This is a genomic window from Microbacterium sp. ER1 (assembly GCF_023383675.1).
In the GTDB taxonomy this organism is placed as follows: domain Bacteria; phylum Actinomycetota; class Actinomycetes; order Actinomycetales; family Microbacteriaceae; genus Microbacterium.
Genome location: NZ_QCXO01000023.1, coordinates 1 through 43,341 on the forward strand (window position 1 = coordinate 1; position 43,341 = coordinate 43,341).

37 protein-coding genes are annotated in these 43,341 nt (G+C 71.0%); 18 read left to right on the forward strand and 19 right to left on the reverse strand.

The annotated features are described in order from the left end of the window. Positions 1-92: 92 nt before the first annotated feature. The gene (locus BV453_RS01385) at positions 93-935 is read right to left on the reverse strand and encodes a MerR family transcriptional regulator (RefSeq protein ID WP_249520682.1); all 843 of its coding nucleotides are present in this window, start codon (positions 933-935) and stop codon (positions 93-95) included. Positions 936-1,149: 214 nt separating this feature from the next. On the opposite strand from BV453_RS01385, the gene BV453_RS01390 reads away from it, so the two are divergent. Beyond that, positions 1,150-1,989 (forward strand): DUF4097 family beta strand repeat-containing protein, encoded by an 840-nt coding sequence (locus BV453_RS01390; RefSeq protein ID WP_025104702.1) that lies wholly within the window; start codon positions 1,150-1,152, stop codon positions 1,987-1,989. Further along, positions 1,986-2,612 (forward strand): PadR family transcriptional regulator, encoded by a 627-nt coding sequence (locus BV453_RS01395; RefSeq protein ID WP_060922301.1) that lies wholly within the window; start codon positions 1,986-1,988, stop codon positions 2,610-2,612. Before BV453_RS01390 ends, BV453_RS01395 begins: the two co-directional genes overlap by 4 nt. Positions 2,613-2,675: 63 nt before the next feature. Here BV453_RS01395 and BV453_RS01400 read toward each other — a convergent pair whose 3' ends face one another. Beyond that, a complete protein-coding gene (locus BV453_RS01400; RefSeq protein ID WP_025104704.1) occupies positions 2,676-3,218 on the reverse strand; it encodes a universal stress protein in 543 nt (180 codons plus the stop codon). Between the two features lie 149 nt (positions 3,219-3,367). On the opposite strand from BV453_RS01400, the gene BV453_RS01405 reads away from it, so the two are divergent. The 4 genes from BV453_RS01405 (at position 3,368) to BV453_RS01420 (ending at position 7,144) form a co-directional block, all read left to right on the forward strand. Then, positions 3,368-3,559 carry a DUF3073 domain-containing protein gene (locus BV453_RS01405; RefSeq protein WP_025104705.1) on the forward strand — a complete coding sequence of 64 codons (192 nt, stop codon included), beginning with the start codon at positions 3,368-3,370 and terminating at the stop codon, positions 3,557-3,559. 290 nt (positions 3,560-3,849) lie between these two features. Continuing rightward, positions 3,850-5,163 carry an ABC transporter substrate-binding protein gene (locus tag BV453_RS01410; protein WP_249520683.1) on the forward strand — a complete coding sequence of 438 codons (1,314 nt, stop codon included), beginning with the start codon at positions 3,850-3,852 and terminating at the stop codon, positions 5,161-5,163. A gap of 89 nt (positions 5,164-5,252) precedes the next feature. Beyond that, entirely contained in the window at positions 5,253-6,227 is a 975-nt protein-coding gene (locus tag BV453_RS01415; protein WP_249520684.1) for a carbohydrate ABC transporter permease, read from the forward strand. Continuing rightward, entirely contained in the window at positions 6,224-7,144 is a 921-nt protein-coding gene (locus BV453_RS01420; RefSeq protein ID WP_249520685.1) for a carbohydrate ABC transporter permease, read from the forward strand. The genes BV453_RS01415 and BV453_RS01420 overlap by 4 nt, the downstream gene beginning before the upstream one ends. Here BV453_RS01420 and BV453_RS01425 read toward each other — a convergent pair. The 4 genes from BV453_RS01425 to BV453_RS01440 form a co-directional block, all read right to left on the reverse strand. Further along, entirely contained in the window at positions 7,134-7,526 is a 393-nt protein-coding gene (locus BV453_RS01425; protein WP_025104708.1) for a type II toxin-antitoxin system VapC family toxin, read from the reverse strand. The two genes, BV453_RS01420 and BV453_RS01425, sit on opposite strands and share 11 nt — an antisense overlap. Beyond that, complete coding sequence (locus BV453_RS01430) at positions 7,523-7,756, reverse strand: hypothetical protein (protein WP_249520686.1); 234 nt, start codon at positions 7,754-7,756, stop codon at positions 7,523-7,525. The genes BV453_RS01425 and BV453_RS01430 overlap by 4 nt, the downstream gene beginning before the upstream one ends. 167 nt (positions 7,757-7,923) lie before the next feature. Then, positions 7,924-13,107, reverse strand: a complete 5,184-nt coding sequence (locus BV453_RS01435; RefSeq protein WP_249520687.1) for an endo-alpha-N-acetylgalactosaminidase family protein — start codon at positions 13,105-13,107, stop codon at positions 7,924-7,926. Between the two features lie 185 nt (positions 13,108-13,292). Next, positions 13,293-15,110, reverse strand: coding sequence for a beta-galactosidase family protein (locus BV453_RS01440; protein WP_249520688.1), 1,818 nt, complete (start codon positions 15,108-15,110; stop codon positions 13,293-13,295). A gap of 93 nt (positions 15,111-15,203) precedes the next feature. On the opposite strand from BV453_RS01440, the gene BV453_RS01445 reads away from it, so the two are divergent. Beyond that, positions 15,204-16,238 carry a LacI family DNA-binding transcriptional regulator gene (locus BV453_RS01445; protein WP_025104712.1) on the forward strand — a complete coding sequence of 345 codons (1,035 nt, stop codon included), beginning with the start codon at positions 15,204-15,206 and terminating at the stop codon, positions 16,236-16,238. Positions 16,239-16,247: 9 nt separating this feature from the next. Here BV453_RS01445 and BV453_RS01450 read toward each other — a convergent pair whose 3' ends face one another. The 3 genes from BV453_RS01450 to purM are packed head-to-tail and all read right to left on the reverse strand — an operon-like array spanning position 16,248 to position 20,161. Further along, on the reverse strand, positions 16,248-17,570 hold the full coding sequence (locus BV453_RS01450) for a CynX/NimT family MFS transporter (RefSeq protein ID WP_249520689.1): 1,323 nt from the start codon (positions 17,568-17,570) through the stop codon (positions 16,248-16,250). Continuing rightward, a complete protein-coding gene (purF, locus tag BV453_RS01455) occupies positions 17,570-19,042 on the reverse strand; it encodes an amidophosphoribosyltransferase (RefSeq protein WP_025104714.1) in 1,473 nt (490 codons plus the stop codon). Before purF ends, BV453_RS01450 begins: the two co-directional genes overlap by 1 nt. A gap of 6 nt (positions 19,043-19,048) precedes the next feature. Then, entirely contained in the window at positions 19,049-20,161 is a 1,113-nt protein-coding gene (purM, locus tag BV453_RS01460; protein ID WP_249520690.1) for a phosphoribosylformylglycinamidine cyclo-ligase, read from the reverse strand. 232 nt (positions 20,162-20,393) lie between these two features. On the opposite strand from purM, the gene BV453_RS01465 reads away from it, so the two are divergent. After that, complete coding sequence (locus BV453_RS01465) at positions 20,394-21,899, forward strand: DUF5979 domain-containing protein (protein WP_249520691.1); 1,506 nt, start codon at positions 20,394-20,396, stop codon at positions 21,897-21,899. A gap of 73 nt (positions 21,900-21,972) precedes the next feature. Here BV453_RS01465 and BV453_RS01470 read toward each other — a convergent pair whose 3' ends face one another. From BV453_RS01470 to BV453_RS01480, 3 genes are read right to left on the reverse strand one after another with little or no spacing between them, the layout of a single operon-like run. Beyond that, a complete protein-coding gene (locus BV453_RS01470) occupies positions 21,973-22,539 on the reverse strand; it encodes a DUF3618 domain-containing protein (protein WP_249520692.1) in 567 nt (188 codons plus the stop codon). Next, the gene (locus BV453_RS01475) at positions 22,536-22,958 is read right to left on the reverse strand and encodes a phage holin family protein (protein ID WP_060923665.1); all 423 of its coding nucleotides are present in this window, start codon (positions 22,956-22,958) and stop codon (positions 22,536-22,538) included. Before BV453_RS01475 ends, BV453_RS01470 begins: the two co-directional genes overlap by 4 nt. Then, positions 22,955-23,830: a hypothetical protein gene (locus BV453_RS01480; RefSeq protein WP_249520693.1), complete on the reverse strand. Its 876-nt coding sequence runs from the start codon at positions 23,828-23,830 to the stop codon at positions 22,955-22,957. Before BV453_RS01480 ends, BV453_RS01475 begins: the two co-directional genes overlap by 4 nt. A gap of 152 nt (positions 23,831-23,982) precedes the next feature. Here BV453_RS01480 and BV453_RS01485 point away from each other — a divergent pair, with 152 nt between their 5' ends. After that, on the forward strand, positions 23,983-24,588 hold the full coding sequence (locus BV453_RS01485) for a hypothetical protein (RefSeq protein ID WP_029989711.1): 606 nt from the start codon (positions 23,983-23,985) through the stop codon (positions 24,586-24,588). Here BV453_RS01485 and BV453_RS01490 read toward each other — a convergent pair. Continuing rightward, a complete protein-coding gene (locus BV453_RS01490; protein ID WP_085604782.1) occupies positions 24,585-24,920 on the reverse strand; it encodes a hypothetical protein in 336 nt (111 codons plus the stop codon). The two genes, BV453_RS01485 and BV453_RS01490, sit on opposite strands and share 4 nt — an antisense overlap. A gap of 94 nt (positions 24,921-25,014) precedes the next feature. Then, positions 25,015-28,446 (reverse strand): HtaA domain-containing protein, encoded by a 3,432-nt coding sequence (locus tag BV453_RS16710; RefSeq protein WP_085604779.1) that lies wholly within the window; start codon positions 28,444-28,446, stop codon positions 25,015-25,017. A 162-nt stretch (positions 28,447-28,608) separates the two neighbouring features. Here BV453_RS16710 and BV453_RS01500 point away from each other — a divergent pair, with 162 nt between their 5' ends. Genes BV453_RS01500 through BV453_RS01510 form a run of 3 tightly spaced genes read left to right on the forward strand, consistent with a single transcriptional unit; the run spans position 28,609 to position 31,558 of the window. After that, positions 28,609-29,718: a hemin ABC transporter substrate-binding protein gene (locus BV453_RS01500; protein ID WP_085604776.1), complete on the forward strand. Its 1,110-nt coding sequence runs from the start codon at positions 28,609-28,611 to the stop codon at positions 29,716-29,718. Beyond that, complete coding sequence (locus BV453_RS01505; RefSeq protein ID WP_085604773.1) at positions 29,715-30,788, forward strand: iron ABC transporter permease; 1,074 nt, start codon at positions 29,715-29,717, stop codon at positions 30,786-30,788. The genes BV453_RS01500 and BV453_RS01505 overlap by 4 nt, the downstream gene beginning before the upstream one ends. Continuing rightward, on the forward strand, positions 30,785-31,558 hold the full coding sequence (locus BV453_RS01510; RefSeq protein WP_374209016.1) for a heme ABC transporter ATP-binding protein: 774 nt from the start codon (positions 30,785-30,787) through the stop codon (positions 31,556-31,558). Before BV453_RS01505 ends, BV453_RS01510 begins: the two co-directional genes overlap by 4 nt. On the opposite strand, the gene BV453_RS01515 is transcribed toward BV453_RS01510, so the two are convergent. Further along, positions 31,555-31,923: a sterol carrier family protein gene (locus BV453_RS01515; RefSeq protein ID WP_085604767.1), complete on the reverse strand. Its 369-nt coding sequence runs from the start codon at positions 31,921-31,923 to the stop codon at positions 31,555-31,557. The genes BV453_RS01510 and BV453_RS01515 overlap by 4 nt on opposite strands. Before the next feature lie 49 nt (positions 31,924-31,972). Here BV453_RS01515 and BV453_RS01520 point away from each other — a divergent pair, with 49 nt between their 5' ends. The 4 genes from BV453_RS01520 to BV453_RS01535 all read left to right on the forward strand — a co-directional run bounded on the left by BV453_RS01520 (position 31,973) and on the right by BV453_RS01535 (position 35,867). After that, positions 31,973-32,647 (forward strand): CoA pyrophosphatase, encoded by a 675-nt coding sequence (locus BV453_RS01520; protein ID WP_085604764.1) that lies wholly within the window; start codon positions 31,973-31,975, stop codon positions 32,645-32,647. Positions 32,648-32,694: 47 nt separating this feature from the next. Then, a complete protein-coding gene (purD, locus tag BV453_RS01525; RefSeq protein WP_249520694.1) occupies positions 32,695-33,972 on the forward strand; it encodes a phosphoribosylamine--glycine ligase in 1,278 nt (425 codons plus the stop codon). 126 nt (positions 33,973-34,098) lie between these two features. Further along, positions 34,099-34,578, forward strand: coding sequence for a helix-turn-helix domain-containing protein (locus tag BV453_RS01530; RefSeq protein WP_161973070.1), 480 nt, complete (start codon positions 34,099-34,101; stop codon positions 34,576-34,578). Next, positions 34,575-35,867, forward strand: coding sequence for an MFS transporter (locus tag BV453_RS01535; RefSeq protein WP_249520695.1), 1,293 nt, complete (start codon positions 34,575-34,577; stop codon positions 35,865-35,867). The genes BV453_RS01530 and BV453_RS01535 overlap by 4 nt, the downstream gene beginning before the upstream one ends. Positions 35,868-35,922: 55 nt before the next feature. Here BV453_RS01535 and BV453_RS01540 read toward each other — a convergent pair whose 3' ends face one another. The 4 genes from BV453_RS01540 to BV453_RS01555 form a co-directional block, all read right to left on the reverse strand. Next, positions 35,923-36,651, reverse strand: a complete 729-nt coding sequence (locus tag BV453_RS01540; RefSeq protein ID WP_249520696.1) for an amino acid ABC transporter ATP-binding protein — start codon at positions 36,649-36,651, stop codon at positions 35,923-35,925. Continuing rightward, on the reverse strand, positions 36,648-38,132 hold the full coding sequence (locus tag BV453_RS01545) for an amino acid ABC transporter substrate-binding protein/permease (RefSeq protein WP_249520697.1): 1,485 nt from the start codon (positions 38,130-38,132) through the stop codon (positions 36,648-36,650). The genes BV453_RS01540 and BV453_RS01545 overlap by 4 nt, the downstream gene beginning before the upstream one ends. Before the next feature lie 147 nt (positions 38,133-38,279). After that, complete coding sequence (locus BV453_RS01550; RefSeq protein ID WP_249520698.1) at positions 38,280-39,812, reverse strand: DHA2 family efflux MFS transporter permease subunit; 1,533 nt, start codon at positions 39,810-39,812, stop codon at positions 38,280-38,282. After that, positions 39,809-40,441 (reverse strand): PadR family transcriptional regulator, encoded by a 633-nt coding sequence (locus BV453_RS01555; RefSeq protein WP_308195654.1) that lies wholly within the window; start codon positions 40,439-40,441, stop codon positions 39,809-39,811. The genes BV453_RS01550 and BV453_RS01555 overlap by 4 nt, the downstream gene beginning before the upstream one ends. Before the next feature lie 189 nt (positions 40,442-40,630). Between BV453_RS01555 and BV453_RS01560 the strand changes: the two genes are divergently transcribed. Continuing rightward, positions 40,631-41,506, forward strand: a complete 876-nt coding sequence (locus BV453_RS01560; RefSeq protein ID WP_025105721.1) for a phosphoribosylaminoimidazolesuccinocarboxamide synthase — start codon at positions 40,631-40,633, stop codon at positions 41,504-41,506. A gap of 100 nt (positions 41,507-41,606) precedes the next feature. Beyond that, positions 41,607-42,962, forward strand: a complete 1,356-nt coding sequence (locus BV453_RS01565; RefSeq protein ID WP_062766125.1) for a uracil-xanthine permease family protein — start codon at positions 41,607-41,609, stop codon at positions 42,960-42,962. Positions 42,963-43,341 lie beyond the last annotated feature (379 nt).

Here is a 43,341-nt window from a genome sequence, read left to right on the forward strand (position 1 = left end):
CTCCTCCCCCGATCCACCCCCTTGCGTGCGAGCCACCCCCTTGAGTACGACCGCAGCGGGGTGGGTCGCACGCAAGGGGGCCGCTCGACGGATCAGAGGGAGGCTTCCGCGTAGATGCGGAGCGCGTCGCGGACGAACTCCGCGCCCTGGGTGCCACCCGCGGACGTCGCGTAGTTCGCGCCGAAGCGCGGATCTGCGACGTACATCTCGCCGAGACCGATGACGTAGGCCTTGGCATCCGCGTCCGGTCCCTGCCGGAGCGCGGCGGCGGGAGTGCCCGGGATGCCCGTGAGCCAGGCCACGTGACGGCGCGCGAGCTCCTGCGCCTCGGCGGACGCGGGATCGATACCGCTCTCCGCCGCGGCGATCCAGTCGCGTCCGAGGTCGGACACGCGCTGCTGCCACTCGGCACGCTCGGCGTCGCTCATCCCGCGCCACCAGCGGTCGCTGTCGGCGTAGGCCTTCTTCCCCCAGCGGTCCTCGACCTCCTGCTTGTACTGCGTGTGGTCGAAGCCGTCGAACATGTTCTCTGCCATGAGGTTCTCACCTCCTCTCAATGCCGTGATGGTGGATTCGACCGACGCGATCTGCCGCGCCAGCCTGGTCTGCTCCTCGCGCAGCAGCGCGAGGTGTGTCTCGAGCGCCGACGCCTCCGCCGTCGAGCCCCCGCCCTGGGCCCCTGAGCACCCGCCCTGGGCCCCTGAGCTTGTCGAAGGGCCCAGCACCTCCGCGATCTGCGGCAACCCGAGCCCGAGCTCCCGCAGCAGGAGGATCCGCTGCAGCCGCACGAGCGCCGCCGCGTCGTAGTGCCGGTACCCGTTGGGCGCGATGCGCGACGGAGGCAGCAACCCGATGTCGTCGTAATGCCGCAGCGTGCGGCTCGTCGTCCCCGCCAGTCGTGCGATCTCCTGGATCGACCAGTCCTTCTCGCTCATCCCGCCCACCCTTCCGTGTCGTTCCCCTCCACCGTAGAAGTTGCCGTTGCGTCAAGGTCAACCCCGTTCGAATCGCTTGATTGGCTCGATTTCCGGCCGATATGGGACCAATCAGGCGATTCGAAGGAAAGAGGGGTGACGGGATCGAGATATATCGTGTTATCGTGACGGCAACACGATATATCGTGAATCCCTCGACACAGGAGAAGCAGACATGACCGAGAAGTGGCTCATCGCCCCCGGCGAGGAACGCGTCATCGACATCGCCTCCGCGACCCGGCTCAAGGTGGGCCTCGTCGGCGGACAGGTCGACGTCATCGCCCACGACGAACCCGGCATCCGGATCGAGGTGCACGGCGTCACCACCAAGGACCTCCGGATCGAGTCCCGCGACGGCGAGGTCGAGATCGACCACCCGCAGCTCGGCTGGGACAACTTCCTCGAGGTGTTCCGGAACTTCGGCTCCGGCGGTCCGCGCGCCGAGGTGAGCGTGGCCGTCCCGCGCAGCATCGCCCTGACCCTCGGCGTCGTGAGCGCCGGCGCCCTCGTGTCGGGCATCCGCAACGACACCCGTCTCAACACCGTGTCCGGCGACATCATCGTCGACACCCTCATCGGCGACCTCAGCGTGAACTCGGTCTCCGGTGACGTGCAGATCCGCAACCTCACCGGCTCGCTCAGCGCCAACAGCGTCTCCGGCGACGTGGCCGTCACGGGCGCCATCCGCAAGGCCACGGTCGACATCGTCTCCGGCGCGACGCTGGTGGACGCGGCGGGCGACGTCAACACGATCACCGTGAACTCGGTCTCCGGCGGCACCACGGTGCGGCTCGACGAGTCCCTCGCGGCGAACTACGTCATCCGCTCGCTCAGCGGCCGCCTGCTCATCGACGGCGTCGAGCGCAGCTCGTCCGGACCGAGCACCTACAACGGCACCACCGGGGAGCTCGCGGGACGCTTCGTCGACCTCCGCGCCAACTCCGTCTCCGGAGGGGTCACGGTCCTCCGCCGCGCTCCGCAGACCATCGAGAACGATCCGGAGTGGGAAGCATGAGCCCCGCGGTCTTCTCCCACGGCGACCTGCGCCTGTACCTGCTGTCGCTGCTCGCGGAGTCCCCGCAGCACGGCTACGGCATCATCCAGTCCCTCACGGACCGGACGGGCGGCACGTACACGCCGAGCGCCGGCACCATCTACCCGCGCCTGGCGAAGCTCGAGGAGGAGGGGCTGGTCACCAAGACCGTCGACGGACGCACGACGATCTACGCGATCACCGAGGCCGGACGCGCCGAGCTGGCCTCGCGCCAGAGCGACCTCGCCGACATCGAGGCGGGCATCACCGACACCGTCCGTCTCATCGCGAACGAGGTGCGCCAGAGCGTGCAGGAGGCGATGAAGAGTCTTCGCGCCGACCTGGCGACGGCCACCAAGGACGACCGGGCGGCGGCGAAGAACAGGCCGCGCACCGCGGGCGACGATGCACGGCTGACCAGCCGCGAGGAGCTGCACCGCGCGGACGCCGTCGTGAACGCCTTCCGCGCACGCATCCGCACCGACCTGCGCACCCATGTCGCCAAGGGCGGCGTCCTCCCGTCGTCGGTGGTCACCGACCTCGAGAACGCGCTGGACCAGGCCGCCCGGAGCGTGACGGTGGCGCTGAGTCAACCGGACTCCTGAGCCCCTGGCATGACCGCACGAGGCCCCGTCGACATCCGTCGGCGGGGCCTCGTCGTGTGCGGATCACTCCGGCCAGATCTCCTTCTGCTCGTCCGGTACGGACTCCCCCAGGGGGACGACGAGCACGGAGCGGTGCTGGCGATGGGCGAGGCGCGCGGCGACCGAGCCGGTGAAGAACTCCCGGATGGACTCACCGATACCGCGCTTGCGGGTACCGACGACGATGAGCTGCGCGTCGAGCTTGTTCGCGAGCTGCTTGATGGCCAGCGCCGGGTCGCCGACGAGCTGCCGAGCGGTCCAGGTGACTCCCTTGCCGTCGAGCATCGTGGCCGCAGCCGCCTCGACGGCCTCGAACTCGGCAGCCCCCGCGTCGAAGTTGATGTCGATGGGAGCGGAGTGCACGTAGCCGTCCGGATCCTCGTAGGTGACGAAGCGCGTGATGTCGACGTGGGCCACCACGAGCGGGGCGTTCAGCAGCCGGGCGAAGCGGACGGCCTCATCGAGAACGTGCGGGTCCTGGTCGAGCTGCATCCCGACGATCACGGCCTTCTGCAGAGCGGCGTTCTGCGTGGCCTCATCGGACGGAGTGGAGGTGCTGTCGGTCATGGAGATCGCTCCCTTCGCCGGCCTGGCCGCGGCCAGGGTCTGTTCCCCGCGTGCTATCCTGAATGCTACTCTTACCGGCCTCGAGCCGGTGTCGTGAATGACTCGGGCGCCTGTCTGCCCGCAGCTTAACTCGTGAGGGGGTCTCAGGCATGGGCCGTGGCCGTCAGAAGGCGAAGCACACAAAGATCGCCCGCGAACTCAAGGCGTACAGTCCGTCGGTGAACTACTCGGCGCTGGAGCGCGAGCTCGCGCACTCGAGCGACTCCGACGAAGACGCCTACGTCGACAAGTGGGCCGACGAGTACGCAGACGAAGACGAAGACGAACTAGAGAAGGCGTAGCCCCTCGGTTCGAAACACCCGCACGGCTCGTGCGGGTGTTTCGTCGTACCCGGGCGGCGATCCCCTCAGCGGGAGGGCCGCCGCGTCCCGCCGCGCGCGACCGCGTCCCGACGCCGCCGATCGATGTCAGCGCTCCCTCTGGGGCAATCAAACTCGTCCCCGTCCCGCGATTCCGCGTCTTGTGAGCGCAAACATTTTCTGATTTGATGTGCATGTGATCGACGGCGCACCCTCGCCGCGTCCCCGCTTCGGGCGATCCGCAGGAACATGACCTCAAAGAGGAGAACAGCATGGCACCCACCTCACGCACCCCCCGCGTCGCCGCGGTCGTCGCCCTCGGCGCGGTGTCGGCGTTCGGACTCGCGGCCTGCGCGCCGGCCGCATCCGGGGGCGGCGACGCCGGCGGTGAGCCCCTCGCCATCGAGTACATGCACCGCCTGCCCGACGGCGAGGGCATGACCACGGTCGCGGAGATCGTCGACCGCTGGAACGAGGAGCACCCCGACATCCAGGTCACGGCCACGAAGTTCGACGGCAAGGCCAGCGACATGATCCTCAAGCTCGAGACCGACATCAAGGCCGGGAACGGCCCGTGCCTCGCGCAGACCGGATACTCCGAGGTGCCGCAGCTCTATGTGAAGGGTCTGCTGGAGGACGTCGCCGCGGAGGCCGAGAAGTACGAGGACCACTACTCGGCCGGAGCGTTCAGCGGCATGCGGGTCGGCGACGCCATCGTGGGCCTCCCGCAGGACACCGGGCCCCTCGTCTACTTCTACAACACCGCGGAGTTCGAGGCGCTCGGCCTCGACGCCCCGGCCACTCTCGACGACCTGACCGCCGCCTCCGCCACGGCCGCCGCCGCCGGCAAGTTCGTCACCGCGTTCACTCCGGACGAGGCGCAGAACTGGCTCTCCGGACAGGCCGCGGCCGCCGGCGACACCTGGTTCTCCACCGAGGGCGAGGAGTGGAAGGTGGACGCCGAGGGCGCCGGCTCCGAGCGCGTCGCCGCCTTCTGGCAGGGCCTGCTCGACGGCAAGCAGACGCTCGCGACCGAGCGCTGGGGCGAGGGCTTCACGGCGGCGCTGAACGACGGCAGTCTCATCGGCCACGTCGGCGCGGCCTGGGAGGCCGGCTTCCTCCTCGACTCGCTGGACGGCACCCCGGCCGAGGGGCAGTGGCGCGTCGCCCAGCTCCCGGACTTCGGCGCCGGGGCGATGAGCGGCCCCGACGGCGGCTCCGGCGTCTCGGTCATGAAGGGCTGCGAGAACCCCGAGGCCGCCATGGAGTTCAACGACTGGTTCAACACGCAGGTCGACGACCTCGCGTCGCAGGGTCTCGTCGTCGCCGCGAAGGGTGAGGTGGAGACCCCCGAGAAGATGCTGCGGCAGTTCGGTGGCCAGGATGTGCTCGCCGAGCTCGGCACCGCCACCGAGAACCTCAACCCCGACTTCCCCTACGCCCCCGGCTTCTCGACCCTGGCGAACATGAACGAGACGGCCGCCGCGGCCGCCGCCGGCACGGCCTCGGTCGCCGACATCTTCACGACGGCGCAGGACACGGCCGTCGCGTCGCTCAAGGACCTCGGCCTCCCGGTCGCGGAATGACCGGACCGGACGGCATCATCGGATGAACGACGGCGGAGTGCACGGGCGATCGTGTACTCCGCCGTCGTCGTGAGAGCGAGAGGCACATCATGGCCACAGTGACCGAGACGAGGGCAGCGGCGCCGCTCCCTCCCGCGCGCCGCCCCGTCGCCCCGTCGACGAGGCGATCGCGGATCCGACGGGAGGGTCTGACCGGGTGGCTGTTCATGGCGCCGTTCGCGCTGCTGTTCGCCGTCGTCTTCCTCATCCCGATCATCGTGTCGGTCCGGTCGTCGTTCTTCGCGCAGGTACCCGCCGGCGGCGGCCTGTACGGTGGCGGCGAGCTCGTCGACACGTTCGTCGGCCTCGACAACTTCGCGGCCGCGGCGACCGACGGCGCGTTCTGGACCGGCATGGGACGGGTCGTGCTCTACGCGGCGTTCCAGATCCCGGTGATGATCATCGCGGCCCTCGCCCTGGCGCTGCTGCTGGACTCGTTCATCGTGCGCCGCCCCGCCCTGTTCCGCCTCGCCTTCTTCCTCCCCTACGCGGTCCCCGGCATCATCGCGGCGATGATGTGGCTCTACCTCTACACGCCCGAGGTGTCGCCCTTCCTGCCCTATCTGCCCGAGGGGACCGATCTCATGTCGCCGCAGACGATCCTCTTCTCGATGGCGAACATGACGACGTGGACGTACACGGGCTACAACATGCTCATCTTCCTGAGCGCCCTGCAGGCCATCCCCCGCGACCTCTACGAGGCCGCCCGCCTGGACGGCGCGTCCGGATTCCAGATCGCGACCCGCATCAAGGTGCCGCTCGTGCGCGGTGCCGCGCTGCTGGCCGTGCTGCTGTCGATCATCGGCACGATCCAGCTGTTCAACGAGCCGGTCATCCTGGAGGCCGCGAACTCCTGGATGGGCAAGGACTTCACGCCGATGATGCTCACCTACAACACGATGATGGGCGAGCTGTCGCCGTCGGGCAGCGGTCCGGCGTCGGCGTACTCGCTGCTCATGGCCGGCATCGCGGGTGTGCTCGCGATCGTGTACGCACTGCTCCAGCGGCGGAAGGGCGACGCATGACCACCACACGACTCGTCACCGTGGCTCCGCCGACGAAGCGGCGCTCCCGGAAGCCGCAGGCGGCGGACGCCCCTCACCCGTCGATCGCCCCCGGCCCCGCCGCGCGCACGTTCGGCATCATCGCCCTCGTCGTCGCCACGCTGTACTTCCTCGTGCCGGTGTTCTGGCTCGTGGTCGCCTCGACGAAGAACAACACCGACCTCACGTCGACGTTCGGCTTCTGGTTCGCCGAGCCGAACCTCGCCGCCAACTACGACAGCCTCATGGGCTGGACGCAGGGGCTGTTCTGGCGCTGGGTCGGCAACTCCCTGTTCTACTCGCTCAGCGCCGGGGCCATCGGCACGCTGTTCGCCGTGATGGCCGGCTATGCGATCGCCAAGTTCGCCTTCCCGGGGAAGAAGCTCGCGGTCGGCATCATCATGGCGGGGCTCCTGCTGCCCGTCGCCCTGCTCACGGTGCCGCTGTACATCGAGTTCCAGGCGCTCGGCCTCACGAACACGGTGTGGGCGATCATCATCCCCTCGGCGGTCTCGCCGTTCGGCGTCTTCCTCGGCATGGTCTACGCGCAGTCGTCGGTGCCGACGGAGCTGCTGGAAGCCGCCCGCATCGACGGCGCCGGTGAGGGCCGGATCTTCTTCACGATCGTGCTGCGGCTGCTCGGCCCCGCGATGGTGACGATCTTCCTGTTCATCTTCGTGGCCACGTGGAACAACTTCCTCCTCCCGCTCATGATGATCTCCAGCCCCGACCTCAAGCCGGTCACGCTCGGCCTCTACGGCATGATGAGCTACTTCTCCCCCGACAAGGGCGCCGTCATGCTCGGGGCCCTGCTCGGCGTGATCCCCCTCATCGCGCTGTTCTTCACGCTGCAGAAGTACTGGCGCTCGGGTCTCGCCGCCGGCGCCGTCAAGGGCTAGGCACCTCGACCGCGCACAGACCGGAGGCCGCCCGCGCGAGCCTCCGGTCGTGCGTCAGGAGCGGGCAGTCGAACACCGCGGCGAGCGCGACGTACGCGGCGTCGTAGGCGGTGAGGTTCGCCCGCAGCGCGAGGATCCGCGGCACCAGCGGGAGCGTCGGATGCAGGTCGACCGGGAGGCGGGCGAGGTCGCCGGCCGCGGATTCGAGCGCCGCGGCGTCGAGGACACCGCCGCGTTCGAGCCCCCGCAGAGCGCTGGCCACCTCCACCGGCAACAGCTCCGGGGCAAGCAGAAACTCGTCCTCCAGCCGCGACCCCAGGACACCGGTCGACGTTCCGGTGCAGACCAGGTCGACGACGATCGAGGCGTCGACGACGATCACCGCCCGGCGCGCCCCTCGTGCACGGCGGCGACGATGTTCTCCGGGGTGAGCGCGGTCATCTCCGGCTGCCGCGCTCGTCGGCTCAGGAACTCCGAAAGCGTCGGGCGCGAGGCGAGGCGAGTGAGCTCCGTCGACAGATACTGCTGAAGCGACTGTCCTCGCTCGCGCGCGCGTGCGGCGAGCACGGAATGCACGCCCGGATCGAGGTCGCGGATGAGGACGTTCGGCATGCTTACAGTATGCATGTACGGCTCCTTTCGTGACTACCCCTCGAGTATCGGGGAGCGGGGGCACGCTCTCCCGCCCCGGAACCGCGACCCGTGGAGAACCGGCAGACTCCCCGCCGCGTGCAGAAGAGGCCCGGGGCGAACCCCGGGCCTCTCGTGTGCAGAGGAACTCAGCTGCGTCGCCGTCGCCAGAGCGCCGCACCGAGTGCGCTCAGGGCGAGCGCGCCGACGGCGACCGCCAGCCAGGTCATCCCCTCCGTGCCGGTCGTGGCCAGCGCCCCACCCGCGGCGGTCGCGGCCGCGGTGACCGCCAGATCCGCGCGGGCCAGCTCGGCGCCCTCGGTGTCCGTCGCGACGAGCGCATGGGCACCCGCGGGCGTGGCCGCCGGGATGAGGACGGTCGCGACCGCGCCGCCGTCGGCGGCGATCGTCACCTCGCCCACGCGGACCGGCTCCGAGTGGAGCCAGAGCTGCACGACCGCCTCGGGGTCGAAGCCGCGGAGCTGCACGCGGAGGGAGTCTCCTGCCACCGCGGTGCCGACCGACGGGGTGAGGACGGCTTTCTTCGCCGGCTTCGCCTTCTTGACCTTGAGGTCCGCGCCGGCCACCTCCGCGCCGGAGGCGTCCTTGACGAAGAAGCGGTGCTTCCCGACCGTCGCATCCGCGGGGATGAGCACGCGGGTGGTCAGCGCGCCGTGCGCATCGACCGTCGCGTCCGCGAGCCGCACGCCGTCCAGCCAGAACGAGACGGCGGCGCCGGGCGCGAAGCCTGAGAGCACGGCCTCGACCGTCTCCCCTGCGCGCACGGAATCCGCGCCGAGCGTGAGCACCGGATCGGTCTCCGGGGCGCACGCCCCGAGGTCGTCCGCTGGTCGCTTCTCCGGGGCGTGCCCCGTCTGCGGGGACGTGACACCGTACACCGCCATCTCCGCCACGGCCGCGAACGGCGTGCCCGAGATCGACGAGGTCGCCGTCACCCGCATGTATCGCGCCGTGGTCGCGGCGAAGTCGACGTCCTGCCACTCCGCGACGTTCTTCCACTCGCCCGCCGCCACGTCGGTGAAGGTCTGCCCGTCGGTCGAGACCGCGACCTGGAAGCCCTTGATGGGGCCGTTCTGGTTCGCACCGCGCCGCAGGTAGGAGATGCCGTCGACCGTCTCCGCGGAACCGAGGTCGAACGTGAGCACGTGCGGATACCCGGGGGCGTCGCTGCTCCAGCGGCTGTGCCAGAACGTCCCGGCGTTGCCGTCGAGCATGTTCGCCGCTGTGCCGTCCTCACCCGCGGTCTCCTCGGAGCTCGCGGTCGCCGTGATCTGCGCGTTCGGGATGCGGGCGCGGGAGGCCACAGCCGCCTCCTGCGCGGTCTGCACGGTCCGCACGTCGCAGTCGACGAGGTAGGTGGCCGCGATGCCGATGCTGACGGCGGAACCCGCGGCCGACGCCGGTGCCGTCAGCAGCCAGTCCGTCGTCACGCTCTCGCCGGGGGCGGCCTTCGCGAACAGGTTCGACGACCCGTCTGCGACCTCGACGGTGTAGCCCTCCGGGAGGTCGAGCTGCACGCCGACGTTCTCCGCCAGGATGTCCTCGCTGTTGGTGAAGGTCGTGGTGAACGGCGTCTGCGCCCCGGGGCTCAGGGTCACGGCCTCGCCGGAGACGGTGGCGCACGGCGTGCCACCCTCCGTCGGACCGAGGTCGGTGACCGTGAAGTCGTCGAGGACGAAGTCGACGTCCGGGCCGCCGACCCGCTCCAGACCGACCCACGTGTAGTCGCCGCACCCCACGATCACGTCCTCCTGGAACGCGGTGGTCTCCAGGGCCTGCACGACGGGGGTGCGACGCAGGGTCGTCGAGGAGATCTCCCCGTCGAGCACGGCGTCGGTGCCGGTCAGCCAGCGGTAGGCCCCGCTCGCGCCGGCCTGGTAGTCGAACCCGATGCGGTAGGTGTGCCCGGCCTGCAGCGGCACCAGCGTGGGGTCGGTCCGGTAGACGACGCCGGAGTTCTCGGAGTGGGACATCAGCGAGTGCTCACCGGTGAGGGTGGTGTCCACCGCCAGCCCCGCGAGGGCTCCGCTGTCGAACGGCTTGGCCGTGTTGCGCCAGTCGCTCGTCGTGTACGGGTCGTGCCGGCGCGAGATGCTCGTGCGGGGGTCGTCGATGCCGTTGGCGTCGCCCTTCACGAACGGGCCCCACCCGGGCTGGTTGCCCTCGAAGTCGTTCGAGTACACCGTGCCGGCCGCGGCCGGGGCCGTCGTGTCCGCCATCACCCTGGCGTTGTCGATGCGCACCGCCGCGTCGCCGGCGACCGCCGAGACCGAGACGGTCACCTCGCCGGAGGCCGGCGCCAGGAACGACACCGATCCGCGCTGGTAGTACTGTCCGGCCTTCGAGTCGGCGCGCATGTAGTTGTACGTCGGGGACAGGTTCCAGGTGCGGTTCACGACGCCGCCCCCGGTGTCGACCGCGACGCTCACGTCGCGCGTGGCCGTCGGATCGATCTGCACCTGCGCGGAGAACGCGTAGCGCTTCCCGGGGGTGAGGCCGGTGACGGTCTGCGAGATCGCGGAGGCGGATGAGCCGAACACCGCGATGTTGTCGCCCCGGGAGGCGTTCTTCGCCGCGCCGAGATCCGTGCGCTCGATGGTCACGTCACCCCGGGGGTTCCAGCCGTCGAGCGCGCCCGAGTTGAACCCGGGGTCGGTCAGGCCCGCGTCGCGGTACTCGATCGCCGCCCGCTGCGCTCCGTCCTGAGGCACGACGACGTAGGCCGTCCCCTTCTCACCGGACAGCGTCAGCTTGCCGTCGACCGCGGTGACGGTGCGCACCTTCTCGCGGCCCTGGTCGCCGAGCGCGAACACGTCGAAGGTCGTGATCCCGCGGAAGGCGTCCGTGAGACCGAAGGTCTTCTCGCCGCCGGAGGCCGTGAAGAAGTACATCTTGTCCGCGTCGACGGGCGAGCCCGACTCGGCGCTCGACGGCAGCGACTGCCACGGCAGCAGGTAGGAGTCGCCCCGCAGGACGGTCGCGCCGTCCATCGTGACGACCCGCGTGCCGCCGTCGATCCGGGCCGCCACGTCGTCGGTGAAGGTCGCCTCGACCCCCACCTCGTACGTCTGCAGGTCGAAGTGCTGCAGGAACTTCGTCGGCAGGCTCTGCGACCAGATGTTGCCGATGAAGCCGTCCCAGTTGCGGTTGCCCACCCAGCCCTCGGCGTCGACGAGACGCTGCTGGCCGAGCAGGACGTCGTCGTTCCAGACGTCCGCCTGCGCGTTCTGGATGAACCGCACCATGGTGGAGTTGATGCCCTTGTTGTCCTTGCCGCCATAGGCGAGGTCGTTCGGCCAGTGCGACCAGACCGTGCTGTCGACGAACTTGTCGCCCCACTCGGTCGCGACCTCGAGGTCCATGGCGTTCAGCTCGTCCGCGAGCTCCTCGGCCACCCAGCCGTTGGAGTAGTACACGTCGATGTAGACGCCGCTGAGCCCCGGCACCTCGTCCCGCAGCTGCTGGAAGCGGTCGAGCACGCGTCCGGTGCCGAGGTCGGTCTGCTGGTTGATGTAGTACGACTGGTCCAGCCAGTTCCAGCCGGGCTTGTACGGCGGGGTGCCGTCGAGGATCGCCGCATCGAACGCGTCCGCCTGCGGGTAGATCTCCGTGGCGTTGACGTGCACGCTCATGTCGGCGTTGAGCTTCGCCCCCTCGTCGACGAGGCGGTTGAGGTCGGCGAGGCCGCCCGCACGCTCGTTGTAGTTCCCGCCGTAGTCGGTGTTCGCGGAGTCGTGTCCCTCGCTGCCGAAGCCCTTGTTGAGCACCCACTGGCCGAGGCCGTCGGTCTGGTTCGCGATGCGCTTGGTGTTGTCGAGCACGAGGTCGAAGTAGTTCGTGGCGCTCGAGGCGAAGTTGAACGGGATGCGGCTGACCACGCGGTCGGCTACCCGGTCGGCACCGAGGCGCGGGGCGTCGACCTCGCGGTAGCGGATCGCGGCGTCCTGCCAGTCCACGGTCTCGTCGCCGTTGCGGTCGGCGGTGAGGAGCACCGTGACCTTCGGAAGGGCGTAGGTCGTCACCCGGCTGTCGACGGCGGAGGTCGGATGGATGAGCCAGGTGTTCGAGCCGATCTCCGCGGCCCGGCCGTCGGCCGCAGTCACCCGCGTCGTGAGCCGGGTGTTCCACGAGGCGGTGCCGCCGGAGGCCTGCGTCGTCGCGTTCGTGATCACGCTGCCGGCGAGGGTCCCGTCGCCGAGGAATGCGAAGGCCGCGCCCTTCGTCCCGGTGGCCGTCGCCGCTCCCACCGCGATGTGCTCATCGGCGTTCGTGGTGCTGTTCGGGCTGATCACGGTGCGATCGAGGACGGCGCCGTCCGCGGCCGTCGCGGAGAGGAACGCGTTGTCGGGGAGCGCCAGGGTGTTCACCGCGGCGGAGCCGTCCACCCCGGTCACGGTGAACTCGACCGTACCGTTCGCCGCGACGCGGATGCTGCTGCGCACCGTGACGTCGATGCCGGTCAGGGTCGATACGTAGTCGACGCCGCTCGCCGTCGCCGTGGAGGTGGTGGTCGACGCATAGGCGGTGCCGTTGACCGCCCAGGTGCGCGGGGAGCTCTTCTGCCCGCCGAGGCGGTCATCGCCCACGCGGTAGCCGAGGATCTGCGGGAACGCGGAGGAGACGGTGGCGGTGGTGCCGCCCGCAGCGATCTCGACGGTGTCCCCGGTCTCCGGCTGCTCCGGCGTCTCCGGCTCTGTGACGATCGGCGGGAGCTCCTCGTCGGAGAGCACCTGGATCTCACCGGCGCCGCCGCCCGTGGTGCCCTGCGCGTCGAGGACGAGCAGCGCGACGTATCGGCCGTCCTTCGCGGTCTCCAGCGTGATGCGCTGCTTCTCGTCATTCGCGGTGGGCGCGTGCAGCGTCGCGGCCGCGGCGGCGGCGCCCCATCCCCCATCGGCCGGCGAGGTGCGCGCGGCGTCGGCGTCATCCGTGACGTACACCTCGACGGTCTTCGCCGCGACGCTCTGCCCGCGCTTGACCGAGTAGTCCAGCCCCTTCACCGAGAGGGACCGCTGCAGGTCGAGGGCGATCCAGTGCGGGAAAGGCGCGTTGGACGAGTACCGCGACGTCCACTGCGTCGCATAGTCGCCGTCGAAGGCGCCGAGAGCCGTGCCGTCGAGCGAGGGCGGCGCCGGATACGGATCCGATTCGCTGGACACCGCGTGCAACCGGTACTCCGTCTGCGGGACGGGGAGGAGATCGGCGGCCTGTGCAGCGGTCGCGGGGAGGAGCGCTCCGCCGAGCGCGAGAGCCGTCGCCAGCAGGGAGCTGATGGCGACGGCGGTGCGCGGCGGTCGGGAAGGTGTCGACACGTCTTGCCTCTCGAACGGTGCGACGGCCGGAGGAAAGGACGCCCCGATGCGCCGCAGGTGGATCATCGATCGGAACCGATGTTTGCGCTATCACCGTAGAGCGAGGTTGTGGCTTAAGACAAGAGTTGAACGCGAAGTATGCGCAAACATTGGCCGAAGGTCATCACCCGCGGCCCGTGTGCGGCTCAGGAGCCGATGAACTCCTCGGTCTCCCCGAAGGACGGCGCCTCCCGGATCTCCACCGTCGCCCCGAGGCCGTCGGTGTCGAGCACCACGATCTCGTTGCGCCCGGCACGCCACAGCGGCCCGGGGGCGTAGAGCGTCTCCTGCGGACCCACGCTCCAGTAACGTCCGAGCAGGAATCCGTTCAGCCACACCATGCCCTTGCCGCCGCCGGGGAAGGCGAGCCACGCGTCCAGCGGTTCAGCGATATCGAACCCGGCGACGGCGAGGCCGTCCTTTCCGCCCGACCCGGCGGCGTCCGCCGCCGGTGCCGTCTGCGGCAGGAGGCGATGCGTCCAGCCGTTCACAAGGCGGCGGCCGATCATCACACCGCGCATGATGCCCTTGCCCTCGCCGGTATACGGCCCGTAGTTGATGCGTCCGAGGCTCTCGACGACGAACGTCAGCCGACCGGAGCCGCCGTCCACGGGGAGAGCGAGAGACGTCTCGCCGTCCCGCTCGAGCACACCGAGGCGACGGTCGTCGAGGAAGACGACCGCGCGATCGTGCAGGCCATCGATGGTCAGTGTCGCCTCGTCGGGGAACGACACGTCGGCCTCGTAGGCGACAAGGCCGTCCTCCGCTCCAAGCTGCTCGAAGGTCAGCGGGCGCGGCGAGAGCGCGCCCGCCGCAGGGGTCGCCCGGAGCACGTCGAGCAGACCCGCCCGCGGCTCCAGAGGCGCGGAGGAGGCGGGCTGCCGCCGCGGCTGGTCGGGGACCGGCGGCAGCGCGTCCGCGTGGAAGGGCGCGAAGAGTGCGCGAAGTGCGTGGAACTTCTTCCCGAGCGTGCCGTCCTCGCCGATCGGGGCGTCGGAGTCGTAGCTGGTCACCGTGGGCTGCAGCACGAGGTCGTGGTTCGCGCCGTTCCACAGGCCGAAGTTGGTGCCCCCGTGCGCCATGTAGAGGCTGACCGAACCGCCCTCGTCGAGGAGCTCGCGGATCGTCCCGCCCATGCTGTCCGCCGACCGCACATGGTGCCGCTCGCCCCAGTGGTCGAACCAGCCGCCCCAGAGCTCGCTGCACATGAGCGCCTCCCCGTGCCGACGCAGGGAGGCCGCCACCGGCACCCCGGTGCCGAACGTGAACGTCGTCATCGCGCCCGGCACGCTCCCGTGCGCGATCATGTCCGGAGTGATCCCGTCGGCCGTCGTCAGCATCTCCACCATGCCCCGTCGCCGGAGCCCGTCACGCAGGTGGGCGAGGTAGGCGGCGTCGCTGCCGAACGATCCGTACTCGTTCTCGATCTGGATCGCCACGATCGGCCCGCCGTACGCGGCCTGCAGGGGCGCGAGCCGCGGAAGCAGCGCGTCGTACCAGGCATCGACGGCGGCGAGGAACGCGGGATCGCTCGTCCGCAGCGCCGCGACCCGCCCGGTGAGCCAGAAGGGGAGACCGCCGTTGGACCACTCCGCGCAGATATAGGGGCTCGGCCGGAGGAACACGTCGAGGCCGACCTCGCCGGCCAGCCGCACGAAGCGCTCGACGTCCTGCCAGCCGTCGAAGCGGATGTCCCCTTCGACCCGTTCGTGGAAGTTCCAGGCGACATAGGTGTCGACCGTGTTCGCGCCCATCGCGGCGAGTCGGCGCAGGCGGTCCTCCCACTGGTCCGGGTGCACGCGGAAATAGTGGATCGAGCCCGACAGGATGCGGTGCGGCGCACCGTCGCGGAGGATCTCCCCGTCGCGCCAGGACAGGGCGGGGGCGCCGGGGGCGGCGGCGTCTGTCGGCGCGGCGACGGCGGTGGAGAAGCCGTCGGAAGCCGCGGCGAGAAGGTCGGACATTGCACTCCCAGCTGAATTGTTTGCGTTCACATTATCGCATCGCCGATGTCCGCGCTCCCTGGTTTTCCGCCGATGGATCGCTACCATTGGGGCATGTCCCCTCGCCGTCCGAAAGACGACCGCGCCCCCAGCCAGGTCGACGTCGCCCGCCTCGCCGGCGTCTCCACCCAGACCGTCTCGCGCGTGATGTCCGGACAGGACAACGTCCGCCCGGAGACCGCACGACGGGTTCTCGCCGCGGTCGAGGAGCTCGGCTACCGGGTGCACGCCGCCGCCGCGTCGCTCGCCTCGGGCCGCACCCGTGTGCTCGGCGTGATCGTGGTCTCGACCGATCGCTACTCCTCCGCCGCGCTCGGCGTCGGCATCCAGCAGGCCGCGGCGGCGAACGGCTACACCGTGACCACGGCGGCGGTGGCCGACCACGCCTCGGACGACGCGTTCCTCGAGGCCTTCGATCGCCTGGAGCGGCAGGGCGCGGAGGGCATCATCCTCGGTGTTCCGATCGCCCTGGACACGCCGGCGATGCGGGCGCGTACCGAACGGACGCCCGCCACCCGGAGTGAGCGCACCTCCCTCGAGGAGGACGCCCCGCTCGCGGTCGACCAGCGCGCGATCGCCCGCCTCGCCGTGGAGCATCTCCTCGACCTCGGCCACGAGACCGTGTGGCATGTCTCCGGCGACGACTACTGGACGGAGACGCAGCAGCGCAGCGAGGCCTGGGAGCAGACGCTCCGCGAGCGCGGCATCGTCCCGCCGCCCGTGATCCCGGCGGACTGGACCCCGGAGTCCGGGTACCGGGCGGGCCGCACGATCGCCGCGATCCCCGAGGCGACCGCGGTCTTCGTCAGCAGCGACGAGATGGCGTTCGGCCTCATCCGCGCCCTGCATGAGGCGGGGCGCAGCGTGCCGGAGGACATCTCCGTCGTGAGCGTCGACGACATCGCCCTCGCCGCCTACGCCTCCCCCGCCCTGACCACCGTCCGTCAGCCGTTCGAGGCCATGGGCCGCGCCGCCGCGCTGCGGCTCATCACCCAGATCGAGGGCCACGACCCGGTCGGCGAGATGCCCTCCACCGACCCGCAGCTCATCGTGCGCTCCTCGACCGCGCCGCCTCGCGTCACGCGCTGACGGCCATCGTCACCAGCGGCCGTGACGCCGCTCCCACTCGTCCTCGATCGTGCGGCGGCGACCGGCGATGATGCCCGCGGGCACCGAGACGACCAGCACCCCTGCCACCACGAGAAGCGGCACCTGCCACCCTCCGCTGGTGTCGTGGAGAAGGCCGACGAGGAGCGGGAACACCGCCGCGATCGCGTAGCCGATGCTCTGCACGAAGCCGCTGAGGGCGACTGCGCTCTCCGGCGTACGGGCCCGGATGCTCAGGAGCACGAGGCTCAGCGGGAACATGATCGCGGTGAGCCCGAAGATCGCCACCCACAGCGGCAGCGCGACGGTCGGGAAGAGCAGGAGACCGGCGAGCCCGACGAGACCGGCCACCACGGCCACGAAGAACAGCGGGCGGGTGGCCTGGAACCGCACGACGAGCACCGGCACGAGCATGGAGCAGGGCAGCCCGACGAGAGCGAACAGCGAGAGCAGGAAGCCGGCGGTCGCCGGGGTCACGCCACCGAGGTCGACGAGGATGGTGGGCAGCCAGGCGAAGGCGACGTAGGCCATGGTCGACGACGTGCCGAACACGAGCGCGAGCGCCCACGCCAACGGCAGCCGCCAGAGCCGGCCGAAGACGCGGGGGCTCGCCGACTGCGTCGTGATCGGCCCGGTCGAGGCGGCGACCGCGTCGCGCACATCGTCCACGCCGTCGGTGGGGTCGGGAACCAGGAGCTCCGTCGGCACCGCGCGGTCGTCGCCGCGGGAGCGCACCAGCAGCGTGACCCAGGGCACGAGCGCGAGGGCGGCCACCACGCCCCACATACCCAGCGAGATCCGCCACCCGAGCGAGTCGGCGACGGGGACGGCGACCAGCGGCGGGAGGAAGGTCGAGACCGCGAGCGTCGTGGAGTATGCGGTCATCATGACGCCGAGCCGGTCGGCGAAGTACTTCTTGACCAGCGGCGGCAGCAGGACGTTGCCCGATCCCACACCGGCGAACACGACGGCGGTCGCGGCCAGCAGACTCCAGGAGTCGGGGGCGAGGCCGCGCAGCAGCATGCCCGCCGCCATCAGCACGATCGCCACGACCGCCATCCGCTCCAGCCCGAACCGGCGCTCGAACAGCGGGGTCAGCAGTCCGAACAGCGCGAAGCAGACGGGCGGAGCCGCGCCGATCAGCCCCACGATCACGGGGGCCACCGAGAAGTCCTCGGCGACGTGGTCGAGGACAGGAGAGAGCGAGGCGACCGCCGACCGCAGCGAGAATGCGACCAGCACGATCCCGATCAACGCGAGGGCGCGCCCCTGCCAGAGGGGTCGGCCCTGCGGCGAGCTCAGGGACCCGGACATCAAGAGGTCTGCGACCCCTCCACCCAGGCGAGGTACTCGTCGGTGACGGTGCCGGTGACGTAGCGGCCGTCGAAGCAGCTCATGTCGAGGTCTTCCAGTACGGAACCCTCGGTGATCGCGGCCTTCAGGTCGTCGACCTCCTGGTACACGAGGTGGTCGCAGCCCAGCTCCTCCGCGATCTCGGGGATCGTGCGGCCGTGGGCGATGAGCTCGTGCCGCGAGGGCATGTTGATGCCGTACACGTGCGGGTGCCGGACGGGCGGGGCGGCGGAGGCGAAGGTCACCGAGGCGGCTCCGGCATCCCGGGCCATCTGGATGATCTCCTTCGAGGTGGTGCCGCGCACGATGGAGTCGTCGATCAGCAGCACGTTCTTGCCCTGGAACTCCGTCGACATGGCGTTGAGCTTCTGACGGACGCTCTTCTTGCGCACCGCCTGCCCCGGCATGATGAAGGTGCGGCCGACGTAGCGGTTCTTGTAGAAGCCCTCGCGGTACTCGATGCCGAGCTTACGGGCGACCTCCATGGCCGCGGGACGGGACGAGTCGGGGATCGGCATGACCACGTCGATCTTGTCCATCGGCACGTGCTTCGCGATCGTGTCGGCGAGCTTGTCGCCCATCCGCAGGCGGGACTCGTACACCGAGATGCCGTTCATGACGGAGTCGGGACGAGCGAGGTAGACGTACTCGAAGGCGCAGGGTGCGAGGTGCGTCTCGGTGGCGCACTGCTTCGTGAACAGCTCGCCCTCGTTCGTGATGAACACGGCCTCGCCGGGCTCGACCTCGCGCACGACCTCGTAGTCGCCGTTCTCCAGCACGAGGGACTCGCTCGCCACGACCCACTCGTCCTTGCCCTCGGCTCCGGGGACCGTGGAAGGGCGGCGGCCCAGGATCAGCGGACGGATGCCGAACGGATCGCGGAACGCGAGCAGGCCGTAGTTGGCGATGACGGCGATCACCGCGTACGCGCCCTCGATGCGGTCATGCGTACGGGCGACGGCCTCGAAGATCCGGTCCGGGTCGAGGTCGACCGTGGAGGTCGTGGCCTGCAACTCACCGGCGAGCACGTTGAGCAGCAGCTCGGTGTCGCTGGACGAGTTCAGGTGCCGACGGTCGCGCTGCGCCATGTCGGCGGCGAGCTCGCGCGTGTTCGTGAGATTGCCGTTGTGGATGAGGATGATGCCGTAGGGCGCGTTCACGTAGAACGGCTGCATCTCCTCTTCACTGGACGCGGTGCCCTTGGTGGCGTAGCGGACGTGGCCGAGACCGACGTTGCCCAGCAGTCCGCGCATGTCGCGGGTGCGGAACGCCTCGCGCACCATCCCCTGGGCCTTGGCATTGTGCATGACGCCGTTCGCCTCGGCGGTGGCGATGCCCGTCGCGTCCTGCCCGCGATGCTGCAGCAGCAGGAGGGCGTCGTAGATGTCCTGATTGACCGGGGCAGAGCCCACCATTCCGACGATGCCGCACATGGGCTCTTACTTCGCTCCGTCCGCGTAGGCGCCGACGAGGCGCACTGCTCCACCATCGACGCCCTTGGCGCCCTGTTCGAATTCGCCGGCCGGACGCGGGCCGAAGCCCACCGTGCCGACCTGCCAGGAGGGCATGCCCTCGGCGTTCAGCGCCGCGATCGCGGCGTCCGTCCTGTCCGCCGCCACCACGGCCAGGAATCCGATGCCGAGGTTCCAGGTGCCCTCGGCGGATTCCAGCGTGGAACCGGCGATGTCGCTCAGTACGCGGAACACCGGGCTCGGCGACCAGGTGCTGCGGTCGACCTCGACCCAGCTTCCCTGGGGGAGCACGCGCGCGAGGTTCGCCGCGATGCCGCCGCCGGTGACGTGGCTCAGCGCGTGGACCCCGCCGGAGGCCTCGATCAGGCGCAGCAGCGGCAGCGTGTAGAGGCGCGTGGGCTCGAGCAGAGCCTCGCCCCAGGTCGACCCGAAGTCTGCGGCGTTGTCACCGTAGGAGATCCCGGCTCGGGTGATGATGTGGCGCACGAGCGAGTAGCCGTTGGAGTGCAGGCCGCTGGAGGCCACCGCGATGACCGCATCGCCGTCCTGCACGCGCTCCGCGCCGAGGATGGCGTCGGCCTCGACCACGCCCGTCGCCGCGCCGGCGACGTCGTAGTCGCGCGGGCCCAGGAGACCGGGGTGCTCCGCCGTCTCGCCGCCGACGAGCGCGGTGCCCGTCGCGGCGCACGCCTCGGCGATGCCGCGCACGATGTCGGCGATCCGCTGGGGGACGACCTTGCCGCAGGCGATGTAGTCGGTCATGAACAGGGGCTTCGCGCCCACCACGACGATGTCGTCGACGACCATGCCGACCAGGTCCTGGCCGATCGTGTCGTGCTTGTCGATGGCCTGCGCGATGGCGACCTTGGTGCCGACGCCGTCGGTGCTGGTCGCGAGCAGCGGACGCCGGAAGTCGCGCAGGGCGCTGGCGTTGAACAGACCGGCGAAACCGCCGACACCGCCGAGCACCTCGGGGCCGTGCGTCGCGCGCACGGACGACTTCATCAGTTCGACGGCGAGGTCACCCGCCGCGGTGTCGACGCCGGCTTCGGAATAGGGGTTGGTGGGGGAGGCAGCCACTCGAACAGCCTACCGCCCGCGGGCGCCCCGTCGGCTCGCGGCCCGCTTCGAGCGCGGGGCGGATCGAGCGATACCGAAACGTCCTCATATGTAGCGTAATCATCCGCGCATGTGAGAGTCTGTCGGCGAATCGTGCGGGCTCGACGACCGGGTGTCCCGGAAAGAACAGGAGAGGTGGACTGTGCGCATACAGAAGAAGAGAACGGAGCGACGACGCAGGCGAAGCCGGGGCGTGGCGAGCAGCGCCGTCGCCCTCCTGGCCCTGGTCGGACTCGCGGTTCCGCCGACGGCGCAGGCGGCGGAGCTGGATGCCATCACGGCGGTGACGGTGGTGGAACCGACAGGCGACATCCACCTGTACGACACCCTCCGACTCGAGGCCACCTGGGCCGTTCCGGACAGCGCGCAACCGGGGGACACCTTCTCGCTCGCCTTTCCCACGACGCCCCGCTTCGTCCGGGTGGCTGCGACGTTCCCCCTGCGGGACCCCGCCGGCGCGACCGTCGGCACCTGCACCGTCGCGGCGACCGCCATCGCCTGCACGCTGAGCGACTACGTCCTCACGCATGACAACGTCCACGGCACCCTGTTCTTCCAGATGAAGGCGGAGGAGACCACCGAGGAGGACACCGTGACGTTCACCACCGGGGACGGTGGTCCGATCACCGTGGAGATCCCCGGCGGCGGCGTGGGCCCCCAGCGCCCGGAGCCGGTGCCGACGGATGCGACCAAGTCGGGCGTGCAGACGACCGACGGGACGATCGAGTGGTACATCTGGGTCCCCGGACGACTGCTCGGTGGAGAACGCCCGACCCTCACGGACACCGCGACCCCGGGACTGAACCTGCTGCCCGACACCGTGGCGATCGGCTCGGTCGCGACCGACGCGTGGGCAGGCGGCCTGTTCGACCCGGCGGACTTCCACCCGCTCTCAGCGGGGTCGGACTTCGTCCTCACGCCGGGCGACGCCGGCTCGTCGTTCACCGTGGAGCTCACGGCGCCGGCGCAGGCCGACCGCCTGTATCGGCTGTCGTATCAGACCGAGCTGCCGGCGGATGCGCACAACGGCCAGGTGTTCGCGAACACCGTCTCCGGATCGAGCGTCACCACCACCACGGCGACCGTGACCGCGAGCGTGGCGGGCGGCGACGGCGAAGGGGACGGGCGCGGCGGGTTCTCGGTCGCGAAACGAATCGTCGGCGAGGGAGCATCCCTCGTCCCGGCCGATGCGACGTTCGCCGTCGACTACTCCTACCCCACCGCGGACGGTGCGGTGACCGGAACGCTCATGCTGCCCGCGGACGGCACCGCGCGCGACGTCGCGCAGATCCCGGTGGGCGCGGTCGTGACGCTGTCCGAGCACACCGCGGAGGCCGTGCCCGGTGTCGTGTGGGGAAGCCCGCAGTTCACCGGCGACGGGGTGACCGCGACCGACGGAGGCGCACAGCTCACGATCAGCGCGGATTCCGTCGTGACCGTCGAGCTGCGCAACCCGACCACGCTCTCCCCGCCGTCCCCGACCACGCCGCCGACCACGGTCGAGCCGCCCTCCCCCTCGGCTCCCGCGACGCCGCCCGCTCCCCCCTCCCGGGGCCTCGCGGCCACCGGCGGCGACGCCGGCGGCCTGATCGGACTCGCCGCCGGGGCGGTGCTGGCCCTCGCGGCGGGGGTCCTGCTCAGCCGGCGCGTCCGGACCCGCGCACACTCCGCACCGGGACGCACCGGCATCGAGACCTGACCCGGCCCTCGGCACGCGAAGGGCCCGGTCCGACGGATCGGACCGGGCCCTTCATGTGGCGGGTGCGCGGGCATCAGTTCCCGCCGGCGACGTTGTCGCGGGCGTCCTGCGCACTGCTCTTGACCTCGTCGACCGCGTGGGTCGCGTCGTCACGGACGTGGGCGGCGGCACCGGCGGCCTCGTCCTTGACGGCGGCGAAGGCCTCCTGCGCCGGCTCCTTGAGATCCTGGCCGATGGTCTTGGCGACGTCGGTCGCCTCGTCGACGAGAGGCTGCGCCTTCTCCTTGATGTCCTCGGCCAGTTCCTTCTCCTTCGAGGAGGCGGGGATGACGGCGGCCACGACGAGCCCCGCAGCGAAGGCCATGAGCCCCACCGCCAGCGGATTGCCCTGCGCCTTGGCCACGGTGTGCCGTCCGGCGTCGGCGACCGAGGAGGAGGCATCCCCCAGTCGGTCCCCGGCGTCCTCGGCGGCGCCCATGACGCGGTCGACCGCCGAGCGCACGGCGCCCTTCATCTTCTGCGTCTGCCGGTGCACGACCTTCGAGGGGGTGACCTTGTCGGCGAGGGCGTCGACATCCCTGCCGAACTCCGCTCGGGTCCGCTCGATGTCGGCGCGGATCGCTTCGGGTGAATCGCTCATTTGTTCTCCTCATTCCTCTTCACCGCATCAGGGATGCGCTTGAGGCTGTCCACGGTGCGCGGAGCCCCTTCGATGCTCTTCAACTGCTTGCGTCCCATCACGAACAGGACGAGGGCGATCACCGCCCAGATGACGGCGACGATCACGGCCGACCAGCCGAGGCCGGTGACATATGCTCCGAGGGCCCACCAGAGGGCGACCGACAGGAAGAACACGGCCATGAGTGCGCCGTATCCCGCTCCGCCGAGCATCCCCGCCCCCCGGCCCGCGCGCGTGGCGGACTGCTTGAGCTCGGCCTTGGCGAGCTCCAGCTCCTGCCGCATGAGGGTCGACAGATCGGTGGTGACCTCGCTGAGCAGATCGCCGAGTGACGTGGTCTCGGCCTTCTGCTCCGAGGGCGTGGGAGTGGCGTCGGTCATGGTCGCCCCTCTTCGTCGGATCCGCGGGTGGCGGCGTCGGTGCGGTCGTAGAGCGGGGTGTCCCCGTCGTCGACCGTCTCGCCGTGCGGCGTGACGCCCCACGGGGCGGTGCCGGCATCGATCCCGCTCATGCCGTCCGGCGCTCCGGGCACGGTGCCGTCGGTGGGCAGCGGCGGCTCACCGAGAGTGGTGTTCTCTGCGGTGCCCGCGCCTCCGACCACTCCCGCGGCGCCCGCGCTGCCGGGGACGGCGCCGGGCGTGGTCGCCGGGGCGACGACGGGACGCGGCGGGACCGCGGGTGCCGCCGCTCCCGCCACCGACGGGGAACCGGAGCCCGATGCCGCGCCGGACGAGGCGGACTCCGCCGCACCCTCGGAGAGCGCCCTGGTCAGCCGGCCGGCGACGAGACCGGCGAGTGCGGCCACGGCGATGAACGTGCCGGGCTTCGCCCGTGCGTAGGACTTCACCTCGGTGAGCAGCGAACCGGGGTCGCGGTCGCCGATCCAGCCGGCGATGCCCTGGATGCGCGTCGACGCCTGGCGCACGAGGTCGGCGGCGACACCGCCGTCGGAACGCTCCGCCATCGTGCCCAGCTCCCCGCCCACGGACCGGAGTCCCTCCGCGACGCGGCGCTGCTGCACCGCCGCCTGCTCCGACAACTCCGTCTTGGTCTGGTGGTACAGGTCTCGCACCTGATCCTTGGCCTCGTGGGCGACCGCCCCCGCTTCGGCCTTCGCCGTCTCGACGACGTCCGCGGCCTGGCCCTTCGCCGTGTCGGCGACACCCGCGGCCTCATGCGCGGCGGTCCGGACGGCGCCCGGAGACTCGGTCGTACCGCTGCCCGCGGCACCTTCTGCATTGCTCTGCGACATCGTTCTTCCTCTCGACTCCCGCCGACGGCCGCCGACGTGTGAGCAGGTTTACCCCCGGGTGCGGCGATCACAGCGAGGGTTGACGCGGCTCGCAGTGGGCATTACCGTGCCGGGACTCCGCACGGCTGCCGCACCCGCCTACGATGGGGGCCATGGCCGACAAGCCGCAGTGGCTCATCCGCGAAGACGCGAGCGTCCCCGTGCTCGTCGCGCTCGCCCTGCGCCAGCTGCTGGGCATCAGGGCGCCCCTCGATCTGCCGTCCCTCCGCGACCTGTCCGTGCGCGCGCCCGATGCTCCGGACGCCTCCCCCGAGGTCGAGACGCAGTGGCAGGGCTACTGGGACATGACCGTGGAGCCGCGGGCCCACCACTCCGGCGTCCCGCTCGAGCTGATCGACGGTTTCGACACCCTGGTGGCCCTCCCGGCGACCGGCGCCGAAGCGCTCTCGACCGCGATCCGTCCGCATGCCGGCACTGCGCTCCGGTATGCCAACGCCGCGCACGACCGATACGTCGGGTCGATGAAGAGCCACACGGGCGGAGACGCCTATCGGGCGTACGCGAGCGCGATCGCGGAGTTCGAACGCGATATCGGACGCCGCGCGCACTCGTTCGAGCTGAACGTGCAGGTGCTGCCGCTGTCGCAGCGCGGGATCTGGTGGATCGGCGACCTCACGGTCGCGGTGACCGATGGGCTCCGCCGGGACGTCGTGGCGTTCGACTCCGCCATCCGTCCGGTGATCGCCGAGCTCGCCTAGGCGCGGTCGGTCGTCGTGTCGTCCTCGTCGATGACGGTCTCCCGGTCGACCCTCACGACGCGGTCATGGCGACGGGCGATCCGCTCGAGAACGAGACCGGCGACGCCACCCAGCGCCAGCCCGATCGGCACGGTCCACAGCAGCAGGAAGCCGAAGACCTGACCAGGCGGGTAGACGACGTCGAGCGCCTGCGACTGCTCGAAGCTGCCGACCATGGTCAGGATGCCGGCGGCGATGATGCCCAGCACGACCCCGATGCCCATGAGCACGCCGTACCGCGGTACGCGGCGCACGGTCGCTTCGACGGTCTGGTGGGTGTCGTGGGAGGGCATGCCTCCATTGTCCCACCCTCTGCGGGCGTACGCAGCCGCACACGGAACCGCCCTCCCCGATCACCGGGGAGGGCGGTTCCGGTAGCCGCCGGACTCAGACCTCGGTCGTCGTCTCGGCCGGCTCCCCCCTCCGGGTGCGCCGCACGATCAGCACCCCGCCCGTCGCGGCCAGCGCCACGACCACCAGACCGCCCACGATCCAGGGCCACACCGGAGCTTCCTCGGTGGCGACCGGCGCGCTGATCGCGGTCACCGCCGCGTCCGCCTCGGCCTCCGGCTCGGACTCCTCCTCGGCGGGAGTGCCGCAGGCGCCGTCGACCGGGATCACGGCGGACACCGGGTCGAGCTCCTCGCCCGCCTCATACGTGCCGAACGCGGAGGCACCGGCCGCGGTCAGCGTCGTGGGAACCGCATCGAGGGTCAGCGCGCCGTCGACGACGGCGGCGTCCGCGAGGGCGAACTCGGCGAGACGCACGCCCTCTTGCGCCACGGCTTCTCCGGCCTGCGTGGTTCCGGTCACGTCGAACACGAGGTAGCCGGTGTCGCCCGTGAGCTCGACCCGCGCGTTCGCCAGCGTCGTGTTCAGCGCCCCATCGTGGCCCGTGAAGGTGATGCTGCCGCCGTAGGTGACCAGGCCCGAGCCCGCCGCGTCGTCCAGCGAACCGGTGCCGTTCGACCACACGAAGGCGGGGTACTCGTAGGCCACGTCGGTGAGCGTCCAGCCGCCCCGCGCGATGCCCTCGATGTACGTGCGGAACGACTCCTTGTAGCCCCAGTGCAGGGTCGCCCCCTCGACCGTGCACACGCCGATCTCCGTGGTCGCTCTGGCGAGCGTGAACGCGAGACCGCGATCGACCGAGCCCTGGAAGGTGAGCGTGTGCTCGCCGTCCGCGAGTGTGGCCGGGAGGGCACCCGACCACGTCGCGACGCCCGCCGCGTCGGCCGTCACCGTGCCGAGCAGCACCGGGGTCGAGTACACGACCACCTTGATGCCCTCCTCGTTCGCACGGAAGCCGGAGGCGGAGACCGTGGCCGTCTTCCCGGCGGCGAGCGCGGCGAGGTTCTCCTCGTCGACCTCGATGCCGGCCGCCGTCGGCGCGGTCGTCGGGAGCGTGGCCTTCGGGACGACCGCGGCCGCCGCGACCGTTCCCGTCGTACCCGACGGAGCGGCGGCGACGGAGCCGATCGTGAACGAGACGGGGTTGAGCGTGGTGCCGTACCCCGAGAGGACGCGGTCGCGTCCGGCATCCGTGAGGGCGGCGGGTGCCGCCGTGTAGGTAACGGCGCCACCGGCCGCCGTGCGGACGGCGCGGGAGAGGTCGAGGGTCGCGAACGGCACCTGCGCACCCCCGCTCGTCACGAACAGCGTGGCGGAGGACGCCGAGGTGATCCGGATCATCGGATCGGCGACCGTGACGTCGAGCACCCCGTGGTGGCCGGTGAAGCGCACGGCACCGCGGTAGACGACACTGCCGCGTCCGGAAGCCGCGTCGAAGTCGCCGCCCACGGTCTGCCCGAACTGGAACTGGCCGCCGGACCGGGTGGCGCCACCGGACACGGCGATCGCGCCCTGGGCGATCGGGCCGGTGATGTAGTTCGTGAACGAGGACGAGATGGCCCAGCGCAGCGACCCGCCGGGGACGGTCGCGGCCGGCTTCGCCGGCGTCACCGGGGGCTTCGGCGTGACCGGGGGCTTCGGCTCGGTCGGCTTCTCGCCGAGCAGTGCGCGCCACTGCGCGTCGGTGATCGTGACCGCTGCGCGCGCGTAGATGGTGTCGGCGGTCGGCATCGTGTGCTGCTGCCACACGATCGCCTCGTATGTCTTCGTCCGGTCGAGGTTCTTCGCCGCCGCGTTCAGGTCGACGGCGAAGACTCCGAAGCCGATGTTCCGGACGTACTGCATGGCGAGGAAGCCGCCGCCGGCGGTCACCTCGGACTCCGTCCCCGCCTCGATGAGCGCCACGTAGGCGCCGGTGACCGCGCCGAGCTCGGCGGCAGTGACCTTCACCGTGAGCCCGTCCGCGGCGGTGGCGCCGGTGACGACGGTCGTGACCGACGGTCCGGAGGAGGGCAGCAAGGCGTTCCACTGCGCGTCGGTGACCGTGACGGTGGAGCGCGCGTAGATGGTGTCCGCGGTCGGCATCGTGTGCTGCTGCCACACGATCACCTCGTACGTCTTCGAGCGGTCCAGAGCACTCGCCGCCGCGGTCAGGTCGACGCTGAAGCCGCCGCCGGTGATGCCGCGCACGTACTGCATCGCGAGGAAGCCGCCTCCGGCGGTGACGTCGGCTTCCGTACCCTTCTCGATCAGCGCGGCGTAGGCACCGGAGACGGCACCGAGCTTCGTCGCCGCGGCCGTGACCGTGAGGCCGTCCTCGGCCGTCGCCGCGGTCACGGTGGTCGTCAGCCCCGAGGCGATGCGGTAGTCCAGAGCGACGCTGCGCTCCTGGTCGGCGTTGACGACACCGCCTGCCGGGTAGGTGTACACGCCGTAGGAGCCGGGCGTCGCCGGGGTGTCCTTGAGCGTGAGCGTGACCTGGAACGAGCCGTCGGGCGAGATGTCCACCCACTGTGCGCGGATCGCACCCTGGTACTGCGTCGGGACCTGGGTCAGCACATCCTCGGCGAGCGCCCAGGCCTGAGCACCGACCGAACGCGCCGAGGACGGCGCCCCCTGCGAGGGCTGCCACGTCGCGGCGAAGTTGCCGAAGACCACATAGGCGCCCTGGGGCAGGTTCGACGGGATCGGGACGCCGCGTCCGCCGACGTTCGCGGTCGGGTCGTATCCGGTGCCCTTGACGACGATCTCGTCGCCGGCCTGGAGGCGAGCGCCCGCAGCGGGCGTCGTGCCGTCGGCGAGGAACACCTCGATGGCGGCTTCGGCGGGCGCCGGCTCGGTCTCGCCCGGGGCCGTCTCCCCGGGCTCCGTCTCCCCGGGCTCCGTCTCCCCGGGCTCGGTCTCCCCGGGCTCGGTCTCCCCGGGCTCCGTCTCGCCGGGAGTCGTCTCTCCCGGCTCCGTCTCACCCGGCTCCGTCTCACCCGGCTCGACGGGCGTCGTTCCGAAGACCGTGTCCCACTGCGCAGACGTCACCGTGACGTCGCCGCGGCCGTAGATCGTGGCGGCTGTCGGCGCGGTGTGCTGCTGCCAGACGAGCACCTCGTACGTCTTCGTCCGGTCCAGGGACGCCACGGGCGCCTGCAGCGTGAAGGACGCGGCCCCCTGCTGCACGCTCGGGAAGGGCAGCGCGAACGCGGCGTAGCCACCACCGGCGGAGATGCCGCTCTCGGTGCCCGACACGATCAGTGCGGCATAGACGCCCGTCACGTCGGGCAGGCCCTCGGCCCGCACCTGCACGGTGAGGCCGCTGGTGTCGGCGGATGACACCGCCGCGGTGACGGTCGCCGCAGCCGCATGGGCCGGTGGGCTGACCATCGCCCCGGCGGCGACGAGGACGAAGGAGACGAGGGCGGCGAGCAGGACACGCAGGCGTGTGCTCGCTGAGGGCGTATGTGCTGTGGCGTTCACGGTTCTCCGCGGCGCGCGGGGCGCGATCGATCGCGCGCCCCTGCGGCACCGCACGGCAGTCGGGCGAGGGTGGACTTTGGTTAGGCTTGGCTAAGCAAGCCGCCGATCCCGAGCGTAGAGGGGTGCCAGTGAGGGCGTCAAGTTTTAGGATAGCCTTGCCTAATGCAACGCGCTCCTGCCCTGCTTCTCGCCGCCGCGCTGGCCCTCGGACTGGCCGCGTGCGCCGGGTCGGACTCCGGCCCCGGGTCGGCAGCACCCCCTGTCGACGACGGCTGCCCGCAGGCCTCGACTCCTCTCGCCGATCTGGACCTGGTCGCCGACGTGCGCGCAGCGACGGGCCCCTCGACCGCGTGCCTCGCGAGTCACGCGGTCGCGCCCGTCGATGACGACACCGCCCCGGCGCTCCCGGTCACCGTGACCGACAGCGAAGGCCGCGAGGTCGAGATCACGGACGTCGATCGCATCCTCCCGATCGACATCTCCGGCACGATCGCCGCCACGGTGTTCGCGCTCGGGCTCGGCGATCAGGTCGTCGGACGTGACGCGTCCACGCAGTTCCCCGGCACCGAGGATCTCCCGGTCGTCACCAAGACCGGGCACACGCTCAACCCGGAGGCCATCCTCGAACTGGCCCCGACCGTCGTGCTCACCGACACCACGATCGGCCCGAAGGAGGTCCGCCAGCAGCTCCGGGATGCGGGCATCGCGGTCGTCGTCATCTCCAGCGACCGCCGGATCGACACCACCGACGCGCTCGTGACGGAGATCGCCACGGCCCTCGGCGTCCCGACGCGCGGCGCGGCGCTCAGCGCCCGCCTCGACGCCGAGCTCGACGCCGCCATCGTGGAGATCGCCGACGTCACCCCGTCCGCCGCGGCGGACCGCGCACGCATGCTCTTCCTGTACGTACGCGGGAGCGCCAACGTGTACTACATCTTCGGCGAGGACTCCGGGGCGGACTCCCTCATCGATGCGGTCGGCGGTGTCGACGTCGCGGAGGAGATCGGCTGGGAGGGCATGAAGCCGATGACCGCGGAAGCACTCGTCGCCGCGCAGCCCGACGTGCTCGTGATGATGACGGACGGGTTGGAATCGGTGGGCGGCGTCGACGGGCTCATCGAACGCATCCCCGCCATCGCCGAGACCCCCGCAGGAGCGCATCGCCGCGTGATCGACATGGCGGACGCCGAGATCCTCAGCTTCGGCCCCCGGTCGGCCGACGTGATCAGCGCCCTCGCGCGGGCCCTGTACGCGCCGGAACCCGCCTCGTGACCGGCGAGGTCGTCACCCCGACGCCGACCCGGCATCGGGGACTGCGCTTCGCGACGGTCGTCATCGCCCTCGTCATCGGCCTTCTCGTCACGGGCGTCGCGTCGATCACCAGCGGGCAGTACGACCTGTCGCCGACCGCGCTCCTGGACGTCCTCCTACGCGGCCTCGGCATCGACACCGCCGGGACTCCGGCCGCGGCGACCGACGACGGCGTGATCTACAACCTCCGCCTCCCCCGACTGGTCCTCGGCCTGCTCGTCGGCGCCGCGCTCGCGGTCTCCGGCGTGCTCATGCAGGCCATCTTCGGCAACCCTCTCGCGGACGCCGGCGTCGTCGGCGTCTCCTCCGGCGCGGCGCTCGGAGCGGCAGCCAGCATCACGTTCGGCCTGGCCACCTTCGGCATGTGGACCACGCCCGCCTTCGCCTTCCTCGGGGGTCTCGCGGCCGTCTTCTCCGTCTACCTCCTGAGCCGCTCCGGCGGTCGCACCGAAGTGGTCACGCTGCTGCTCACCGGCATCGCGATCAACGCCATCGCCGGCGCCGGCATGGCCTTCCTCACGTTCCTCGGTACGACCTCGACGCGCGAGCAGATCGTGTTCTGGCAGCTCGGCTCGCTGAACGGCGCCCTCTGGTCGAACATCCAGCTCGTCGCGCCGCTCGTTGCGATCGGGATCGTCGTCGCCCTGATCGTGGCGCCGGGTCTGGATCTCTTCGCCCTCGGCGAGCGCACCGCCCGGCATCTGGGCGTGCCGGTCGAGCTGCTGCGGATGGTCGTGATCGTCACGGTGGCACTGCTCGTCTGCGCCGCGGTCGCCTTCGCGGGGATCATCGGGTTCGCGGGCCTCGTCGTGCCCCACCTGATGCGCATGCTGATCGGCCCCGCACACCTCCCGCTCGTGATCGCCTCCGCCCTCGGCGGCGCGCTCCTCATCGCGGCCGCCGACCTCGTGGCACGCACGGCGGTGCCGCTCGCGGACCTCCCCATCGGCATGATCACGTCCCTCGTGGGCGGCCCGTTCTTCCTCTGGCTCCTCGTGCGGACGCGGCGGCGGTCGGGAGGATGGGCGTGAGCCCGCGCCTGCGGGGCCAGGGGCTCACGGTGCGGGTCGGGGACGGACGCACCATCCTCGACGACGCGGCCATCTCCATCCACGCCGGCGAGGTGCACGCCCTCGTCGGGCCGAACGGCGCGGGCAAGTCCACCCTGTTCGGCGTGCTCGCGGGGGACCTCGCTCCGGTGTCCGGCACCGTCCTCCTCGACGGCCGTCCGGTCGCGGGTGTCCGTCCCCGCGACCTCGCCCGGCAACGCGCCGTGCTGCTGCAGGAGAACGCCGTCACCTTCCCCTTCACGGTCGAGCAGGTCGTGCGGATGGGACGCACGCCGTGGGCGCGGAGCCCGGCCGCCGAGGAGGACGGCAGCGCCGTGGCGGCGGCGATGGCGACGACCGAGGTCAGGGCGCTGCGGGAGCGCTCCGTCTCCTCGCTCTCCGGCGGTGAGCGCGCGCGGGTGGCGCTGGCCCGCGTGCTCGCCCAGGACACCGGGATCCTGCTGCTCGACGAGCCGACGGCGGCCCTGGACCTGAAGCATCACGAAGACGTCATGCGGGTGATCCGGAGCCGGGCGGAGGCCGGGGTCGCGGTCGCGGTCGTGCTGCACGACCTCAACGCCGCTCTCGCGCACGCCGACCGCGTCACTCTGCTCGCGGGCGGTCGGGTCTCCGCCACCGGCACGCCGGCCGAGGTCCTCACGGCCGCACGGATCGAGGAGGTCTACGGGCAGCCCGTCGATGTGTTCCCGCACCCGCACACCGGGGTACCGCTCGTCGTGGCCCGGCGCTAGGGGCGCAGCGGGAGGACTCCGGTGAGATCCGCACGCGTGCCCGAGGCGTGGATGCGCCCGGCCGTCGCGGCGTCCGCCCATGCCTCCGTGCCGGTGGCGACCGCGATCCAGGTGGCGGCGTCCATCTCCACCACGTTCGGCGGAGTCCCACGGGTATGCCGCGGCCCTTGGATCACCTGCACGGCTCCGAACGGCGGGACGCGCACCTCGACGCTGTTGCCCGGCGCCTTCTCGTCGAGCAGCTGCAGCAGGTAGCGCACCGCGGTGGCGAGCTCCGGCCGCGCCGCCTTCGTCCCCGCGGCCTCGGCGTCGCGCACGGCACCGAGCGCCGCGCGTCCCTCGACGATGTCGATCTTCCTGGCCATCCCCCCACCCTAGATCCGCCGCGGCGGTCCCGGTCATAAGCTCGATGGCATGAGCATGCATCCCCAGGGCGCCCGCGCCGAGCTGCTCGCCGCCGCGGCCGACCACTCCTGGAGCGTGCCGATCCCTCCGCTCGCGGATCCGGGCCGCGCCCATGACGCCTCGGTGCTCATGCTCTTCGGCGTCCTCGATCGCATCCCCGCACCGACCGTCGATGCGGCCGTCGCGCGCGACCTCGACGTCCTGCTGCAGCGTCGCGCCCCGACCCTCTCCTCGCATCCGGGCCAGGTCTCCTTCCCCGGCGGGCGCGCCGAAGCGGCCGATGCCGACGCGGTCGCCACGGCGCTGCGCGAGGCCGAGGAGGAGACCGGCCTCGATCCCGCGGGAGTCGAGGTGCTCGCCACGCTCCCCGTGATCCCCCTCGCCGCGAGCAACCACCTCGTCACCCCGGTGCTCGCCTGGTGGCAGTCGCCGTCGCGCGTCGTCGCCGTCGACCACGCGGAGACCGTCGAGGTGTTCCGCGTCCCCGTCGCGCAGCTCCTCGACCCGGCGACCCGCTTCACCTCGACCCTGTCCCGTGCCGGGCGCACGTTCCGCGGGCCCGCGTTCGACGTCGACGGCACGATCGTGTGGGGCTTCACCGCCATGGTGCTCGACGCCCTGTTCGACGCCACCGGCTGGACCGTGCCCTGGGACACGGCGGACGAGCGTCCCATCGAGCTCTGACCGGGACCCACCGAAACCCCGCGCACGCGCCTCGATAGGCTGGACGGGTGAAGATCCTCGTCCTCGGTTCCGGTGCCCGTGAGCACGCGATCATCCTGGCGCTGCGCGCCGAGTCCCCCGCGCACGAGATCCTCGTCGCCCCCGGCAACGCCGGCATCGCGCAGGACGCGACACCCGTCGCCCTCGACCCGCTCGACGGCGCCGCGGTCACGGCCTTCGCGAACGAGCACGCGGTCGACCTCGTCGTCATCGGCCCGGAGGCCCCTCTCGTGGCGGGCGTCGCGGACGAGCTCCGCGGCCGCGGCATCCCCGTCTTCGGGCCGGGCAAGGCCGCCGCGCAGCTCGAGGGCTCCAAAGCCTTCGCCAAGCGCGTCATGGACGCCGCCGGCGTGCCGACGGGCCGCGCGGTCCGCGCCGCCACTGTCGCCGAGGTCGAGGCCGCGTTCGACGACCTCGGCGCCCCCTACGTCGTCAAGGCCGATGGGCTCGCTGCGGGCAAGGGCGTCATCGTCACCTCCGACCGCGCCGAGGCCCTGGCCCACGCGGAGCAGTACCTCCCGGCCGGTCCCGTCCTCGTCGAGGAGTTCCTGTCCGGCCCCGAGGTCTCGCTGTTCTTCCTCAGCGACGGCGACACCGTGCGCGCGCTCAGCCCGGCACAGGACTTCAAGCGGGCCCTCGACGGCGACGCCGGCCCCAACACCGGCGGCATGGGGGCGTACTCGCCGCTGCCCTGGCTCGCGGAGCAGTTCGGCAGCGAGCAGGCGTTCGTGGAAGAGGTCACCCGCGACGTCGCCCTCCCGGTCGTCCGGCAGCTCGACGCGGAGGGGACCCCGTTCATCGGCCTCCTCTACGCCGGGCTCATCCTCACCCCGCAGGGCGTGCGCGTGATCGAGTTCAACGCGCGCTTCGGCGACCCGGAGACCCAGGTGGTGCTGCCGCGACTGGAGACCCCGCTGTCCCAGCTCCTCTTCGCCGCCGCCTCCGGCACGCTCGAGGACCAGCCGGAGCCCGTGTTCCGCGATGAGGTCGCGATCACCGTGGTCCTGGCGAGCGAGGGGTACCCGGAGGCGCCGCAGACCGGGCGCCCGATCGAGGGTCTGGACGAGGCCGCCGCCGTGGAGGGGGTCCGCCTGGTGCACGCCGCGACCGCGAGCCCCGACGCCCCGGGGGGTTCGCTCATCGCGACGGGTGGCCGTGTCCTGAACGTGGTCGCCGTGGCCCCGGACTTCCGCACCGCCCGCGACCGCGCCTACGACGCCCTCGGCCGCATCCGCCTCGAGGGCTCCCACCACCGCACCGACATCGCTGCCCGCGTCGCTGACTGACCCACTGCTCGGCGACCGTCCCCGTTGAAGTAGCGCAAATGGCTGCATCCCGACCGGGAATGCAGCCATTTGGGCGATTCGAAGCGGATGCTTGACAAGCCTCACTTTCTTCAAGAAAGTAGCAGGATGCCGCTCCGCTCCGACTGGTCCTCCGCGTCCTGCCCGATCGCCCGCGCCGCCGATGTGATCGCCGACCCGTGGGTTCTCCTCATCCTGCGAGAGCTCTTCTCGGGCCGCACCCGGTTCGACGAGCTGCGAGACGCCTCCGGCGCCGCGGACTCGGTCCTGGCACGTCGGCTCGCCCTGATGACGGAGGCCGGACTCGTGACCCGGGACGACCGCGGCGAAGGGCGGAAGGGGTACCGGCTCACCGCAGCCGGCGAGGAGACGCTGCCCATCCTGCATGCGTACGCACGGTTCTCCCGCCGCACCGACCCCGAGGGCCCGTGGGGACTGGTCGTGTCCTGTGCCCGGTGCGGGACCGCCGCCGAGTCCGCGGACTGGTGCTCCCGGTGCGCCGCTCCCCTCGACGCCGACAGCACTCTCTGGGCGCGACGGAGCATGGGCGGCGAGCCCTTCGCCCTGCACGGCGGACACGCCGCATGACCGCCGAGTCCGTCGACCGCCCCGCCGAGACCCGTCGCCGCCTCCACCCCGCGTGGACGGTCGCCCTCGTCGCCCTCATCGCCCTCATCGGCGCCGCGGGATTCCGCGCCGCCCCTGGGGTGCTCATGGTCCCGCTCGAGGAGGAGTTCGGCTGGACCACGGCCGAGCTCTCCCTCGCCGTCTCCGTCAACCTCCTGCTCTACGGCCTGATCGCTCCTTTCGCCGCGGCGCTGATGCAACGGTTCGGCATCCGCGCGGTGACGGTCGTCGCGCTGTTCGTGATCGGCGCCGGGGCCGCGCTCAGCGTCTTCGTCGCGATACCGGGCCAGCTCATCCTCACGTGGGGCGTGCTGATCGGCCTCGGGACGGGATCGATGGCTCTGGTGTTCGCGGCCACCATCACCGACACGTGGTTCGCCACCCGGCGCGGGCTGGTCTCGGGCGTGCTCACCGCCGGCAGCGCGACGGGACAGCTCATCTTCCTCCCGGTGATCGCGGCCGCGGCGGAGGACATCGGCTGGCGCGGAGCCTCGCTCGTCATCGCGGGCGGCGCGCTCGCCGTGGTGCCCCTCGTCTGGATCTTCCTCCGCAACCGCCCGAGCGACCTCGGCGACGCACGCTATGGCGAGAGCGCGGAGCCCATCGCCTCCGCTCCGCGCCCCCGCGGGACGGCGTGGGGTGCCGCTCGACTCGCGCTGACGACGCTCCGTGATGCCGCCCGCACGCGGACGTTCTGGGCTCTGGCCGCCGGTTTCGCTATCTGCGGCGCCACGACGAACGGCCTGATCGGCACGCACTTCATCCCGAGCGCCCATGACCATGGGATGCCGACGACGACGGCCGCCGGCCTGCTCGCGGTCGTCGGCGTGTTCGACATCCTCGGCACCGTGTTCTCCGGATGGCTGACCGACCGGGTGAATCCGCGCATCCTGCTCGCCGCCTACTACGCCCTCCGCGGCATGAGCCTGGTGTTCCTGCCGAGCCTGCTCTCGGCGGAGGTGCAGCCGAGCATCGTGGTGTTCATCGTGATCTACGGCCTGGACTGGGTCGCGACGGTGCCGCCGACGATCGCCCTCTGCCGGGAGGTCTTCCGCGACCGCGGACCCCTGGTCTTCGGATGGGTGTTCGCGGCGCACCAGATCGGCGCCGGCATCGCGTCCGTCCTCGCGGGGCTCGTACGGGACCACACCGGCCACTACACCGCGGCCTGGTTCGCCGCCGCGGGCCTGTGCGGCGTCGCCGCTCTCGTCAGTGCGACGATTCGTCGGCGACCGTCCCCGTTGAAGTAGCGCAAATGGCTGCATCCCGACCGGGGATGCAGCCATTTGCGCGACTCGAACGGGGTCAGAGGACCTTGGACAGGAAGTCCTGGAGGCGCTCGTTCTTGGGGGCGCCGAACAGGTCGGCGGGAGTCCCCTCCTCGACCACGACTCCGCCGTCCATGAAGACCGTGCGGTCGGACACCTCGCGCGCGAAGCCCATCTCGTGAGTCACGAGCACCATGGTCATGCCGCCCTCGGCGAGGTCGCGGATGACCTGCAGCACCTCGCCGACCATCTCCGGGTCGAGAGCGCTGGTGGCCTCGTCGAACAGCATGATCTCCGGGTCCATCGCGAGTGCACGGGCGATGGCCACGCGCTGCTTCTGACCGCCGGAGAGCGACGCGGGCTTCGCGTCCGCCTTCTCCGACAGGCCGACGCGCTCGAGCAGCGAGCGGGCGCGGTCGCGGGCCTCGACCTTCGTCATGCGGCCGAGCTCGACCGGGGCGAGCGTGATGTTCTCCAGCACGGTCATGTGCGGGAACAGGTTGAAGTGCTGGAACACCATGCCGATGCGCTGGCGCACCTCGTCCAGCTTCACGCTCTTGTCGGTGAGGTCGACCCCGTCGATGATCACCTGCCCCGACGTCGGCTCCTCGAGCTTGTTGAGGCAGCGCAGCAGCGTCGACTTGCCGGAGCCGGAGGGGCCGATCACGGCGATGACCTCACCGTCCTCGACCGTGAGGTCGATGCCCTTGAGCACTTCGTTGTCGCCGAACGACTTGTGCAGGTCCCTGACCTCGATCTTGCTCATGCGTTGGCCTTCCTCTCCAGGCGGTTCGCGAGCAGCGTCAGGAGCGTGATCACGACGAAGTAGATGATGGCGACGATCGTCAGCACCTGTGCCGAGAGATACGTCGAGGCGATGATCTGGCGCGAGACGAACGTCAGCTCGGCGAGACCGATGACGCTGATGAGCGAGGTGTCCTTCAGCGTGATGATGCCCTGGTTCACGAACGACGGGATCATGATCCGGAACGCCTGCGGCAGCACGACCTTGCGCATCGTCTTCCAGTGGCTGAGGCCGAGCGAGCGCGACGCCTCCGCCTGACCGGGGTCGACGGCCTGGATGCCGCCGCGGATGATCTCCGTCATGTACGCACCGGTGTTCAGCGACAGGGTGATCGCACCGGCCACGAACGGGTCGAACTTCAGGTCGGGGATCAGCTGCGGGATGGCGAAGAACACGAAGAACGCCTGGATCAGGATCGGGGTCCCGCGGAAGACGTAGACGTAGGCCGTCGCGATCCAGCGGAACGGCGCGAACTTCGACAGGCGTCCGAAGCCGAAGATGATCCCGAGGATGAACGCCGCGATCACCGCGACGATCGTGGCGAGGATGGTGAGCCACAGACCCTGCATGAGGGCCGGCCAGTACTTCACCGCGACCGAGATGATGTCGGTGGGCTGCGCCTCCTGCGCGTCGTCACCCGTCGCGAGGTAGGTGTCCACGATCTCGTCGTACTCGCCGGAGTCCTGCAGGTTGGCGAGGCCGGCGTTGAACATCTCCAGGAGCTCGGCGTTCTCGCCCTTGTTCACCGCGAAGCCGTACTCGCCGCCGAGCGCGGGCTCGCCGACGAGACGGAAGCCCGACCCCTGCTGGATGCCGTAGGCGAGCACGGGGAAGTCCTCGAAGTAGCCGACGGCCTGTCCGGCCTTCACCGCATCGACCATGTCGGTCGTGTCCTGGTAGGGCGTGATCCGGAAGCCGTACTCGTCGGCGTTCTCCTCGGCGAAGGTCTGCCCCTGGGTGCCGGTCTTCACCGCGACGGTCTTGCCGTCGAGGTCGTCGAGGGACTCGATGTCGCTGGACTCGAGCACCCCGAGCTGCACGCCGCTGGTGAAGTACGGGTCGCTGAAGTCGAAGGTCTGCTGGCGCTCCTCGGTGATCGACATCCCGGCCATGACGGCGTCGACCTGGTTCGACTGCAGCGCCTGCACCGCGGCGTCGAAGCCGAGCTGGCGGATCTCGACCTCGAAGCCCTGGTCCTCCGCGATCGCGCGCAGGAGGTCCATGTCGATGCCGACCAGGTCGCCGGACTCGTTCGTGAACTCGAACGGCGCGAAGGTCGTGTCGGTGCCGATGACGTAGGTCTCGCCGTCGTCGGCCGCGGTGGCGGGCGCGGCTCCGGCAAGCAGCGCCCCGGCGGCGGCGAGTGCGGCGAGAGCGGTCGCGCCGGCGGTGCGGCCGAACCGCCGCAGACGGCTCGGCGGAGAGGATGGGTGGCGGCTCACGTCGAGTGCTCCTCGGGGTTCGGAAGGGCGACCCGGCGGCCGCCGACCATCCACCCTAACCCCGCTCCTCCCGCGCACCGGAATCTCGGCGCGACCCCGAACAGCGCCGGAACCCGCGTGGATACCGGCGTGTCGGGGTCATCGCGGTCACGCCGGAGGGGTCGCGGCGACGGCCTCGTCCTTCCGATCCTGCCCGCGGAGGAACAGCGAGGCGACCAGCGCGATGAGGATCACACCGGCGGGCAGCAGCAGGGTCTGGGACATGCCGGCCGCGAAGCCCTCGGCGACCTGCGGCGGCAGTGCGCCGCTGCCCGTGCCGGCCGGAGCGTCGGCCAGACCGGGGAGGTTCGCCTCCAGCCGTGACTGCATGAACGCGGCGATCGAGGCGGAGCCGATGACCGAGCCGATGGTGCGGGTGGTGTTGTAGATGCCCGCGCCGGCACCGGCCTGTCGCGGCGGCAGCTTGCGCGTGGCCGTGGTCGCCAGCGGCCCCCACATGCCCGCATTGCCGATGCCCATGAGCGCGGACGGCAGCAGGAACATCAGGATCGGGGTGTCCATCGTGGTCAGGGCCGAGTACCAGACCAGGGCGCCCGCGACGCAGAGGAGACCGGGGACGAGGATGATGCGCGGGTCGACGCGGTCCAGGATCTTGCCGGCGACCGGGGCGAGCACGCCCGACAGCACGGCCATCGGGATGAGCAGCATCGCGGCCTCGGTCGGGGTGAGCCCGCGCGCGGTCTGCAGGAAGAACATCATCGGCAGCGACATGCTCGTGACCGTGAAGCCGACCGCCGCGATCGCCACGTTCGCGCCGGAGAAGTTCCGGTCGCGGAAGAGGGCGAGGGGCACGAGAGGTTCGCTGCGGGTACGCGCCTGCTGCACGATGAAGAGCGCGAGCACCACGACGCCGGCGATGATGAGAAACCAGACCGAGATCGGTCCCGCGATGGTTCCCCAGTCGTACTTCTCGCCCTCCTGCAGTCCGAAGACGATGAGGAAGAGCGCGACCGCGCTGAGCACGACGCCGACGAGGTCGAACCGGTGCGGGTGGGTCTTCAGCTTCGGCACGAGGATCCAGGCGAGCACGAAGGCGACGACGCCGACGGGGAGGTTGACGAAGAAGATCCACTCCCACCCGAAGCCGTCGACGAGCAGACCGCCCGCGAGGGGGCCGACGAGCGTGGCGACGCCGGCCGTGGCACCCCACAGGCCCATCGCCGCGCCGCGGCGGTTCGGCGGGAAGGTGCGGGTGATGACGGCCATGGTCTGCGGCGTCATGAACGCGGCGCCGAGCCCCTGCACCGCGCGGGCCGCGATCAGGCCCTCGAGCGTCGTCGACAGTCCGCACCAGAGCGAGGCGAGGGTGAAGACCGCGAGTCCGATGAGGTAGATGTTCTTCGGGCCGAAGCGGTCGCCGAGTCGTCCGGTGATGAGCAGCGGCACGGCGTAGGCGAGGAGGTAGGCGCTGGTGACCCACACGACGTTGTCGAGGTTGTTCGTGTCGGGGTCGAGGGCGGCCTTGATCGCCGGGTTCGCGACGGACACGATCGTGGTGTCGACGAGGATCATGAAGAATCCGATGACGAGCGCCCAGAGCGCGGGCCACGGGCTCTTCGGCGCGTGACCGGCGGCGAAGGGCCCCGTCTCGGGCCCCGAGGTCTGGCGGGAATCGGTCATTGCTGTGCAGCCTTTCGCTGGGCGCGGTAGCGGTCGGTGTCGTCGAAGGCGTCGGGGCCCCAGCGGAGCTCGTCGCCGTCGAGGCGGGTGAGGAGGGTGTCGAGCCAGCGGAGCTCGGCGTCGAGCAGCGCCTCCTGCCGTTCGATCTCGACGAGGACCTGCGGCGGGACCCCTTTGGTGCGGGCGGCGGCGAGGCCGTCGTGGTGCAGCGCGTACGAGGCGACGAGGGCCTCCCGTCGCTCCTGCAGCAGCGCGACGGCGTCGTCGCGGTCGAGGTTGTGCGACTCGGCGAGCGCGACGCGGGCGTCGGTCTCGCGGTCGATGCGCGGGAGGGCACGACGCACCCACGCGACCACCGCCTCCCGGCCGGCGTCGGTGAGGGTGTAGGTCGTCCGCTCCGGTCGGTTGCCCTCGCGATCCGTGCCGACCTCGTCGAGCAGACCGGCCCGCTGGAGCCGGGCGACCGTGTGGTACAGCGTGCCGTTGGTGACGGTGATGAGCCGGTCGTCGTGACGCGCGCGGAGCAGGCGCACCATCTCGTACGGGTGCATGTCGCTCTCGCGGAGCAGCGCGAGCACCATCACCCCGAGCGGCGTGAGTCCCGCCACCACATCCCTGCTCTTCCCCACGCCTCTCCCCCCTGTCCCCTGCTCTGTCGCCCCGTCGAATAGTCCACATGGACTATACACCCGCCCTTCCTCCGCCGAGACCCCGGTTTTCCGCCGAGACCCCGGGGTCGCGACGCGCACACCCCGGGGTCTCGACGCGAACGCGGGGTCTCGGCGCGGAAGAACACGCATCACCGGGATAATGGGCGGGTGAGCACACCGTCCGCAGGAAACGCGCAGGCCATCCCCGGGTGGCGACACCTCTACTCCGGAAAGGTCCGCGACCTCTACGCCTCGGAGGACCCGGCCGACACCCGCATCCTCGTCGTCGCGTCCGACCGGGTGAGCGCCTTCGACGTCGTGCTCTCCCCCGGCATCACCGACAAGGGCGCCCTGCTGACGCGCCTCAGCCGCTGGTGGTTCGCCCAGCTCGACGTGCCGAACCACCTCACGGACGGCGACCTGCCGGAGGAGGTGGCCGATCGCGCCATGCTCGCCCAGTCGCTCGAGATGCTGCCGATCGAGTGCGTCGTGCGCGGGTACATCACCGGCTCCGGCTGGGCCGAGTACCAGGAGCACGGCACCGTGTGCGGCATCGCCCTGCCGGAAGGGCTGCAGAACGGCGACCGCCTGCCCGAGCCGCTGTTCACCCCGGCCTACAAGGCGCCGATGGGCGAACACGACGAGAACATCACGTTCGACCGGGTCGTCGAGCTCGTCGGAGCGGACCGGGCGGCCGAGCTCCGCGACGCCTCGCTCGCGATCTACCGCCGGGCCGCGGCCATCGCCGAGGAGAAGGGCCTCATCCTCGCCGACACGAAGTTCGAGTTCGGGACCGACGCCGACGGCACCCTCCGCCTCGCCGACGAGGTCCTCACGAGCGACTCCTCCCGGTACTGGGACGCCGAGGCCTGGCGCACGGGGTCGACCCCGGCGGAGCGGATGGCAAGCTTCGACAAGCAGATCGTGCGCGACTGGCTCGCGGCGAACTGGGACAAGCAGGGCGAGCCCCCCGTGCTACCCGAGGAGGTCGTGGCCCGGACGGCCGCCCGCTACCGCGAGCTCATCGACCGCCTCGGAGCCTGACGCCGCGCTCCCCGCCGCCTCCGGGCGCACAGGGAAAACTCAGGAATCGGTAGTGTTGCTCCAGCACTCCGCCCCCGATCCCGAACCCTGAGGAGCCCGCATGGCTTTGTGGAAGCTGCACGGAAACGGCCGCACCGTCGAGCCCGGCGCCGTCGTCACCCCCGAGGAACGTCTGTCCTGGCCCGCGACCATCGCCATCGGCGCCCAGCACGTCGTCGCCATGTTCGGCGCCACGTTCCTCGTGCCGACGCTCACCGGCTTCCCCGTGTCGACCACGCTGCTCTTCAGCGGCATCGGCACGCTGCTCTTCCTCCTCATCACGAAGAACCAGCTGCCGAGCTACCTCGGCTCCTCGTTCGCCTTCATCGCCCCCATCACCGCGGCCGTCGCGGCGGGCGGCACCGGCTCGGCCCTCGCGGGCGTGGTCGCGGTGGGCGTGCTCCTCGCGGTCGTCGGTCTCGTCGTGCAGTTCGTCGGCCTCCGCTGGGTCGATGCCCTGATGCCCCCGGTCGTCGCCGGCGCCATCGTCGCGCTCATCGGCTTCAACCTCGCCCCCACCGCCTGGAGCAATTTCGCGCTCGACCCCGTGACCGCCACGATCACCCTCGTCGCGATCATCCTCTTCGCGGTGCTCTTCCGGGGCTTCCTCGGCCGCATCTCGATCTTCCTCGGCGTCGCCGTCGGCTTCATCTGGGCCGCGTTCAACGGCTCGTTCGAGGTGCCCAACCCGCTCCGTGGCGACAAGACCCCGGCGGAGCTCATCGCGGACGCCCCCTGGATCGGCCTCCCGCACTTCCAGTTCCCGGACTTCGTCGAGCCGGGGACCTGGTCGACCATCGCGATGTTCCTGCCCGTCGTGCTCGTGCTCATCGCGGAGAACGTCGGTCACGTGCGCGGCGTCGCGACCATGACCGAAGACCCCGCGATCAACCGCCACACCGGTCGCGCCCTCATCGCCGACGGTGTCGCCACGACCATCGCCGGCGGCTTCGGCGGCTCGGGCACCACGACCTACGGGGAGAACATCGGCGTCATGGCCGCGACCCGCGTGTACTCCACCGCCGTGTACTGGGTGGCGGGTCTGTTCGCGATCCTCCTGGCGTTCTCGCCCAAGGTCGGAGAGGTGTTCAACTCGATCCCCGCGGGCGTGCTCGGCGGGGCGACGACGGCGCTCTACGGCCTCATCGGCATCATCGGCATCAAGATCTGGGTGGACAGCCGCGTCGACTTCTCGCGTCCCGTCAACCAGTACACCGCGGCGGTTTCCCTCGTGATCGGCATCGCCGGGTTCACGATGCAGCTCGGCGACTTCGCCTTCGGCGGGATCGTGCTCGGGACGGTCGCGGCGCTGCTCATCTACCACCTCGGCAACCTCATCGCCCGCGCGCGGAAGACGGGTGCCGACGACCCGAAGCCTCTCGAGCCCGTCGGCCCCCTCGGCGGCGACCCCGCGTAGGTTCCGCGGCCCCTGAAGCGTGCGGGACGGCTTTCGCCCCTCCCGCACTCCGCGGAGGCCCGTTTTCGCACTCGCACCCGGTGCCGGACGGGTGCGCGAGCCCGAGGCATTCACGGCCCGGATCGGCCTTGGTCGGCCGCGTCGCGTGCGGGATCGAAATGGGGCCCTGGCGGGCTGCGGGAGGGCCGGTTTTGCACTCTCCAGACAGGAACATCCGGCCCGCGCGGTGCGCGCGGGTCCGGCCCCCACGGTGCGGGGTCGAAAAGGGGCGCCCCCGGCGGGTGGGAGGGGCGTAACCGCACTCGCACGCGAGGACCTTCGCGGGCCAGAGGGGGCGGGATCAGAAACGGGCGTGCCCGGCGGGTGGGAGGGACTTAAT

Coding starts and splice junctions, on each gene's coding strand:
- BV453_RS01440 (WP_249520688.1), bottom strand. CDS start 15,110: ATGTCCGACCTTCTCGCCGCGGCTTCCGACGGCTTCTCCACCGCCGTC.
- BV453_RS01430 (WP_249520686.1), bottom strand. CDS start 7,756: ATGCCGAACGTCCTCATCCGCGACCTCGATCCGGGCGTGCATTCCGTG.
- BV453_RS01490 (WP_085604782.1), bottom strand. CDS start 24,920: ATGCCCTCCCACGACACCCACCAGACCGTCGAAGCGACCGTGCGCCGC.
- purF (WP_025104714.1), bottom strand. CDS start 19,042: ATGTGCGGCATCGTCGGAATGGTGGGCTCTGCCCCGGTCAATCAGGAC.
- BV453_RS01480 (WP_249520693.1), bottom strand. CDS start 23,830: ATGTCGCAGAGCAATGCAGAAGGTGCCGCGGGCAGCGGTACGACCGAG.
- BV453_RS01445 (WP_025104712.1), top strand. CDS start 15,204: ATGTCCCCTCGCCGTCCGAAAGACGACCGCGCCCCCAGCCAGGTCGAC.
- BV453_RS01450 (WP_249520689.1), bottom strand. CDS start 17,570: ATGTCCGGGTCCCTGAGCTCGCCGCAGGGCCGACCCCTCTGGCAGGGG.
- BV453_RS01530 (WP_161973070.1), top strand. CDS start 34,099: ATGCCGCTCCGCTCCGACTGGTCCTCCGCGTCCTGCCCGATCGCCCGC.
- BV453_RS01395 (WP_060922301.1), top strand. CDS start 1,986: ATGAGCCCCGCGGTCTTCTCCCACGGCGACCTGCGCCTGTACCTGCTG.
- BV453_RS01420 (WP_249520685.1), top strand. CDS start 6,224: ATGACCACCACACGACTCGTCACCGTGGCTCCGCCGACGAAGCGGCGC.
- BV453_RS01405 (WP_025104705.1), top strand. CDS start 3,368: ATGGGCCGTGGCCGTCAGAAGGCGAAGCACACAAAGATCGCCCGCGAA.
- BV453_RS01500 (WP_085604776.1), top strand. CDS start 28,609: ATGCAACGCGCTCCTGCCCTGCTTCTCGCCGCCGCGCTGGCCCTCGGA.
- BV453_RS01410 (WP_249520683.1), top strand. CDS start 3,850: ATGGCACCCACCTCACGCACCCCCCGCGTCGCCGCGGTCGTCGCCCTC.
- BV453_RS01415 (WP_249520684.1), top strand. CDS start 5,253: ATGGCCACAGTGACCGAGACGAGGGCAGCGGCGCCGCTCCCTCCCGCG.
- BV453_RS01520 (WP_085604764.1), top strand. CDS start 31,973: ATGAGCATGCATCCCCAGGGCGCCCGCGCCGAGCTGCTCGCCGCCGCG.
- BV453_RS01515 (WP_085604767.1), bottom strand. CDS start 31,923: ATGGCCAGGAAGATCGACATCGTCGAGGGACGCGCGGCGCTCGGTGCC.
- BV453_RS01390 (WP_025104702.1), top strand. CDS start 1,150: ATGACCGAGAAGTGGCTCATCGCCCCCGGCGAGGAACGCGTCATCGAC.
- BV453_RS01485 (WP_029989711.1), top strand. CDS start 23,983: ATGGCCGACAAGCCGCAGTGGCTCATCCGCGAAGACGCGAGCGTCCCC.
- BV453_RS01565 (WP_062766125.1), top strand. CDS start 41,607: ATGGCTTTGTGGAAGCTGCACGGAAACGGCCGCACCGTCGAGCCCGGC.
- BV453_RS01400 (WP_025104704.1), bottom strand. CDS start 3,218: ATGACCGACAGCACCTCCACTCCGTCCGATGAGGCCACGCAGAACGCC.
- BV453_RS01475 (WP_060923665.1), bottom strand. CDS start 22,958: ATGACCGACGCCACTCCCACGCCCTCGGAGCAGAAGGCCGAGACCACG.
- BV453_RS01385 (WP_249520682.1), bottom strand. CDS start 935: ATGAGCGAGAAGGACTGGTCGATCCAGGAGATCGCACGACTGGCGGGG.
- BV453_RS01470 (WP_249520692.1), bottom strand. CDS start 22,539: ATGAGCGATTCACCCGAAGCGATCCGCGCCGACATCGAGCGGACCCGA.
- BV453_RS01540 (WP_249520696.1), bottom strand. CDS start 36,651: ATGAGCAAGATCGAGGTCAGGGACCTGCACAAGTCGTTCGGCGACAAC.
- BV453_RS01550 (WP_249520698.1), bottom strand. CDS start 39,812: ATGACCGATTCCCGCCAGACCTCGGGGCCCGAGACGGGGCCCTTCGCC.
- BV453_RS01535 (WP_249520695.1), top strand. CDS start 34,575: ATGACCGCCGAGTCCGTCGACCGCCCCGCCGAGACCCGTCGCCGCCTC.